51 protein-coding genes, 1 tRNA gene and 1 pseudogene (2 of these 53 cut by a window edge) are annotated in these 57,541 nt (G+C 65.3%); 21 read left to right on the top strand and 32 right to left on the bottom strand.

The window, feature by feature from the left end:
- The 5 genes from DGI_RS06635 to DGI_RS06615 form a co-directional block, all read right to left on the bottom strand.
- Nucleotides 1-416, bottom strand: partial view of a sensor histidine kinase gene (locus DGI_RS06635; RefSeq protein ID WP_021760048.1) — the start only. Its footprint begins 895 nt before the window's first position; 416 of the gene's 1,311 nt are visible here — the first part of the coding sequence; its start codon is at nt 414-416; its stop codon lies off the left edge, out of view.
- A 99-nt stretch (nt 417-515) separates the two neighbouring features.
- Nucleotides 516-1,538, bottom strand: coding sequence for an AI-2E family transporter (locus DGI_RS06630; RefSeq protein WP_027193038.1), 1,023 nt, complete (start codon nt 1,536-1,538; stop codon nt 516-518).
- Nucleotides 1,539-1,742: 204 nt separating this feature from the next.
- Entirely contained in the window at nt 1,743-4,751 is a 3,009-nt protein-coding gene (locus tag DGI_RS06625) for an AIR synthase-related protein (protein WP_021760046.1), read from the bottom strand.
- A gap of 47 nt (nt 4,752-4,798) precedes the next feature.
- The gene (locus tag DGI_RS06620; protein ID WP_021760045.1) at nt 4,799-5,785 is read right to left on the bottom strand and encodes a polyprenyl synthetase family protein; all 987 of its coding nucleotides are present in this window, start codon (nt 5,783-5,785) and stop codon (nt 4,799-4,801) included.
- A 46-nt stretch (nt 5,786-5,831) separates the two neighbouring features.
- Entirely contained in the window at nt 5,832-7,145 is a 1,314-nt protein-coding gene (locus tag DGI_RS06615; RefSeq protein ID WP_051286459.1) for a nucleotide sugar dehydrogenase, read from the bottom strand.
- Between the two features lie 59 nt (nt 7,146-7,204).
- Between DGI_RS06615 and DGI_RS06610 the strand changes: the two genes are divergently transcribed.
- Nucleotides 7,205-7,405, top strand: coding sequence for a DUF2065 domain-containing protein (locus DGI_RS06610; RefSeq protein ID WP_021760043.1), 201 nt, complete (start codon nt 7,205-7,207; stop codon nt 7,403-7,405).
- A gap of 27 nt (nt 7,406-7,432) precedes the next feature.
- Here DGI_RS06610 and DGI_RS06605 read toward each other — a convergent pair whose 3' ends face one another.
- From DGI_RS06605 to ahbB, 9 genes are all read right to left on the bottom strand, one after another.
- Complete coding sequence (locus DGI_RS06605; protein WP_021760042.1) at nt 7,433-8,167, bottom strand: ubiquinone/menaquinone biosynthesis methyltransferase; 735 nt, start codon at nt 8,165-8,167, stop codon at nt 7,433-7,435.
- A gap of 9 nt (nt 8,168-8,176) precedes the next feature.
- Nucleotides 8,177-8,395, bottom strand: coding sequence for a hypothetical protein (locus DGI_RS06600; RefSeq protein ID WP_144284134.1), 219 nt, complete (start codon nt 8,393-8,395; stop codon nt 8,177-8,179).
- Between the two features lie 353 nt (nt 8,396-8,748).
- Complete coding sequence (locus tag DGI_RS17060) at nt 8,749-12,780, bottom strand: coiled-coil domain-containing protein (RefSeq protein WP_021760040.1); 4,032 nt, start codon at nt 12,778-12,780, stop codon at nt 8,749-8,751.
- 162 nt (nt 12,781-12,942) lie between these two features.
- Nucleotides 12,943-13,740 carry a precorrin-3B C(17)-methyltransferase gene (gene cobJ / locus DGI_RS06590; protein ID WP_021760039.1) on the bottom strand — a complete coding sequence of 266 codons (798 nt, stop codon included), beginning with the start codon at nt 13,738-13,740 and terminating at the stop codon, nt 12,943-12,945.
- Nucleotides 13,704-14,798, bottom strand: coding sequence for a cobalt-precorrin 5A hydrolase (locus DGI_RS06585; protein WP_021760038.1), 1,095 nt, complete (start codon nt 14,796-14,798; stop codon nt 13,704-13,706). The genes cobJ and DGI_RS06585 overlap by 37 nt, the downstream gene beginning before the upstream one ends.
- A 20-nt stretch (nt 14,799-14,818) precedes the next feature.
- Nucleotides 14,819-16,087, bottom strand: a complete 1,269-nt coding sequence (gene hemL, locus DGI_RS06580) for a glutamate-1-semialdehyde 2,1-aminomutase (protein ID WP_021760037.1) — start codon at nt 16,085-16,087, stop codon at nt 14,819-14,821.
- A gap of 84 nt (nt 16,088-16,171) precedes the next feature.
- On the bottom strand, nt 16,172-17,740 hold the full coding sequence (locus DGI_RS17055) for a sensor histidine kinase (protein WP_021760036.1): 1,569 nt from the start codon (nt 17,738-17,740) through the stop codon (nt 16,172-16,174).
- A gap of 18 nt (nt 17,741-17,758) precedes the next feature.
- The gene (locus DGI_RS06570) at nt 17,759-19,051 is read right to left on the bottom strand and encodes an ABC transporter substrate-binding protein (RefSeq protein ID WP_051286451.1); all 1,293 of its coding nucleotides are present in this window, start codon (nt 19,049-19,051) and stop codon (nt 17,759-17,761) included.
- A 94-nt stretch (nt 19,052-19,145) separates the two neighbouring features.
- The gene (gene ahbB / locus DGI_RS06565; protein ID WP_021760034.1) at nt 19,146-19,625 is read right to left on the bottom strand and encodes a siroheme decarboxylase subunit beta; all 480 of its coding nucleotides are present in this window, start codon (nt 19,623-19,625) and stop codon (nt 19,146-19,148) included.
- A 132-nt stretch (nt 19,626-19,757) separates the two neighbouring features.
- On the opposite strand from ahbB, the gene DGI_RS06560 reads away from it, so the two are divergent.
- Both DGI_RS06560 and DGI_RS06555 read left to right on the top strand, forming a co-directional pair.
- Nucleotides 19,758-20,750, top strand: coding sequence for an NAD(P)H-dependent glycerol-3-phosphate dehydrogenase (locus DGI_RS06560; RefSeq protein ID WP_021760033.1), 993 nt, complete (start codon nt 19,758-19,760; stop codon nt 20,748-20,750).
- A gap of 113 nt (nt 20,751-20,863) precedes the next feature.
- A complete protein-coding gene (locus DGI_RS06555) occupies nt 20,864-21,256 on the top strand; it encodes a hypothetical protein (protein WP_021760032.1) in 393 nt (130 codons plus the stop codon).
- A gap of 17 nt (nt 21,257-21,273) precedes the next feature.
- On the opposite strand, the gene DGI_RS06550 is transcribed toward DGI_RS06555, so the two are convergent.
- The 8 genes from DGI_RS06550 to DGI_RS06515 form a co-directional block, all read right to left on the bottom strand.
- The gene (locus DGI_RS06550; protein WP_144284133.1) at nt 21,274-22,275 is read right to left on the bottom strand and encodes an aldose epimerase family protein; all 1,002 of its coding nucleotides are present in this window, start codon (nt 22,273-22,275) and stop codon (nt 21,274-21,276) included.
- A 29-nt stretch (nt 22,276-22,304) separates the two neighbouring features.
- Nucleotides 22,305-23,096, bottom strand: coding sequence for a ribose-5-phosphate isomerase RpiA (gene rpiA, locus DGI_RS06545; RefSeq protein ID WP_235619930.1), 792 nt, complete (start codon nt 23,094-23,096; stop codon nt 22,305-22,307).
- 175 nt (nt 23,097-23,271) lie between these two features.
- Entirely contained in the window at nt 23,272-24,000 is a 729-nt protein-coding gene (pgl, locus tag DGI_RS06540; RefSeq protein WP_021760029.1) for a 6-phosphogluconolactonase, read from the bottom strand.
- Nucleotides 23,997-25,568 carry a glucose-6-phosphate dehydrogenase gene (zwf, locus tag DGI_RS06535; RefSeq protein WP_021760028.1) on the bottom strand — a complete coding sequence of 524 codons (1,572 nt, stop codon included), beginning with the start codon at nt 25,566-25,568 and terminating at the stop codon, nt 23,997-23,999. Before zwf ends, pgl begins: the two co-directional genes overlap by 4 nt.
- An 8-nt stretch (nt 25,569-25,576) precedes the next feature.
- Nucleotides 25,577-26,482, bottom strand: a complete 906-nt coding sequence (gnd, locus tag DGI_RS06530; RefSeq protein ID WP_021760027.1) for a phosphogluconate dehydrogenase (NAD(+)-dependent, decarboxylating) — start codon at nt 26,480-26,482, stop codon at nt 25,577-25,579.
- Between the two features lie 11 nt (nt 26,483-26,493).
- Nucleotides 26,494-27,477 carry a glucokinase gene (locus DGI_RS06525; RefSeq protein WP_021760026.1) on the bottom strand — a complete coding sequence of 328 codons (984 nt, stop codon included), beginning with the start codon at nt 27,475-27,477 and terminating at the stop codon, nt 26,494-26,496.
- A gap of 187 nt (nt 27,478-27,664) precedes the next feature.
- Nucleotides 27,665-30,004 (bottom strand): methyl-accepting chemotaxis protein, encoded by a 2,340-nt coding sequence (locus tag DGI_RS06520; RefSeq protein ID WP_021760025.1) that lies wholly within the window; start codon nt 30,002-30,004, stop codon nt 27,665-27,667.
- Nucleotides 30,005-30,136: 132 nt separating this feature from the next.
- Nucleotides 30,137-30,361, bottom strand: coding sequence for a hypothetical protein (locus DGI_RS06515; protein WP_021760024.1), 225 nt, complete (start codon nt 30,359-30,361; stop codon nt 30,137-30,139).
- A 313-nt stretch (nt 30,362-30,674) separates the two neighbouring features.
- On the opposite strand from DGI_RS06515, the gene DGI_RS06510 reads away from it, so the two are divergent.
- Nucleotides 30,675-31,985 (top strand): citrate synthase, encoded by a 1,311-nt coding sequence (locus tag DGI_RS06510; protein WP_021760021.1) that lies wholly within the window; start codon nt 30,675-30,677, stop codon nt 31,983-31,985.
- A gap of 76 nt (nt 31,986-32,061) precedes the next feature.
- Here DGI_RS06510 and DGI_RS06505 read toward each other — a convergent pair whose 3' ends face one another.
- Entirely contained in the window at nt 32,062-34,185 is a 2,124-nt protein-coding gene (locus DGI_RS06505; RefSeq protein ID WP_021760020.1) for a tetratricopeptide repeat protein, read from the bottom strand.
- Nucleotides 34,182-35,057, bottom strand: coding sequence for a 3-methyl-2-oxobutanoate hydroxymethyltransferase (panB, locus tag DGI_RS06500; protein WP_021760019.1), 876 nt, complete (start codon nt 35,055-35,057; stop codon nt 34,182-34,184). Before panB ends, DGI_RS06505 begins: the two co-directional genes overlap by 4 nt.
- Nucleotides 35,058-35,375: 318 nt before the next feature.
- Here panB and DGI_RS06495 point away from each other — a divergent pair, with 318 nt between their 5' ends.
- Nucleotides 35,376-35,711: a hypothetical protein gene (locus DGI_RS06495; RefSeq protein ID WP_021760018.1), complete on the top strand. Its 336-nt coding sequence runs from the start codon at nt 35,376-35,378 to the stop codon at nt 35,709-35,711.
- A gap of 51 nt (nt 35,712-35,762) precedes the next feature.
- Here DGI_RS06495 and DGI_RS18725 read toward each other — a convergent pair whose 3' ends face one another.
- Nucleotides 35,763-35,993: a DUF1737 domain-containing protein gene (locus DGI_RS18725; protein WP_021760017.1), complete on the bottom strand. Its 231-nt coding sequence runs from the start codon at nt 35,991-35,993 to the stop codon at nt 35,763-35,765.
- 200 nt (nt 35,994-36,193) lie between these two features.
- On the opposite strand from DGI_RS18725, the gene DGI_RS06485 reads away from it, so the two are divergent.
- Nucleotides 36,194-36,925: a S1C family serine protease gene (locus DGI_RS06485; RefSeq protein WP_021760016.1), complete on the top strand. Its 732-nt coding sequence runs from the start codon at nt 36,194-36,196 to the stop codon at nt 36,923-36,925.
- Between the two features lie 132 nt (nt 36,926-37,057).
- Here the strand turns inward: DGI_RS06485 and DGI_RS06480 are convergent, their stop codons facing one another.
- The 5 genes from DGI_RS06480 to DGI_RS06460 all read right to left on the bottom strand — a co-directional run bounded on the left by DGI_RS06480 (nt 37,058) and on the right by DGI_RS06460 (nt 40,032).
- Nucleotides 37,058-38,281 carry a TOBE domain-containing protein gene (locus tag DGI_RS06480; protein ID WP_235619931.1) on the bottom strand — a complete coding sequence of 408 codons (1,224 nt, stop codon included), beginning with the start codon at nt 38,279-38,281 and terminating at the stop codon, nt 37,058-37,060.
- Between the two features lie 69 nt (nt 38,282-38,350).
- Entirely contained in the window at nt 38,351-38,638 is a 288-nt protein-coding gene (locus DGI_RS06475; protein WP_021760014.1) for a hypothetical protein, read from the bottom strand.
- A gap of 4 nt (nt 38,639-38,642) precedes the next feature.
- Nucleotides 38,643-38,969, bottom strand: a complete 327-nt coding sequence (locus DGI_RS06470) for a hypothetical protein (protein WP_021760013.1) — start codon at nt 38,967-38,969, stop codon at nt 38,643-38,645.
- On the bottom strand, nt 38,966-39,469 hold the full coding sequence (locus DGI_RS06465; RefSeq protein WP_021760012.1) for a MauE/DoxX family redox-associated membrane protein: 504 nt from the start codon (nt 39,467-39,469) through the stop codon (nt 38,966-38,968). Before DGI_RS06465 ends, DGI_RS06470 begins: the two co-directional genes overlap by 4 nt.
- Nucleotides 39,466-40,032 carry a peroxiredoxin family protein gene (locus tag DGI_RS06460; protein ID WP_021760011.1) on the bottom strand — a complete coding sequence of 189 codons (567 nt, stop codon included), beginning with the start codon at nt 40,030-40,032 and terminating at the stop codon, nt 39,466-39,468. The genes DGI_RS06465 and DGI_RS06460 overlap by 4 nt, the downstream gene beginning before the upstream one ends.
- Before the next feature lie 161 nt (nt 40,033-40,193).
- On the opposite strand from DGI_RS06460, the pseudogene DGI_RS19570 reads away from it, so the two are divergent.
- The 4 genes and pseudogenes from DGI_RS19570 to DGI_RS06435 all read left to right on the top strand — a co-directional run.
- Nucleotides 40,194-40,349 (top strand): annotated as a pseudogene (locus tag DGI_RS19570) (transposase); the annotation flags it as partial.
- A gap of 60 nt (nt 40,350-40,409) precedes the next feature.
- On the top strand, nt 40,410-41,024 hold the full coding sequence (locus tag DGI_RS06455) for a transposase (RefSeq protein ID WP_235619932.1): 615 nt from the start codon (nt 40,410-40,412) through the stop codon (nt 41,022-41,024).
- A 291-nt stretch (nt 41,025-41,315) separates the two neighbouring features.
- On the top strand, nt 41,316-44,354 hold the full coding sequence (gene fdnG / locus DGI_RS06440; protein WP_021760008.1) for a formate dehydrogenase-N subunit alpha: 3,039 nt from the start codon (nt 41,316-41,318) through the stop codon (nt 44,352-44,354).
- Between the two features lie 12 nt (nt 44,355-44,366).
- Nucleotides 44,367-45,104 carry a 4Fe-4S dicluster domain-containing protein gene (locus DGI_RS06435; protein ID WP_021760007.1) on the top strand — a complete coding sequence of 246 codons (738 nt, stop codon included), beginning with the start codon at nt 44,367-44,369 and terminating at the stop codon, nt 45,102-45,104.
- A 246-nt stretch (nt 45,105-45,350) separates the two neighbouring features.
- On the opposite strand, the gene DGI_RS06430 is transcribed toward DGI_RS06435, so the two are convergent.
- The gene (locus tag DGI_RS06430) at nt 45,351-45,797 is read right to left on the bottom strand and encodes a septal ring lytic transglycosylase RlpA family protein (RefSeq protein ID WP_021760005.1); all 447 of its coding nucleotides are present in this window, start codon (nt 45,795-45,797) and stop codon (nt 45,351-45,353) included.
- 174 nt (nt 45,798-45,971) lie between these two features.
- The gene (locus DGI_RS06425) at nt 45,972-46,250 is read right to left on the bottom strand and encodes a hypothetical protein (RefSeq protein WP_021760004.1); all 279 of its coding nucleotides are present in this window, start codon (nt 46,248-46,250) and stop codon (nt 45,972-45,974) included.
- A 189-nt stretch (nt 46,251-46,439) separates the two neighbouring features.
- On the opposite strand from DGI_RS06425, the gene DGI_RS06420 reads away from it, so the two are divergent.
- The 11 genes from DGI_RS06420 to DGI_RS06370 all read left to right on the top strand — a co-directional run.
- Nucleotides 46,440-46,514, top strand: a tRNA-Val gene (locus DGI_RS06420).
- 168 nt (nt 46,515-46,682) lie between these two features.
- Nucleotides 46,683-48,632 (top strand): threonine--tRNA ligase, encoded by a 1,950-nt coding sequence (thrS, locus tag DGI_RS06415; protein WP_021760003.1) that lies wholly within the window; start codon nt 46,683-46,685, stop codon nt 48,630-48,632.
- Entirely contained in the window at nt 48,604-49,125 is a 522-nt protein-coding gene (infC, locus tag DGI_RS06410) for a translation initiation factor IF-3 (RefSeq protein WP_027193050.1), read from the top strand. Before thrS ends, infC begins: the two co-directional genes overlap by 29 nt.
- Before the next feature lie 81 nt (nt 49,126-49,206).
- Nucleotides 49,207-49,404: a 50S ribosomal protein L35 gene (gene rpmI, locus DGI_RS06405; protein WP_021760001.1), complete on the top strand. Its 198-nt coding sequence runs from the start codon at nt 49,207-49,209 to the stop codon at nt 49,402-49,404.
- 30 nt (nt 49,405-49,434) lie between these two features.
- Nucleotides 49,435-49,794 (top strand): 50S ribosomal protein L20, encoded by a 360-nt coding sequence (gene rplT, locus DGI_RS06400; RefSeq protein WP_021760000.1) that lies wholly within the window; start codon nt 49,435-49,437, stop codon nt 49,792-49,794.
- A gap of 31 nt (nt 49,795-49,825) precedes the next feature.
- Nucleotides 49,826-50,908, top strand: a complete 1,083-nt coding sequence (pheS, locus tag DGI_RS06395) for a phenylalanine--tRNA ligase subunit alpha (protein WP_021759999.1) — start codon at nt 49,826-49,828, stop codon at nt 50,906-50,908.
- 30 nt (nt 50,909-50,938) lie between these two features.
- Nucleotides 50,939-53,359 carry a phenylalanine--tRNA ligase subunit beta gene (pheT, locus tag DGI_RS06390; protein ID WP_021759998.1) on the top strand — a complete coding sequence of 807 codons (2,421 nt, stop codon included), beginning with the start codon at nt 50,939-50,941 and terminating at the stop codon, nt 53,357-53,359.
- Between the two features lie 33 nt (nt 53,360-53,392).
- Nucleotides 53,393-53,755, top strand: coding sequence for a MerR family transcriptional regulator (locus tag DGI_RS06385; protein ID WP_021759997.1), 363 nt, complete (start codon nt 53,393-53,395; stop codon nt 53,753-53,755).
- A complete protein-coding gene (rpe, locus tag DGI_RS06380) occupies nt 53,752-54,432 on the top strand; it encodes a ribulose-phosphate 3-epimerase (protein ID WP_021759996.1) in 681 nt (226 codons plus the stop codon). Before DGI_RS06385 ends, rpe begins: the two co-directional genes overlap by 4 nt.
- Before the next feature lie 270 nt (nt 54,433-54,702).
- Nucleotides 54,703-56,703: a transketolase gene (gene tkt, locus DGI_RS06375; protein WP_021759994.1), complete on the top strand. Its 2,001-nt coding sequence runs from the start codon at nt 54,703-54,705 to the stop codon at nt 56,701-56,703.
- Between the two features lie 56 nt (nt 56,704-56,759).
- Nucleotides 56,760-57,541: the 5' portion of a phosphoglycerate kinase gene (locus tag DGI_RS06370; RefSeq protein ID WP_021759993.1), read on the top strand. The gene runs 394 nt beyond the window's last position; 782 of the gene's 1,176 nt are visible here — the first part of the coding sequence; the start codon lies at nt 56,760-56,762; its stop codon lies off the right edge, out of view.

The raw sequence follows: 57,541 nt of genomic DNA, 5'->3' as shown, positions 1-57,541 counted from the left end.
ATGTCGATGAAGGCCTGCACCACCAGCTCGCGGCCCTCAAGTTCGGCGTGGAACAGCCGGCGGGAGACGGGCGTCACCACGTCGCCCTTGCCCATGAGCAGGCCCTCCTCCAGCCCCTCGGCAGCATAAAGATCCGGGCAGATGACGTTTTCCGCACGGTCCCCTGTTTTGAACAGCAGGCCGGAATCCAGGCATGGCAGGCTCTGCAGGCTGTGGCGCTGGATGTTGAGCATGGCCAGGGCGCGGTTGTTGGCGTCGATGGTCCGCCCCTCTTCCGGATCGAAAACCAGCACGCCGACTCCCACCTGTTCCAGGAGCGTTTCCAGAAATGCCTGCCGGGCCTCCAGCGAGGCATCCGCGCAGGTTTCGGATTCGGCAGGGAGGGGCTCAGGGGAGGAGCTGTGCTGATCGGTCATGAATCACGCCCTGTGCGTATTGCACACCTGATGTGTATTGTTTTTCTCAATGCAACCAGGGTAGAAATTCCCTCCGCCAGGGTCAAGGAAAATCTCTGCTCACACCAGACCGCTGTCGCTCAGTTCACGTTTGACGTATGCATAATAGATGGGCGCCGCAATGAGCCCCGGCACGCCGAAGGCCGCCTCCATGAACAGCATGGCCCCCAGCAGCTCCCAGATCTGCGCCTGGATTTGCGAGCCCACGATGCGCGCGTTGAGAAAATATTCCAGCTTGTGGATGACCACCAGATACACCAGCGAGCCCGCCGCCACGTAAAACGAGACGCTGAGGCTGACCACGAAAATCACCGTGTTGGAGATGATGTTGCCGATGACCGGCAGCAGCCCCGCCAGAAAGGTGATGGCCACCATGGTGGCTGCAAAGGGCAGGTGCACCCCCAGCAGCGGCAGCACCACCACCAGATAGACGGCCGTAAGCACCGTGTTGATGGCTGAGATACGCAACTGGGCGAACACCACGGAGTGGAAGGCATCGCTCAGGCGGCGGGTGCGCTCCTGCAGGGCCGCGGCCAACGGGCGCTGGCTGGCCGTGCTGGTGACATTGGTCAATGAAATGATGGCCCCCAGGACCATGCCGATGATGATGTGCACAAGCGCAATACCCACGCCTTTGCCGGCGGTCTGCAGCATCCCGCCATGCTCGCGCAGCATATCCAGCACGCCCTTGTACAGCTCGTCGATGTTGGCGGGAAACCGTTCCAGCGCCCACCCGGGCAGCCTGGCGCGGGCCATCTCCAACGCCTCGGCCATTTTCCGCAAGAGCAGCGGCACATCGGCCGCATACGTCTGCATCTGAAACATGGCCCACCAGATAAACAGCCCAAGCACCGTGACAATAATGGCTGCCAATACTGCAATAACAATGAGCTTGGCGCGCTTGTCGTTGATGCGTGGAATGTGCAGCAACGAAGAAAGCATGATCACGAGTTCATACACGAACAACGCAGAGAGCAGCACCGAGATCAGATGCAGCGGAAAAAGCAGGAACAACAACAGCCCTACAATAATCCATGAGGCGATCAGGTAGGGAGACAGTGGCCTGAGGAGAGATTCCGCCATGATAACGCCCCGCAACGCCGGCGCATCCCGGCGGTGATTGCAGTACAACGCGGCATCATGCCGCGTGCTTTTCCAGGCGCGGAATAGAGCACAGCTGCTTGCAGTTGTACAGGGCCGACACCTGCCGCGCCGGACAACACAACGCCCCGACAGCACTGGGCCACCGGGGCGTTGGAGTGACAGACCCTCGCAATTCTATCAGTCCTACCAGTCGAGGGTGGCCTTCCACTCGGCGGCCAGCGCCTCCACAGGCTCGCACAGCAAATCCTGGGCCTCGCGGCAGATGCACAGCGTCGGCTCGGCCGCCACTTCCCCGATGCAGGCACAGTGCTGCCCGGCGAACAGGGCCTCGAAGCGCGCTGCATCCTCCGGCCGCACCGTGACCAGCAGCCGGCTGGCGGATTCGCTGTACAGCAACTGCACGGGATCCAGCTCGCCGGCAGCGGGCACGGCGTCCAGATCCATCCGCAGCCCCAGGCGGCCGCCGATGCACATTTCGGCCGCAGCCACGGCCAGACCACCGTCGGAGCAGTCGTGACAGGCCGTCACCAGCCGTTCCTGCATGGCCTGGTGCAGGGTGACATAACGCCGGCGGGCAGCCAGGGCATCCACCTGGGGCACATGGCGGAAGGGCACATTCAGGGCGTCGGCCAGTTCGCTGCCGCCCAGTTCCGGCCGGGTCAGCCCCAGGAGATACACGCGCTCGCCGGGGCGCTTGAAATCGCTGGTCACGGCCAGACGCACATCATCCATGCGGCCAAGGATGGTGAACAGCAGTGTGGGCGGGATGGAGATTTTGGAGGCCCCGCCGGTGTAGTCGTTCTTCATGGAATCCTTGCCGGAAATCAGCGGAATTCCATACGCGAAGCAATACTGCGCCAGGGCCTGATTGGCCCGCACCAGCTGGGCCAGCTTGTGGCGGCCGTCGGGGGTCTTGTCGGACTGGACGGGATCGCACCAGCAGAAGTTGTCCACCCCGGCCAGGGAGTCCGGGTCCGCACCCACGGCCACGGCGTTGCGCACGGCTTCGTCGATGGCGTTGGCGGTCATCCAGTAGGTGTCCAGATCGCTGAACTTGGGGCAGATGCCGTGGCTGAGGACCAGCCCTTCCATGCGGCCCAGCACCGGGCGCATCACGGCGGCGTCCGCAGGACCGTCGCACATGGCGCCCACCAGGGGCTTGACCACGCTGCCGCCCTTGACCTCGTGGTCGTACTGACGGACCACGTATTCCTTGGAGCAGATGTTCAGGCGGCCAAGCATGTCCTTGAGCAACTGCCCGTGCTCGTGGCCGGGCAGGGCCAGCACTTCGCCTTCGTCCACCCGGGCGGCGTCCCCGGCCGGGCCTTCCCAGACGGCGCGCAGCTGCAGCTGGGGGCAGCCGTCGTGCAGAAACTCCAGGGGCAGCAGGGCCACGGGCTTTTGCCCATAGACCACGTGGAAGAAGCCGGAATCCGTGTACGTGCCCAGGGCCGTGGCTTCCACGTCCATTTCCCTGGCCAGGGCCAGGAAGGCATCCAGATTCGCCGGGGGCACGGCCAGGGTCATGCGCTCCTGGGCCTCGGAGATGAGGATTTCCCAGGGCGCAAGGCCGTCGTACTTCAGGGGGGCCTTGGCGAGATCCAGCAGCGCGCCGCCCGTGTCCTGGCACATCTCGCCCACCGAGGACGAAAGGCCGCCGGCGCCGTTGTCGGTGATGGCGTTGTACAGGCCCATGTCTCGGGCGCGCATCAAAAAGTCGTAGCATTTGCGTTGGGTGATGGGATCGCCGATCTGTACGGCCGTGGCCGGGGAGCCTTCGTGCAGCTCCTCGGACGAGAAGGTCGCGCCGTGGATGCCGTCCTTGCCGATGCGCCCGCCGACCATGACGATGGCATCGCCCACCAGGGCCTGCTTTTCGTGGCTGGGCTTGCCCTGGATGGTGCGCGGCATCATGCCCACGGTGCCGCAGTACACCAGCGGCTTGCCCAGGAAGCGTTCGTGAAAGACGATGGAGCCGTTGATGGTGGGCACGCCGCTCTTGTTGCCGCCGTGTTCCACGCCCTCGCGCACGCCCTCCAGCACCCGGCGGGGATGCAGCAGCCGGGGCGGCAGCTCGCCCTCAAAGAAGGGGGAGGCGAAGCAGAAGACGTCCATGTTGGCCACCATCTCCGCGCCCAGCCCGGTGCCCATGGGATCCCGGTTCACGCCCACAATGCCCGTGAGCGCGCCGCCGTAGGGGTCCAGGGCCGAGGGGGAGTTGTGCGTCTCCACCTTGATGCACAGGTTGGTCTCGTCGGTGAAGGCCACCACGCCGGCGTTGTCCTTGAACACGCTCAGGCAGTAGTCCTTGTTGCCCCTGGCCTTGCGCAGGCGGGCGGTGGTGTTCTGGATGAAGGTCTTGTACAGGGAATCGATTTCCAGCGCCGAGCCATTGGCCTTGTTCTCATAGGAGATTCTGGCGCTGAAGATCTTGTGCTTGCAGTGCTCGCTCCAGGTCTGGGCCAGACACTCCAGCTCGGCGTCGGTGGGATCGGCGGGCAAGCCCTGCCCGGCGCGGTGCGTCTGCACGGCGGGATCCTGAAAAAAAGCCTTGATGGTCTGCATTTCTTCCAGGGAAAGCGCCAGGACGTTTTCCCGGCTGCAGGCCAGCAGGGCGGCATCATCCATGGCAGACAGGGGGACGATGTTGACGGCGTCGGACGCCGCGCCCAGCACCCGGGCGGCCCGGGCCGGAAAGCCCGGCTCGGCGGCCCACTCCGCGGCGCTCTTGAGCTGCACGCGCTGAATGAGTTCGTTGGCCAGAAGATTGTCTGCAATGGCCTGGACCTGCTCGCGGGTCAGCGCGCCGGCAAGGCGATACTGCAGGGCGGTGTACACGGCCGGCGGCGTGACCAGACCCAGGGTCAGGGCAATGGAGGCCGCGGCGGTGCGGCCCTCGTTGTCCGTCACACCGGGCTTGAAGCCCACTTCCAGCGCCCAGTCAAAGACGCCGGGGGCTGCGCCGGCGCAGGCGTCCTGCAGCACGGGATCATGCAGCACCGCGCCATCCAGCACGCGGGCGATGGCCGCCGCGTCCAGACCCTCCACGGTGTAGACGCGCACCACGCGCACGTCGGCCACCTCGAAGCCGAGCACCTCACGGATGCGGGCATCGGTCTTGCGTCCCAGGGGATCGGCCAAATGCGGCCGCACCGCCACTTCCACACGGGTCAGGCGCGCTGCGTCGGACATGGATGTTGCAACTCCTTGCAAGAAAGGGAAGGAACTTCGCCGGCGGCTCAGCGTTCGCGGGCCACCACATAAGCCACGGCTTCCAGCAGCATGTCCTTTTCCCGGCCGGCGGGAAAGGCGTCCAGGGCCGCGGCGGCAGTGCGGATGTATTCCCGGGCCGCGTCTCTGGTTTTCTGGGCGCCGCCGCAGGCGGCCACCCTCTGGACAAACGGCGCGAACAACGGAGCCAGCTGCTCCGGCGCATCGCCCTGCCTGAGCCGGGCCATGAGGCCGGCCAGGACCTCTTTTTCCGCCGCCGGGGCCTGCTCCAGATAAAACAGCAGGGGCATGGTGACCTTGCCTTCCAGCAGGTCCGCACCCACGGGCTTGCCGGCTTTTTCCCGCGTGGCGTCGTAATCCAGGGCGTCATCCACCAGCTGGAAGGCGATGCCCAGATCCAGCCCGTAGCGGGCCGCCGCGGCCTCCTGGACCGGTGTGGCCCCGGCGGCGATGGCCCCGCACTGGCAGGCCGCCTGGAGCAGCCAGGCGGTTTTTCCGGTGATGATTTCCAAATAGTCCGCCAAGGTGAGGTTGATGTTCCCCACCTGGGCGATCTCCTGGACCTCCCCCGTGGCCGTGGCCATGATGGATTTGGAGATGCACACCGCGAGGCGGGCATCACCCGCATCGGCCATCAGCCGGTTGCCCAGGGCCAGGAGCACATCCCCGGCCAGGATGGTGGGCGCGAGGCCGAAAAGCGTGTGCGCTGCGGGCCGGCCCCTGCGCAGGACGGCGCCATCCAGGATGTCGTCATGCAGCAGCGTGGCCGAGTGCAGATATTCCAGGGAACAGGCCAGGGGATACAGGGCGTCGTCGTCACGGCCCAGGCTCCGGGCGGTGAGCAGCAGCAGCAAGGGCCGGAGCCGCTTGCCGCCGGCGGCAAGCACGTGCTCGGCCACCGGCCGGACCAGGGGATTGAGATCCGCAAGCAGCCGATCCAGCACCGCGTTGATGCGTGGCTGTTCGGCCTGCAGGTATTGAAGAAGGGCGTGCATGGCCGTCTCCTAACTGCAAAGCGGCCCAAGCGCAAGCCGCCGCACGCTACAGCCGCCAGTAGCTGAAGCCTGCCTGCCGCCAGACAGTGGGCTCGAACAGGGCCCGCAAGTCCAGCAGCAACGCCTTGTGCGGATCCGAAAGCATGCCGCGCACCGTCTCCGGCGTCAACGAGGCGAATACCTGATGCGGCACGGCCACGATCACGGCGTCCAGATCCTGGAAGTCCTCCAGGCCGCAGAGCGTCAGCCCGTATTCCTCGTGGGCCTCCTCGGCATCGCATACCGGATCGTGCACCAGCACGGTGACGGCGTATTCCTCCAGCTCCCGCACCACATCAATGACCCGGGTGTTGCGCAGATCCGGCACGTTTTCCTTGAACGTGAAGCCCAGCACGCCCACCCGCGCCCCCTGGGTGCGGCCGCCGCCCTGAAAGAGCTTCTTGATGCACGTTTCCGCCACGTATTTGCCCATGAAATCGTTGATGCGCCGCCCGGCCAGGATCACCTGCGGATGGAACCCCAGGGATTCGGCCTTGAAGGTCAGGTAGTACGGGTCCACGCCGATGCAGTGCCCCCCCACCAGACCGGGGGTGAAGCGGATGAAGTTCCATTTGGTGGCTGCGGCCTGCAGCACCTCCAGCGTATCAATGCCCATGCGATCGAACAGGATGGACAATTCGTTCATCAGGGCGATGTTCAGGTCGCGCTGGGTGTTTTCGATCACCTTGGCCGCCTCGGCCACCTTGATGGACGACGCCCGATGCACCCCGGCGGTGATGACCGCGCCATACAGCTGACAGAGCAGATCCGCCGTGGCGTCGTCCTGTCCGGCCACCACCTTGACGATGGTCTCCAGGGTATGGACTTTGTCACCAGGATTGATGCGTTCCGGCGAATAGCCCACCCAGAAATCCGCGCCGCAGGTCAGGCCGGAGTGTTCCTCCAGCAGCGGGACACAGACTTCCTCGGTCAACCCGGGATACACCGTGGATTCATAGCAGATCACCGCGCCCTTGCGCATGTGCCTGCCCACGGTGATGCTCGCGCCGCGCACGGGGCGCAGGTCCGGGCTGCGGTGGTCATCGATGGGCGTGGGCACGGCCACAATGATGACGCCCGCGGCGGCAAGGTCTTCGGGATTATGGGAATAGTCGATGGAGACGGCCTGCAGGCAGGCGTCCTCCACCTCGCCGGTGCGGTCGTGCCCCTGGCGCAGCTCCTGCACACGGGTGGCGTTGATGTCGAAGCCGATCACCCGGAACTGCCGGGCCAGGGCCACAGCCAGGGGCAGGCCCACATAGCCCAGCCCCACCACCGCCACGGGAACGCTGCGATCCTGCAGCGCGGAAAAAGCATACATCATGTGAGGTAATCCTTGTTGCACTGGACAGCCGGCCCAGGCCCCGGTATGTCCCGGGCATGGCACTTGATCTGCACACCCTCGGCCAGGCTGCCGGCCTGGCCTTGCTCATGGAAGGCGTGGTCTATTTTCTGTTTGCCGACCGCATGCCCGCCACGCTGCGCCAGCTGGCAGCACTGCCGCCCCGCTGGCTGCGGATACTGGGCGGCGGGGCCATGCTGCTAGGGCTGGCGCTGGTGTTCCTCTTCAAACATTCATAATGCTGTCGGGCGATTGCCACAGCCTCTTCAAGGCTTCGGCGCCACGCCCACGTGCACATAGGCAATGCCGCAGGTGAGCTTTTGCCAGTGCACGTCCACAAACCCCGCAGCCTCCAGCTCCCGGCCCAGGGAGGGTGCGTCCGGAAAGCGCTCAATGGTCTCAGCCAGATAGCGGTAGGCTTCCGGATCGCCGGAAAAAATTCTGCCCATGGCCGGCAGGATGCGGCGCAGGTACACATTGTACAGCCCGCGCAGGATCCGCGTGCGGCCAGACCCGAACTCCAGGATGCAGAACCGCCCGCCCGGCACAAGCACCCGGCGGATCTCCGCATAGGCGGCGTCCCGCGGGACGATGTTGCGGATGCCGAAGGCGATGGTCACCGCGGCCACGCTGGCGTCGGCCAGGGGCAGCACCCGCCCGTCGGCCACGCCGGGGAGCATGCGGTCGCGGTCTTCCCGGCTGATCTTGCCCAGCCCTTTGCGCAGCATGGGAGCGGCGATGTCCAGGGCAGCCACCCGGGCCGTGGGAGACCGGCGCAGGATGCCGGCTGTCACGTCCAGGGTGCCGGCAGCCAGATCGAGCACGATGACCGGCCGGCCATCCTGCCAGGCCGGGGCCGCGGCATTGAGGAGCTGGCGTCGCCACCAGATATCCACCCCGCCGCTCAGAAAATGATTCAGAAAATCGTACCAGCCGGCAATGCGCCCGAACATGGCGCTCACGGCGCGGCGGTGCGCATCCGGTGTGAGTGATGTTGTCATGGGATCACGTCAGGAGCGGGCGCGGTCCTCGTCGGACGCGTCCGATTGTCCGGAAGGCGGCGCAGCCTCGCAGCCTCCGGAAATGGTATGCAGAATTTTGGTGTAGATGGCCGGAAACACCTCGCCCAGATTCGCCGGAGAAACGCGGCCCACCTCGATGAACTTGACCACGATTTCCTTGGTCACCTGCAAGGCTTCCTTGTGCAGCTTGTCCACGTGCTTCACCATGCGCGCCACGCTACTGGGCGGCCGAACGTCCCCGCAAAAAAAAGCCCGGCCGGGTGGGGAAATGGCTTAGACCGACATGGACTAGCGCACCGGACGGGAAAAAAAGGAAGAAACCGGGAAGCCCCTCCCTTTTTTTCGGCTGGTAGCACGGCCGCACTGGAAAGTCGAGCCGCACCAGGGCATGCCTGCGGATTCCGAAACAATGGCGTTACACTGGGGAACCCCTTGCGAAAAAGCGTCTCCCCTCTCGCGCGCTCCCCTTCCAAAACTTGGATAGTGACCTTGAATCACAANGGAAGAACCTTTCCTCAGAAATGTTTTCCCCCGAGAACTTCTTTCAAAGATACCTTGCCCTAACTGCCCGCGTCTTCCTCGTCCTCCTGGGTCATGGCCAGCAGCTCCTCCCGGATGACCCGGGCCGCGGCCAGGGGGGTCAGGCGCTCCAGTTCCTGCAGCAGATCGGCCTTGAATCCCGCCATGGACTGGGCGTCCACAAACCGGCCAGCCAGCATGCCCTCCACCCGGCTGGAGAAGTCTTGCGCAAAATCCGCCAGCCGCGATTCCAGGAGCAGCTCCACCTGGGCTGCCACCTGGGCCGCCACCTGCTGCGCCATCTGCTCTTCCAGTCGCGCCGCAAGACGGGCCTCGGCCTGGGCGAGGATGCGGGCCTCCAGGTCCTGGCTCTCCTGCCGCGCCTGGGCCTGCACGGCATCCAGCCTGCGTTCCAGGGCCGTCTGCATGGCCTGCATGCCCGCCGAATCCGCCTCCGACATGGCAGCCGTCTGCTGTTCAAGTTCCTTGTGCGATGCCGCCAGGGCCTCCAGCTGCTGCGCCGTGCGCTGGGTCTCGGCCTTGGCAGACTCCCGCACGCCGGCGAGCTTGGCTTCCAGGCGTCGGGAGAAGGCGCTTTCCTCGGCCAGGGCCTCCTGCAGCCGCTGTTCAAACGTGTGGGGCGCACTGGTCGCGAACTGACGCAGGGCCGCTTCGAGGCTGTCGGTCCGGCGGGTCAGGGCCTCGACCTGCTCGCTGTGCGCGGCCTGCAGCTCCTGGCCAATCTGCGCCAGACGCGTCACATCCTCCTGCAGACGTTCCTGCTGCTGATCCACGGCCTCCAGCAGGCCGGACTGGGCGGCCAGCTGCTCGCGCAATTCATGCTGCGTGCGGGTACCGGATTCCGCCATGCCGTACAGGGCATCCAGGGACTGCGCCCCGGACTGGATCGACGCCACCTGCTCTCCCACCACCCCCTTGAGCGCGGCCAATTCCTCTTCCAGGCTGCGAATGGTCGTGCCGCGTTCCTCCAGCCGGCCATCCACCTGCTCCACCAGGGAGGCGGAAAGCCGGACCATCTCCTGGGCCAGGGCGGTGGTTTCCTGGGACGACTCCTCCACCATGATTCGCACGGCGTCCAGGGAGCCGGCCTGCTCCTCGCGCTGGGTGGCGGCGGCCTGACGCACTGCTTCCAGTTCCGCAGTCAGGCGGGTCAATTCCTCCATGACAGGCTGGCGGCCCAGGGCCAGACGCTCCACGTCGCTCCTGACGGTCTCCACGGCCTCTTCCGCAGTTCGCTGCGCTGCGGCGAGTCTGGTTTCCACCAACCCGACGACGGCGGCCCGCTCTCGTTGGAGTTCGTGCGTCATGTCCTCGCGCAGCCCGGACAGGGACTGCTGCAGGGCGGCGTCCGCCTGGGCAATCTGCTCCGCCTGATCGGCCTGGGCGCTCTGGACTGCCTGGACGGTCTGGGCGATCTGCGCCACCTGGGCGGCCTGGGCAGCCGCGTCGGCGATGCGCTTTTCAATGATGTCCACATAGGCGGAAAGCGTTGCGAGCTTGCCGTCCACGCGAGTGACGGCATTGTCTTCGGCCGCGGCGCTGGCCTGCCGGATATCCTCCTGCACGGATTCCCGCAGCATCCCCACCGCACCGGCAAGGGAGTCCAGGCGTACATCAAGCTGCGCAAGCTGGTCCGGCACCTCGCTGGACTGCACGGCGTGCAGTTCCTGCCCCAGCGTGTCCAGACGGCGGGCCAGGGCGTCCACCGCCTCCTGCGAGGCCAGGGACATTGTGCGTGCATCCAGCTGCTGCGTCAGATCCGCCACGGCCGCCTGCAGCTGCCCGGTCTGGGCCACCGCCTGGGCCGCCTCGCCCGTGGCCGTCTCGACGCGCTGCAGGTCCTGCCCCAGGGAAGCGGCCAGGGACTCCAACGATTCCAGGGACGCCTTGAGGTGGGACACCTCGTCCTGACCGACGGCCGGAGGCTGGGCCGCATGCGCGGCGGCCTGGGATTCCAGCGCATCCAAACGGATGGCCACGCCCTCCAATGCCTCCTGCAGCCCTGGGGGCAGGATGGCCGGATCGGGCAGACTGGCTTGCAATTCCAGGAGATGCTCGCCCGCCCCGGCAAGGCCGGACTCCAGGGACGCCAGCCGGGTGTGGATTGCCGACAGCGCCTCCTCGGAGACCGCCGGAAGCGGCGCAGCCGGTGGTGCAGGCGGGGCAACGGGCGTCAGGGTCGCCGCGCCGGCCACAGCCATGGCGGCCACACCGGGCAAATCGAGGGCCGGCGAAGACTCGTCCGCCGTCACGGGCGATGCAGGGGGTTCGGCATCAGGCGTCGCGGGCGGTGCGGGCGGTGCGGGCGGCGCTGGCGGTGTGGCGGCTGCCGGCGCGAGTTCCGGCCCCGGCTCCGGCTCGTCAAAGGCCAGGGCGTCCTGCATGGCCTGGACGACCTCGGGGGAGGCATCCAAGGACAGCGTGCCGCCGGTCAATCCTGCGGTGGCCAGGGCCTCGATGTCCAGGGCTTCGGCGGCATCGCTGTCATCGCCAGTCCCGGCGGGGGGTGCGATGTCGGCCAGCACGGCAAAGTCGGGGAAGTCGGCCTGATCGACCTGATCGACCTGATCGGCCTGATCGGCCTGATCGGCTTGATCGGGCAGCTCTGCCGGCGCCTCGGCGGCTTCCTGCACCAGGGCTTCCAGCTCATCGTACAGGCCGGCCGCAGCGCTGTCCGGGGCGGGCCCATGTTCGGCGAGTTGCGTCAGGGAGTCCAGATCATCCAGCACTTCCAGATCATCCGGGGAATCCAGGTCATCCAGGATCTGGATCTCTTCCAGCTCGTCCAGCTCGTCCAGCTCATCCAGTTCGCCCAGTTCACCCAGTCCGCCCAGTTCACCCAGTCCGCCCAGGGCCTCCAGATTGCTCTGGGATTCTGGCTGCCCTGGCTCCTGCCGGGGCGCAGCTTCCGGAACCGGCAGCATGTCTTCCTCGTCGAGCTCCAGCACGTCTTCGTCCAGCAGAAATTCCGGCGGCCCCTCGCCGGCCTGACCGGCCGGGCCTTCGAAGTCGAGGTCCTGCAGCAGGCTGTCCAGGCCGGCGGCATCAATGCTGCCGGCAAGGCGATGCTCCGAGTCCGGCGCGGCCTCGCCTTCGAGGGGGGCCAGATCGTCCAGCACGGCCAGGTCGTTGAGCTCGTCCAGATCGCCCAGGGCGTCCAGGCCATCCAGCCCGCTCAGGGTCTGCAGGTGGTCCAGGGGTTCCAGGTCTCCCAGGCCATGCATGACGCCGGCCCCGGGAGCAAGGGTGTCGTCCATGGAGATGGCGTCCAGGCGTTCTTCCGGCCCGGCCTGCTCAAGGTCATGCGCCTCAACGTCGCCCACCAGATCGTCCAGATCGGCGATGTCGTCGTCTTCTTCCTTGCTGAAGGCGTCTTCCTCGCGCCCGCCGATCATGGCGGAGGCGGCGAGGTCGAGGGTGAATTCGTCCTCGTCGAAGTCCTTGAGCTGCTCTGCTCCGTCTTCGAGGGGCGATGCGGCGGGAACGTCGTGGCGGACGAGGGTGGTTTTTTCGAGTTCGTCCAGATCCGCCAGCCCGTCCAGTCCGTCCAGGTCATCCAAATCGGGCAGATCGGCGCGAAAATGGTCGCTCATGGTCTGCGAGAGCGGGCCGCCGGGGCGCGCGGCCGAGGGTGGGGCATCGCCGCCGAAGAGGTCGTCGTCGCCCAGACCCAGATCTCCCAGGCCCAGATCGCCCAGCGCCAGATCAAAATCGTCCTGTTCCTGCCCTGGCGGTGGCCCGGCCGCCTGTCTGGCTGCCGGCGCCGCTGCGGGCAAAGGCCGCGACGCCTCGCCCATGCCGGGCAGCTCGCGGTCTGCCGTTTCGGAGAACAGGTCGTCGAGCTCCTTGGCAAAGTCCATATCCCCGCCAAGGCCGTCCAGGGGCACGCCGGTGATGGCGGCCAGGTCGTCATCCATGCCGACACCAAACCGGCCGTCCATGGGCACGCCAGTCACGGCCAGCAGATCGTCCTGCCCGAAGTCTTCGGCCAGTTCGGTCAATTCGAAGATGTCTGCATCATCCATGGGATCGGACTGTCGCCGGGCAGCCATACGTCACCTTCGCAGAACAGGTTGCAGGGGGACGACGTTTCTTGCGTCGCACGCGAAGCTTCTTGCACCAGGACCGCGCATGGCATGACGCTCTGCACAGCGTCTGCATTGAAGCACATTTCCACACGCAAGGCAAGAAAAAGGGGGGAAAACATAACGGAATCAACGTCTTTGCGAAGATTCCCCCACGCGGTACTTGTCCATATACCCGCGCGGCGTCAGCAATCTGCCCCCGGCGATGCGTGTCTGCGAATTGCCCACCACAACAATGGAGAGCATATCCGCCTGTTCCCACGGCATTTCTCCGAGCGTGGACACCATGACGGCCTGGTCCGGGCGATAGGCCTGCCGCACCAGCCCGGCCGGCCGCGTTGGCCCCGTGCAGGCGGCGATGCGCTCCAGCGCCCGCCCGAGCTGCCAGTCCCGGTGCGTGGATCGCGGGTTGTACAGCACGATGACGAAATCCCCGGCCGCGGCGTGTTCCAACCGGCGTTCGATGACCTCCCAGGGCGTGAGCAAATCCGACAGGCTGATGACCGCGAAATCGTGCATCAGGGGCGCGCCCAGCAGGGCCGCGGCCGCTGCCAGGGCCGGCACGCCGGGGACAATCTCCACGGGCACGCGGTCCAGCAGCCCCTGTTCTTCCAGCAGCTCCAGCACCAGGCCGGCCATGCCGTAGACGCCGGCGTCGCCGCTGCTGACCACGGCCGTGGGGGTTCCTTCAAGCGCCGCCTGGATGGCGTGCTGGCAGCGCTGCATCTCTCCGCGCATGCCCGTGGACATGACGCGTTTGCGGGCGCGAAGCTCGTCGGGAATCAGCCCGATGTACCGCGTGTAGCCCACCAGCAGCTCGGCGGCCTCCAGGGCGGCCAAGGCCTGCGGGGTGCACAGGGCAGCATCGCCCGGGCCAAGGCCCACGACGGTCAACAGGGCGGGAACGGATGTATGATGTTCGGACATGAGGACCTCAAGGCCACGGCGCAGGTCATGCCCGGGCCAATCTGTTTGGGGACGATCAGCGAGGAGGCGTCAGCCAGCCGCACGGCCGCGGCCTCGGCCACGGACGGCACACCCATGCGCGCCAGCACCACGGCGGACGGCGTGGGCACCGGCACCCCGGCCAGATCCGCCGCCGGGTAAAATACCGCCGGCACGCCCAGGGCCTCGGCCAGACGCAGGATGCCGGGCTCGTCGGCCTTGGCCTCGATGCTGGCCAGCCCCAGCAGGCTCTGCGCAGCCAGCCCATGCCGGGCCAACACCTCGCGCACGAAGGATTCCAGCGCCGTTGCCGGCACCCCGCGCCGGCACCCCACCCCCAGCGCCAGCACCGGAGGATGCGCCACCACCGCCCTGCCCTGCGACGTTTCGCCGCAAAATCCGGGCGTGCGCCAGTCCACCAGCAGCACGGGGCCGGACCAGGCCGCGGCCGTGTCCGGCGTCAGGCGTTCGAGGCAGTCTGCCACCACATCGAGGCAGCCCAGGGGATCCAGCACCCCCAGCCGTTCGCCGCGCACCAGGGCGGCCATGAGCGGCGTCAGGGAGGCATGGCCCGCCGGAATGATCCCGCGTTCCGCCAACAGCACATCCAGGGCCGGCAACCCGGCCGTGTCCGAGGCGGTGGTGATGACCGCCTGCCCGCCGGTGCAGGCCGCCACGCGCCGGGCCAGGGCATTGGCTCCGCCCAGATGGCCGGACAGCAGGCTGACGACGAACCGGCCGTCCTGATCCGCCACCACCACGGCCGGATCCACCTGTTTGGAGACCAGCAGCGGCGCAATCGCCCGCACCACGATGCCCGCGGCGCACAGGCAGACGTGCCCGTCATACCCGTCATACCCGTCGTGGCCCTCGTAGCCGGACCAGGCCGCAGCGAGGGCATCAGCAAACCGGGTGAACCGGAACTCGCGGACGCCCTCGCCCGCATGGGCAGGCTCGTCAGGGATGTGCCGATGCAGATGCAGATCCGCATCCAGGACGCCGGCCAGCACCCTGCCCAGGGCCGCCCCCCGGGGGGTCAACGCCCAGACGGCCAGCCTGCTCAGAAGGTCACCTTCCTGGCAGCGTCCAGGGTGTTGGCGAAGTCTTCCTCAGTGTGGGCAAAGCTGACCATGGCGCACTCGAAGCCCGACGGCGCCAGATAGATGCCCTGCTCGCGCATCTGGGTGTAGAAGCTGGCGTAGCGGTCGCGGTCGGCAGTTTTGGCGCTGTCGTAGTCCGTGACCGGGCAGTCGGTGAAGAACAGGGTGAACATGGAGGCGAAGACATTGCACGTCACCGCCACGCCCTTGGCGCGCAGGATGTCGGCCAGCTCGCCGGCAAAGGCGGCGGTGCGGGCCTCCAGGGCGGCGTAGTCGCTGGCGGCCAGGGCGGCCAGGGTGGCCAGACCCGCGGCCATGGCCACGGGGTTTCCGGACAGCGTGCCGGCCTGGTACACGTCGCCGCAGGGGGCGATGCGTTCCATGTACTGCCGCTTGCCGCCGTAGGCGCCCACGGGGAGGCCGCCGCCGATGATCTTGCCCAGGGTGGTCAGATCCGGTTCGATGCCGAAGCGGGTCTGCGCCCCGCCGAAGGCCACGCGCAGGCCGGTGATGACCTCGTCGAAGATCAGCAACGCGCCGTTGGCGGTGCACAGGTCGCGCAGGCCCTGCAGGAATCCCGGCGCAGGCGGCACCAGCCCCATGTTGCCGGCCACGGGCTCCACGATGACGCAGGCGATCTGCCCGGCATGGGCGGCAAAGCAGGCGGCCGTGGCGTCCAGATTGTTGTAGGGCACCACGATGGTGTCCGCGGCCGTGCTGGGGGGCACGCCGGGGGTGCCGGGAATGCCCAGGGTGGCCACGCCGGAGCCGGCGGCAGCCAGGAAGGCATCGGCATGACCATGGTAGCAGCCGTCAAACTTGATGACCTTGGCCCGCCCGGTCACGCCCCGGGCCAGGCGCAGGGCGCTCATGGTGGCTTCGGTGCCGGAGGAGACCATGCGCACCAGGTCCATGGCGGGGAACATCTGCGTCAGTGTTTCCGCCAGCAGCACTTCGGCTTCGCAGGGTGCGCCGTAGCTTGCGCCCTTCTTCACGGCGGCCACCACCGCGGCCTCCACGGCCGGGTGGCAGTGGCCCAACAGCATGGGACCCCAGCTCATGACGAAGTCGATGCACTCCTGCCCGTCCACGGTGCGCAGTTTGGAGCCATATCCTTCAGCGATGAACAACGGATCTGCCTTGACGGAGAGACAGGCCCGGACCGGGGAATTGACCCCGCCGGGAATGACCTTGCGGGCGCGTTCAAAGAGCTCCCGGGACGTGTGCATGGATTTCATGAAGCCATCCTTGGAGAAATGTGATGATGGGTGCCAAGACCGTGGGGCCAGCGATGCCACAGGGCTGCGCCGGGGTCAAATGACCAGCGGCGGCGGCCCGGTCCAGATCGGCAGGGTGAAATGAAACGCGCTGCCCTGGCCGGGGGCGCTCTCCACCCAGATCTCGCCGTCGTAATGCGTGACGATTTCCTTGCAGATGGCCAGCCCCAGGCCTGTGCCGCTGGATCCGGCCACCACCACATCCGCGGCGCTGCGGCCATGGGGGTGCAGTTGTACGAATTTTTGAAACAGCCGGCCCTGATCTTCCGGCGCAATGCCGGGGCCGGTGTCCTGCACGGTGAACTGCACGGTGTGCGGCTGCCCCTCGGCGGCGGGCGTCTGCCGGGCCTGCACCTGCACCTGGCCCAGTTCCGTATAATTGACGGCATTGTGCAGCAGGTTCACCAGCACCTGCTGCAGGGAATCCGGATCGGCCCGCACGGCGGGCAGGGTATCCGGCACGTCCACCAGCAACCGGATTTCCGGCTTGAGGGCAAAAAGCATGGCCGTACTGCGGACGGCATGCTCCGCGGCCTCGGTCGGCCGGACAGGCTTATCCCGCCAGACACGGCGGCCGGATTCGATGCGGTTCAGATCCAGCACGTCATTGATGAGCCGGGTAAGCCGCGCGCCCTCGGCCTCGATGACCTGGAGATTGTCCATGATCTGCCCGCTGCGGCGTTCCAGGTTCGGATCGTCCCCCACCAGGGGCAGAAAATGCCGGCGGAAATGCTTGCGTGTAAGGGAGGCGAAGCCCAGCAGGGAGGTCAGCGGCGTACGCAGTTCATGCGAAACCGAGGACAGGAAGTGCGACTTGAGCTCGTCCAGTTCCGTGAGCTTGCGGTTGACGTCCTCCAGCTCGCGTACCTTGGCCCGGATGGCGTCGCGCATGGTGGCGAACTGCCGGGCAAGGCTGCCTATTTCGTCATCGCGGGAGGTGTCGATGGGTTCGTCCAGTTTCCCGGCGGCCAGGGCCTGGGCGCTCTTTTCCAGGGATCCCAGCGGGTTGACCACGCCATGGCGAAAAAACAGCAGCAGCCCCGCAGACGTGAGGAGGATGCAGCCGAAGGAGGCCAGGGCAAACCCCCAGCCCAGGCGGGACTTGAGCCGGGCGGAGGCTTCCGTATTGATGATGACCAGGGCGTAGAAAAACGGGCGCGCGCCTTCAAAAGCCCGGATGGGCGTGATGCACAGCAGGTTGCCCGTCTTCATGCGCACCACCGAGCCCTGCGCCGCCGCGGAATCGAGCACGCCGGCCAGGTGATCAGCCAGGCCGTCTTCCAGTTGCGAGACATTGCGGCCCACGAAAGTCTTGTCCGAGGCGAAGTAGATGTGCCCGTCGGCAGCCACCACCAGGCCGTTCAGAAATTCGTTGCCGGCCAGGTTGGTCATCACGGCCTTGTCGGCCACGGATTCGTATCGCAACAACTGCCGGCTCATGAGCAGGCCGGGCAGCCTGGCCCGGGCCTCCAGGGTGCGGTCAATATCCCTGGATAACAGACCCACCGCCGTCACACCCAGGGCGGCCAGGGCAAGGGCCTCCACCAGCACCACAATGATGCTCGTGCGGCCCAGCAGGCTTTGAGGACGAAGACGGATGCGCATCACCCTCTCATACAGGAACTATGGCCATCGCTGCAACGTGGCCTGATGCATGACGCGCAGCACGTGATCCACATCATGCCGGCGGGTCTGGAAGTCCTCGAAGGCCTGCAACCCCGCCCGGGCCAGGCGTTCCGGGGCATTGAGGTCAAAGGCGAAGGCCCAGGTGTCTCCGGTCCGAATCTCGTCCAGAATCCGCCGCTGCATGGAGGAGTACGCCTCGGGCGGCACTCGGCTGCTGGGAGCCAGGGCGCCGGACCCCCGGCTCATGGCCTGCTGGGCCGGCACGTCCGCAAAGGCGGCCAGGGCGGCGCGCCCCTGGGGCCGATCGCCACGCCGGGTGAGGGCCACCAGATCCACAGGGCCCAGATTCACGCGGGGGACCTCCGCATCGACGACCGGGAACGCAAAAAAATCGAACTCCTCACACGCCTTCCACCCCAGCTTGCCTTCCAGCAGCCCGACAACCCAGGTTCCCATGAGGGTCATGCCGGCCTCGCCGCCGTGCACGGCCTTCACGGCCCCGGCCCAGTCGTACAAGGCGGGCTGAGGCAGAAAATATTCGCGGTCCAGCAGGTCCTGCCACAGCACAAACGCCCGACGCACCCGGGGATCCAGAAAGGATTCCTCTCCGTTCAACAGCCGGGTGCGAAACTCGGGACCAGCCGTGCGCAGGAGCAGAAAATCAAACCAGTACTGCGCCGGCCACTGTCCTTGCAGGCCCAGGGCCACGGGCGCGCGACCATGGCGGCGAATGGCCTCGCACACGGCCAGGAACTCGTCCCAGGAGCGGGGGGGCGCGAGGTGCAGGGCGTCGAAGAGGGCCTTGTCATAGAAAAAGCCGACCCAGTGCATGGTCACCGGCACGCCGAAGCGCTGGCCACCATAGGTGCAGGCCTCACGCAGGGCCGGGGGGAAGACCTCGTCCAGACCATGCAGACGCCAGACGTCGTCCACCGGCGTCAACACGTCTGCTTCAACAAGGGCTTTGGTGCGCTGGCCGGCCCAATAGGAAATGATGTCCGGCGCGCCTTCCCCGCGCAGCATGGCCTGGATGCCCTTCTTGAACGCCTCGTGCTCGAAGCCCTGGGCCAGCAGCTGCAGGGAAGGATGCTGCCGGGTCATGGCCTGCACCATGGCATCCACCCCGGTGCGGAAGTCGTCGGTCCAATAATGCAGGAAGACCACCGGCGCCGAGGCGCGCAAGTCTTCCTTGCCGGCCTGCGCCTCCCCGACGGCAGCCAGCAACAAGACCGCGGCGCAACATGCCCGCGCCCACACACAAAGCAGCCTTGCGGCAAAAAGCCATCGCATTGGCGTATCCTGGTTCGGTTCCCTCCGTTGCCCGGATCAAGCCTGTAGCATGATTTTCGACCGCTGGCGACAGCAAAACGCGTCTTTGTGGTCGTTATTCTTGGAAATACACCATGGACGTCTTTTTGAGCTCCCGGATGCTGTGCAACAGCCCGTAATCGTTTTGCCCGGTGCGCTCGGACAATTCGGCGACCACCCGCTGCAGTTCCTCGGGGCTGCGGCCGTGCACCATGGTGAACAGGGTGTAGGGCCAGTCCGCCTGGGCGGGCCGCCAGTAGCAATGGGACACATGGGGATGCTCGGCCATGGCCGTGCCGGCGGCGTCGCGCGCGGCGTCGTCATCGATGCGCCAGGCCACCATGACATTGTGGTTCCAGCCGGCCTGCTGATGCTTGATGGATGCCCCGAAGCGACGGATGACCCCCTCCTCAAGCAGGGACTGCAACAGGGCGATGACTTCCTCTTCGGTAATGCCGGCCTGGCGGGCCATATCCGCATAGGGGGTGAGGGAATCCGGCAGCTGATCCTGGGCCAGCCGCAGGACCGTGCGTTGGGCAGGGGTGAATTGATGCATGGAGTCTCCTTTGCCGGGGCACGCATCCCCGGAGTTCCGGATCCCCTAGCCAAGGGGGGTGGCCTTTGGCAAGCCGCGTCTTGCATCCCGCGTGCGCTCGACGTACACAGAAGCGCTGTAAGGAGGACGATCATGCGCATCACCGTGCTGGGAGGCGGCAGCTGGGGCACGGCCCTGGCGGGGCTGTTCGCGGGGCAAGGCCGCGAAACAACGCTGTGGATTCGGGAGCCCGAGCTGGCCTCCCGCATGCGACAGACCCGTGTGAACGACGTCTATTTGCCGGGCATCATCCTGCCGGATGCCCTGCGCATCGAGCATGATCTGCCGCGCGCCCTGGTCGGGTCCGGCGTGCAGGTGCTGGCCATACCGTGCCAGTTCAGCCGGGAGTTTCTGGAGCAGGCGCGCCCGCATTTGCCCATGCGGCCGGTGGTGGTCTGCGCCAGCAAAGGCATTGAGGTGGCGCACCTGGCCACCATGGGGCAGGTGGTGGAAGAAGCCCTGGCGGGACTGACGCCGATCTTCGCCATCCTGTCCGGTCCGTCCTTTGCCATGGAAGTGGCCAAAGGCCTGCCCACGGCCGTGGCCATGGGCTGCGCCAACGACGCCATCGCCCGCGAGCTGCAAGGGCTGCTCACCGGCCCCATGTTCCGTATTTACACCAACCCCGACGTGCGCGGCGTGGAGCTTGGCGGGGCGCTCAAGAACGTCATGGCCATCGCCGTGGGCATGCTGGACGGGCTGGAGGCCGGACTGGACGCCCGCGCCGCCCTCATCACCCGCGGTCTGGCCGAGATGAGCCGGCTGGGCGTGGCCATGGGCGCCCAGGAACGGACCTTCATGGGCCTGGCCGGCCTGGGCGATCTGGTGCTGACCTGCACGGGGGAGTTGTCCCGCAACCGCGCCGTGGGCCTGGAGCTGGGCCGGGGCAAGGCCCTGGCGGAAATCCTCGGCTCGCGCAAGACCGTGGCCGAAGGCGTGGCCACCACGCGCTCCATGTTCCAGCTGGGTCAGCAACACGGGGTGGACCTGCCCATCGCCGCGGCGGTGCATGCCGTGCTCTACGAAAACGCCCCGGTGCGCGAGACGCTGTCCCGGCTGATGGCCCGCAATCTCAAAAGCGAATGAGCAGACTGCCGCCGGCTTGCCCTTGCACCCGGCTGGCCATCGAACATTGACCCTGCCCACGGGAGACTGATACAGCATCCCCACCCCTTCACCATCATTCCGCGAGCGCCGCCATGAAACAACCCCGCCGGTCCAATCTCCTGCCTTGTTTTCTTGCGCAACTGGCCCTTGTGCTCGTTCTGGCCTTCATGTTCGTGGCCCAGGCCGGGCTGCCGCTGTTCATGCCCAAAAAGGCGGACGCAGACGCGGCCGCCCTGCGCCAGCAAGGCCAGACCCTGGTGGCGGACGTGCAGGCCATCCTCGACATGAACATGGCCCGGGCCGGCGGCGTGGGCAAGGACGCGCTGATGAGCGGCCTGGAAGACGCCTGCGCCAAGGCCCTGCAATTCACTGCCGGATGGAACATCGCATGCGCCGGGGACCCCGCCAGCGGCGAGGTGACCATCACCGCCACCCATGCCGGCCTGGGCGACCCAGTGCGCGGCGTGTGGAAGAAAGAAAAATAGTTCCAGACGGCACGACATCAGCGCTGCAGAAGCCGGTACACCGTGGTGTGCCGGTACAGCTTCCCTGGTGAAAGGACAACGCTGGGGAACAGCGGCCGGTTGGGGCTGTCTGGCAGGTGCAGATCCATGAGCGTGATGCCTACGCCGGACTGCACCCGCACGCGCAGCCCCGGCCGGGTGGTGTACAGCTCCAGCTCGCGCCCGCTGGGAGGATGTCGCAGCCGGGCCACCAGATCCGGCGCCTCGATGCAGCCCGGCAGGACGAGCAGCAGATCCATGACGTCATCGGGCAGCCTGTCACCAAGCCGCGTCGGCATGCGCAAGTCGGCGCTGGTGCCATGCACCAGCCGGGGCGGCGCCACGGGCAGGCCGTCTTCCTCGGGAAGCACAAAGCAGGCCAGCACTTCCAGTTCGTGCTCGGCCAGGATCTCCCTGGAGGGTGGCGAACCAGCCAGATTGAAACAGCAATGCTGTGCCAGATTGCAGATGGTCGCCGCCGTGCTGGTGGCCATCATGTCCACCACCAGCAGGTTGTCATTGGTGAGCTGATAGCGCGCCTGTGCCACCAACGAGCCCGGGTAGCCGCTCGCACCGTCCGGCGACACATGCGACAGCACCAGCACTGGCACGGTTTGCTCGTGCCGGGCCGTCCAAAGCACGCTGTGCAGCCCGGCCGGGCCGCCGTCGTCATGGTGCCCTCCGGCCGAGGGCAGCAACCGGACCGGAGTATTGCCCAGGAGGAACCCTGCCTGGGCGATGCGCCCGGCGAATCTACCCAGCAACGCGCCACAATGCAGCGGGTCCTGCAGCCGACCCTCCAGGGAATCCGGCCCGGCCAGGACGTTCACCCTCTCCCCGCCCCGGCCGTGAGGCGGGCTCAACCACTCCATGATGGCGCCGTATTCCAGGATGGACGCCTGCATGCCCGCGGCATTGCGCAGCACATGACGATGCACCGGCTGCCCGTCTGGCAGGTGTCCGGCCAGTTCCGTACGCACGGGGGGATGTGGCGGCGTCACCGGACGGACTCTCCTTGCCGGGGCGCAGCCTACTGACGCCGCAGACGTTGCAGGCCTTGCGGTCCGGCAAGCAACGCTTCGCCGGCCATGCCCAGAAAGAGGCCGTGCTCCACAATCCCGGCCCGGGCGGCCAACTGCCGGGCCAGACGGGCGGGATCGGCAATGGGGCCGAAGTCGCAATCCAGAATGATGTTGCCTTGTTCTGTCTGAAAGGCCCGGCCCTCGGCATCGCGCCGCAGCACCACTGTGGCCCCCAGGGACTCCAGAAAGGCCGCCTGGAACCGTCTGCCCCAGGGGATGCATTCCACGGGCACGGGCCAGTGGGTGCCCAGGGCCGGGGAGAGCTTGCTGCTGTCTGCGATGAGCACGAGCTTTCCCGTGGCCTGAGCCAGGATTTTTTCCTTGAGCAGGGCGCCGCCGCCGCCCTTGATGCAGTCCAGATTCGGCGTCAGCTCGTCCGCCCCGTCCAGCACGAGGTCCAGGCGCGACACGTCGTCCAGCTGCTTGAGGGGAATGCCCAGGGCGCGGGCCTCGCGTTCGACAAGCATACTGCACGGCACGGTGGTCACATCGTGCAGTTTGCCTTCGTGCAGCCATTGCCCCAGCAGGCGCACCGCCCAGAGCACGGTGCTGCCATGGCCCAGGCCCACCACCATGCCGGGCCTCACCAGTTCCAGCGCCGCCCGGGCGGCCTCCTGCTTATGCACTTTCATGGTCTCGTTCATGACCGCGCCTCCCAATCCCATGCGGAGGAACCCGGCTTGCGAGCCTTCCGATGCCTGCTGCGGCAACCAGCCGTTTTGCAACAACGACACATGCATGGACGCACCCCTTGTCGGATTCAGAGCAACCACCGAACCGACGCTCCATCCCAGGCCCATTGCGTTACGGATGCCCCATGAGGGCGACTCCGCATGATGCAACAGGCGCAGGGGTCCCGTCTCGCTGCATGGCTGCACCACACGCGCAGCCATGCATCATTTTGCCGCGACGGTATCACAACCGTCTTGAAATAATCCAGACACAATTATCACCAGGGCAGGCCTTCGCCGCAGGGGCGTCCATGGTCCCGCCCTCTGCCCAGATGCGCTGGGCCAGGGCCAGCTTTTCTTCACCACCAGCCAGGAACAGCACACGCCGGGCACGGCTGATGAGGGGCAGGGTCATGGTCAGACGCGGCACGCGCGGCTCCACCTCTGGAGCCGGCACGGCGAAGATCCAGGCTTTTTGCGCCATGAGCGCCGGAGATCCCGGAAACAGCGACGCCGTGTGCCCATCCTTGCCCAGGCCCAGGATGACCACATCCAGCACCAGATCCCCGCCAACAGCCACCCCCAGGGCTCTGGCGATATCCGCCTCGTAGGCATGGGCAGCGTCCTGCGGGGAGCAGCCTTCCAGTTCCGGCGCCAGAAAACGGGCCATGCAGGCCCGCCCGCCGGCCATCAGGGAGCGGCGGATCATGGCGGCATTGGAAAGCGCCTCCTGCCCCGGGGCAATGCGTTCATCGCCCAACAGCAGCAGTACGTTTTCCCAGGGCAAATCCATATTCCCGAGTTCCTTATAGAAGTGCTCGGGGGTTTTGCCGCCGGCCAGGGCCATCACGGCCCGGCCCTTGGTCTGGATGGCTTCCAGCAGCCAGCCGCGCACGCGTTCCAACGCGGCAGCCGTCAGGGCTGCACCATCAGGAACAATCAGACGTTCCACGGCAGGGGGGGCATCATTCATGGCGTCGTCCCATGTTGCATCGTTGCAGGTGAAAGAATGTGGCGCACTTCCTGCGGGCCATCACTGCCGGCCCTGTACAAATACAGTCGCTCCGCCTTGTCCGGACAATCGCACTCCTGAAGGATCGGCGTCAAGAATCCCCAACAGAGTTCCACGCTGTCCTGACGCCAGAACAACGTCTGATCGCCCAGAAGCACGTCTTGCAACACCTTGACGTAGGCATCCGTCTTGGGCCGCTTGACGCCGGCGTTGTAGTCGAACTCCATGCGTACCGTCCGCAGGCACATGGGGCCGGGGAGTTTGGTCTGGAAGGTGAGGATCACCTCTTCCCTGGGCTGGATGGAAAGGATGAGCGTATTGGCCGAGATGTGCTCTCCCAGGACCTTGCGGAACATGGAGTACGGCACTTCCTTGAACTTGACGACAATTTCCGTGTGCTTGCGGCGCAGGCGCTTGCCGGAGACCAGATAAAACGGCACGCCCTGCCAACGCCAGTTGTCGATGAACACTTTCATGCAGGCGTAGGTGGGGGTGGCGCTGTCCGCGGGCACGCCGGGTTCATCCACATAGGCCGGCACCTTGCGATCATCAATCATGCCGGCGCCGTACTGCCCCAGCACCAGATGTTCATTCAGGCGGCCCACGGGAAACGGCCGCAACGCCCTGTAGACCTTTGTTTTTTCATCGCGCACCAGCTCGGCTTCGAACTGTGAGGGCGGCTCCATGGCGCACAGGGCCAACAGTTGCATCATGTGGTTCTGGAACATGTCCCGCAGCACGCCGGCCTGCTCGTAAAAGGCCGCGCGGTGCTCCACGCCCAGCGATTCCGCCGCGGTAATGCGCACATGGTCGATGTAGCGCCGGTCCCACAGCGGTTCAAAAATGGCGTTGGCGAAGCGCAGGACCATGATGTTCTGCACCGTCTCCTTGGCCAGGTAGTGATCGATGCGAAAGACCTGATGCTCGGTAAAGTGCTGATGGATGGCGGCGTCCAGGGCCTTGGCTGTGACGAGATCGCTGCCGAAGGGCTTTTCGATGACGATGCGGGCAAAGCCCTGCGCTTCCGAGGCCATGCCGGCCTGCCCCAGGCGGGTGGCGATGGTCTCGTATGCGGTGGGGGGAACCGCGAGATAATACAGCCTGTTGCCGCCAATCTGCCGGGCGGTGTCCAGCTCATTGCACAGGGCATGCAGGGCGTCCATGCCCGTGCCGGTATCCACATCTACAGAACAATAGTACAGCCGGGCAGCCAGATCGTCCCAACGGCTGAGATCCTCCACCCCGGCCTGCGTCAGGGATTCGCGCATGCGCTCGCGGAAGGCTGCATGGTCCAGGGCAGACCGCCCCACGCCCACGATGCAGCTGCGGGAATCCAGGCTGCCCAGGCAATGCAGATCGTACAGGGACGGGAACAGCTTGCGGAAGGTCAGGTCGCCGGTGGCGCCGAAGACCACCACCACGCACGGCGGCCCGGCCCGGTCCAGCAGGCACTGCCCGCCCGAGGCGGCCGTCAAACCGTTCAGGGCCGAGACCTGCGCGCTGGCGATGGCGGACTGGGGTTCCGGCATGGCTGGCCTCATGTTGCCTTGACGGCGTGGCCGCCGAACTCCCGGCGCAGGGCGGCAAGGACGCGATCCTGAAACGTGTTGTCCTGGCGGGAGCGAAAGCGCTGCATCAGGGAAAGCGCCAGCACCGGCGCCGGCTGGGCCAGTTCGATGGATTCCAGCACCGTCCAGCGGCCTTCGCCGGAGTCGTCCACATGGCCCGCCAGACCCGCCAGGGCAGGATCCGCGGCAAAGGCGCGCTCGGCCAGCTCCAGCAGCCAGGAGCGGACCACGCTGCCCTGGTTCCAGAGGTGGCAGAGGGCGGCCATGTCGATATCCTTGCCATAGCCGGAGGCCTGGATGAGCCCCAGGCCCTCGGCATAGGCCTGCATCATGCCGTATTCGATGCCGTTGTGGATCATCTTGACATAGTGCCCGCTGCCCGTGCCGCCGCAGTGCATCCAGCCTTCGGGCGGCGCCAGGGCGTCCAGATAGGGCGTCAGCTCGGCCACGGCCCCGGCCGGGCCGCCCACCATGGTGCAATAGCCTTCGGTGAGGCCCCAGATACCCCCGGAAACGCCGGCATCCACGTAGTGCACACCGGCTGCGGCGCAGGTATCGGCGTGGCGCAGGTCGTCCTTGTACCAGCTGTTGCCGCCGTCCACGAGGATATCCCCGGGCTGCAGCAGGGGCAGCAGCAGGGCCATATGCTCGTCCACGGCCGGGCCGGCCGGGAGCATGAGCCAGCAGATGCGGGGCGGATGCAACGCCTGGACCAGTGCTTCCAGGGTCTGACAGGCCAGCGTGCCATCTTCCGCGGCCAGGGCCTGCGTCTTGTCAAAAGAACGGTTCCAGGCCGCCAAAGGCAGCCCGGCGCGACGCAGGCGACGGGCCATGTTCAGCCCCATGCGGCCGAGTCCGACGATGCCGAATTGCATGACAACCTCCTTCATGCCGGCGGACCGGCGGGCCGGCTGCAGGCCTGCCACCCGGCATGGGCGGCGCCCCACAGGCCGGAAAGCTCGTTCTCGTTGCGACGGATGGGCATGGCCTCCAGCAGAGGCCGCTGGGTGGGACAGTTGAGAAATTCCTGCAAAAATGCCGGATGGCGCACCAGGGCGGGCGTTTTTGCCGCCACCCCGCCGGCCACCACCACCCCGCCCGAGGCCACCACGGCCAGGGCATATTGCCGACAGGCGCGGCCGTAGAATCTGGCGAACCACTCCGCCACCCGGGGCGTAGAATCCAGACGGGCTGAGGCCTCCGGGGGCGAGACGGCCTCGCCGGAGAGAAATTCGTGCAGCAGGGCCAGGCCGCCGCCGCTCACCACGTGGTCGCCGATGGGATAGCCCACATCCAGGCGATCCATGACGAAGGCCTGATAGTCGAACTCCTCTCGCCCCACAAAGGGAAACGGCGCATGCCCCAATTCCGCAGGCACCACGGTCCAGCCGCCGGCTTCCAGGGGCAGCAACGCGCAGTTGCCGAGCCCGGTGCCTGCGCCGGTGACGGCCACCGGCCCCGGGGCATAGGCATCGCCGGGTTTGAGCAGTTCGGCGTCCTGCAACGCCGGGGTGACCACGGCATGGGCCTGAGCGGCAAAGTCGTTGAGCAGCACCAGCCGCGCCGTGCCCACGGCGGCCTGCATCTCGTCCCAGTGGGCCGGCCAGGTGATGTTGGGCAGCAGCACCGTCCGCCTGCCGCGCACCGCACCGGGCACGGCAAAGGCGGCGGCGTCCATGCGGGCCGGATCCAGGCCCGGCTGAAGGGCCACGGCCTGGCGCACAAGCTCGGTAAAGGAGGCCGCCCCGGCCGTGGGCAGCACAAGCGACGCTTCCAGGGTCAGCGCATCACCCTGGGCCAGGAAACAGCCGAACCGGCTGGAGGTGCCGCCGATGTCTGCGGCAAGGATGTGTCGCGTCGTGTCTGGCATCGCCACGTCCAGGAAGTGAAAAGAGAACGGGGAAATTCCCCTATGCTGCGGAGCAATCCCATAGGCACGCAGCGTCAGTTCCCATAGCACGAGTCGCCCTCGCAGAACAACCCCGGCCACCACAAAAACACGCTCCGGAGACAGACTCCCCGGAGCGCGCGTTTTCGTGATCCAGGCGAAAGGCCGATCAGGCCTGCTGCGATTGCGCCAGCAGCTCCCGGCTGACGGACTCCATGGCCTGCACCTGACGGCGCAGGGCTTCGATGGACTGGCGGGCATGGTCCATGGTGGCGGCGGTGGCGGCGGCGATGCGGTCCACATCCTCCACGGCGCGGGTAATTTCCTCACTGGTGGCGGACTGTTGCTGGCTGGCCGCGGCAATGCCCTGCACCTGTCCCGAGGCCTCATTGACGTACGCGACGATCTCGTCCAACGCCTGCCCGGAACGTTCGGCCAGGGTGGTGGCGGTGGTCACGGCTTCGGCGGCGGTCATGGTGGCGTTTCGGGAGGCCAGGGCCCCCTGCTGGATGGCGTGGATGGCGCCCACCACATCCTTGGTGGCGTGCATGGTCTTTTCCGCCAGCTTGCGCACCTCATCCGCCACCACGGCGAAGCCCCGGCCGGCGTCCCCGGCCCGGGCGGCCTCGATGGCGGCATTGAGCGCCAGCAGGTTGGTCTGGTCTGCGATATCGGTGATGACCGTAATGACCTGCCCCACCCCTTCGGCATGGCGGGCCAGCTCTTCCATGCTCCCGCGCAATCCGGCGGTCTGGGCCTGCACCCCGCCGATGGCGTCCACCACTTCCTGCACCGCCTGCTTGCCGTGCAGGGCTTTGTCCGTGGCCTTGGCCGCCTGTTGGGAGGCGTTGGAGGCGCTCTGGGCCACCTCCAGCACCGTGGCATTCATTTCTTCCATGGCGGCGGCGGTTTCGGAGATGCGGCGGGACTGTACCTGCGACCCCTTGCCGGCTTCGTCCACCTGCGTGGTCAGTTCTGCCGCGGCGGCGGTCACCTCCCGGGCCACGCCGTCGCCGTCCCGGGCCAGGCGCTGCAGGGACACATTCGTGGCCTCCATGGCCTGCTGCCGGCGGCGCATGTCCGTGATGTCATGGTAAAAGGTGAACACACCGGTGGGATTGCCATCCAGATCCTGGATGGGATTGGCGTGCACCGTGAGGATGTGCTCCTCTCCCTTGAGATTGCGCAACTGCAGCTCGCCAGACACCCGTTGCATGGTGGTCAGGGCTTCTTCCGTCCTGGTGCGGCGGGCAGAATCGTTATACAGCAACTCGCCGCAGCGCATGCCCTCGACCTGCCTGGGCGTCTGGTCCCGGCCGACAATATGCAGCATAAGCTCATTGATGAAGGTGATGCGCCCTTCCCGGTCCACCACCTGACACGGCACGGTGCTGGCGATGCCACCCAGCACGCCCTGGGCAAACCCCAGCCGGTGCTTGAGTTCGGCAATCATGCGCTTGATGTTTTCCGCCAGCTCCACCAGTTCCCTGCCGCTGCCCACCGCCACGACGGCGTTGAGGTTGCCGTCGGCCACCTCCTGGGTGTAGCGGCCCAACGCCTGCAGCGGCCTGATGACCACCACCCGGCTCACCAGGGCGATCACCCCCAGCAGCACGACGAACGCGCCGGCGCCCAGGCCCAGCAACAACGCGCGCTGCTGCGCGGCGGCCTCCGCCATTTCGGCGGCATAGGCCGAGGCCACGAAGATCCAGCCGTTGGAGACCTTGCCCCAGGAGAGGAATTTGTCCTCGCCCTTGAACACATATTCAAAGGATCCATGCCCCTGCTGCAGATGGGGCTTGATGAGCGGGTACGTGCTGGAGGGCTGCAGCATGAGCTTGGGATCGGGATGCCCGATGAGCTTGCCGGCGCCGTCCATGAGAAACGGATAGCCCCGCGCGCCGATCTTCACGGGCAGGATGTATTTCTTGACGAAGCGGGCCAGGTCGATAGTCAGGGCCACACCACCGACCACGCGGCCGGCGGCGTCCAGGACCGGATGCGCCACCACCAGGGCATGCACGCCGGTGAAGTGGCTCTGCACCAGGGTATCGCCCTTGTAGATCTCCCCGCGGGACACACGCTGGAAGTATTCCCGATCCGCAATGGAAAAGGGCTCATCCCGACGCTCCACGGCGCCGCCCACGGCCACATTGGCGGCCTGCACCTGCCCGGTGGCGTTCCAGACGAACACGGCCTCGGCCATGGGCGCACCCTGCAGCAGCACGGCCAGTTCGTCAGCGCCATCAGCGCGGCGGCCCGCCTGGGCAATGCGCAACACAGCCGGATTGCCGGCGGCAATGCGGGTCAGCCCATCGCCATGGTCCAGAAAATCTTCCAGGGTGTGAATGAGGGAAACGCGCAGTTGGTCCATGGCGCCCAACTGGGACTGCAACACCGCCGTCCAGGTGGAACGGTATGCCGCAAAGACCAACACAGCGAGCACGGCCAGCAATACCGTGGCGACGCATACCGCCAGCCGCGACGAAATTGATCGGCACAAAAGCATGCGCCCCCCAATACAATCTATCGTCAATCATTGGCCCGACGTTTTGCTACCACTCCTTGCGTCGGATGAGAAGGCCCCCTGTCATCAAAATGCCATGTGCAAAAAAGAACGTAAATAATCGCAACAAACTGGTCACAAATCTTCATCCAGGGGAATCACCTCCACCTGCTCGGGCAACCAGTCGTCGTCCGCACTGCTGTGCTCCTGCACAAAGCGCTGCCGGATTGCACGATGGGCCTCGCGCAATGAGGACGCCTCGGTTTCGCAATGAAACACCTTGCGCTCCGCCCGTTTGAGCCCGCCGGAGACGTCGCGGCTTCTTCTGGATGCAGTGACAAAGGCCTTGTACCGAGGCATGACGTCGTTCCCCCTCAACAGTGCTCACAGACACGGATCCCTGCTCCCTGCATGCCGGCATGCACTACCAACCGGCAGGCAGTTTGGAGGGCGACGGTACGATAGAATCCGGCATTGCGCAATTGTTCTGACAATGTAGCGCGAACAAATTCCCCGCCATATATGTCTCCACCATGCAATCGGCCCAGGACAAGGCGTCTGGACAAAAGGCCGTGTTCTTGCATATGATACCAGCTGCCAAGGTTACAGCACTGCGCGGTTTTTTTCCGACACAGCACCGCAGCCCCGCGCTGCGCACAGAGGAGTCCTGACGTTGTCCGAGGACAAACACACCACGGCTGCACGCACGGCCACCCTTATTCTTGACGGCCAGTCCTACGAGTTCCCGGTTCTGGAAGGCAGCGAAGGCGAAAAAGCCATCGACATCTCCGCACTGCGTTCCAAAACCGGCCACATCACGTTGGACCATGGATATGGCAACACCGGCTCCTGCCAGAGCAACATTTCCTTTGTGGACGGCGAACGCGGCATCCTGCGATATCGCGGCTACGACATTGAAGAACTGGTAGAAAAAAGCTCCTTCATCGAAACAGCCATGCTGCTCATCTTCGGGCGGCTGCCCACGGCCACGGAGCTGGACGGCTTCCGCAACATGCTGCGTGAACAGGAGCTCCTGCACGAGGATCTGCTGCACCATTTCGACGGCTTTCCTTCCAGCGGCGAGCCCATGGCCATCCTGTCTGCAGTCATCAACTCCCTGGGCAGTTATCACCCTGATTTGTACAACATCACCAATCAGGATGAGTTCACCCGCGCCGTGGCCAAGGTCATCTCCAAGGTGCGCACCATCGCCGCCTTCGCCTACCGCAAATCCCAGGGCCTGCCCTTCATTTATCCCAACCCCAACAAGAACTACTGCGCCAACTTCCTGCACATGATGTTTTCCGTGCCGTACCGGCTCTATGAGCCGCCCCTGGGCGCGGTGCGGGCGCTGTCGCTCTTTCTCATCGTCCACGCGGACCACGAACAAAACTGCTCCTGCTCCACGGTGCGCATGGTGGGCTCCTCCGAAGCCAACCTGTTCGCCTCGGTGTCCGCCGGCGTGTGCGCCTTGTGGGGCCGGCTGCACGGCGGGGCCAACGCCGCCGTGGTGCAGCAACTGCAACACCTGGTGGACAACAAGGTCAACATCAAGGATTACCTGGAAAAAGTCAAAAAACGCGAGCTGCGGCTCATGGGTTTTGGCCACCGGGTGTACAAGAACTTCGACCCCCGCGCCCGCGTGCTCAAGGAAGCAGCCCACAACCTGCTCCAGAACATGGGCCAGGACGACCCCCTGATTCACGTGGCCCAGGAGCTGGAAGACGCCGCCCTGAACGACGACTTCTTCCAGGAACGCAAGCTCTACCCCAACGTGGACTTCTATTCCGGCATCATCCTGCGCACCCTCGGCATTCCGGTGCAGATGTTCCCGGTCATGTTCGCCATCGGCCGCATGCCAGGCTGGATTGCCCACTGGTACGAAGAATTCCAGGGCCCCGCCAAAATCCATCGGCCGCGGCAGGTGTACACCGGCCCCACCCGCCGGCCGTATGTGCACATCGAGGATCGCGCCGGGCAGTAAGGCACGGTAGCATCGGACGGAATTCTCGGGGAAAAGCCTTTCTTTCAGAACGGTTTTTCCCCGAATGTTCTCCTGCTCAGTCTTTCCAGCCAATCCGTTCCATGTTCACGGCCTGCAGCCGCGAGGCAAGTTCCCGGGCCAGAGGCAGCATGGACGGCGAGGCATACAGTTCCGCCGCCTTGACCATTTCCGGATGGCAGAGCACCGCCTTGGCCAGAAAGTTGGCGGCCGTGGCGGCGTCCTGCTCCACCTCCAGGGCGCGCATGGCCAGACTTTTGTAGCGCAAGTAGGCGATGAGCCGCTTGTTCTGCCCGCCTTCCGCGCGCAGGGCAAGCTGGTGGTTGAAAAAGGCCGCCAGTTCCCGGGAGGCGTGCTTGGCCGAGGCAGCCAGGATGGGTGCTGTGCGCTGCAGAAACTCGGTGATGGTCTTGCTGGCCATGACGTGCTCGCGCTCCATGAATTCCGGCAACTGGGTGGCCACGTGCCACAGCAGCCGTACGGCGCGGACATCCTGCCCGGCCAGGATGGTCTTTTCCACGTCCTCCTGCAGGGAGACAGCCTTGCTCGTCACCTCCCGGGGCACGAGGGCGCGGGCGCGTTTGTCGATTTCCAGAAACAGGGACACAGTCTGGCCCAGCACGTCATGCACCTGGGCGTTGCGATAGAACATGTCCTCCTCGGGCAGGGTGGGATCCATGTACACGGCCTGGGCGATGGACCCCGCCGCTTCCAGGCTCCGGCCTTCCACGCTGTAGGCCACGGCCAGATTGTAATGGATCGGCGCCTTGCGGGGGGGATCGAGCTGCATGAGCCTGCGATAGAGGTCGATGGCCTTGGCGGGCCCCAACGTCTTGCGCACCACAGTGCCCATGTGAATGATTTCGTCGCAGGCCTCCTGAAAGTGTCCGCCCTCCGTAGCGGCGCGAAACAGCAGGCGGTCCGCCTCGTCGAACTGCATGGAATCAAGGGCCGCCAGCCCCAGAAAGATGAGCTGCGGGGCGGGGAGCTTTTCCTTGTCCTGGGGGGTCACGTCCTCAATGGCCTTGCGCGCCAGATTTCCCAGGGCCAGCACCATGGGATGGTTCTTGCCCAACATGGTCTTGAGATCCAGCTTCACCAGTTCGCTGGCAATGCGGGCCACGCCCTCGCGGCTGCGCGTGCCGTCTTCCTCCTCCTCGGTCAAGGGTTTTGCCTGCCGGGCCTTTTCCAAGGCCTCCTCGAAGTTGGCCACGGCGTCCTTCAGAAGCGTCATGACCTCGGGATGCGTGGGCGACTCCCCCTGCTCCAGCCGCTCCTGCACCTGCAGCACCCGGACGATGCCGATTTCCTTGTTCGGCTCCGGCGTTCCCCCGGCCAGTTCCTCGGCTTGCGAAAAGCGCAGCAGGGCCCGCGGATACTTCCGCATCCGCACATACAGCCGGCCGCTTTCCAGGTATGCCTGGGGATCCTGGGGATAGAGATCAATGGCGCGCTTGTAGCACAGCACGGCGCGTTCCCAGTCCCGGGCCTGACGGGCGAGCTCGGCATCCCGGCACATGGCGTCGGCCTTGGCCTTGCGCTCGGTGAGTTCGATCTCCTCCAGCCGCTCCTGTATCACCTCCTGCGCCCCGGCCATCTGGGGCAGAAATTCCAGCAGGTATTCGCGCAACTCGTGGAAGCGCTCCATCACCTGCTCCTGCATGCGAATCTTGCGCAGCGGCGGGGAGAGCGCTCCCAGGGACTCCTGCTTGCCGAGAATGAACGCTCCGGCAATGCCGAACCGGGCCAGCTGGAGGATGGTCAGCTCGCGCTTCTGGGGAAGCTGGGCGTCCTGAAACACGGGCACGCACTTGGCCATCACCATCCGTTCCTCGCGCCGCGTCCTGCCCAGCAGGCTCTTGAGGCTGGCGAAGAAATCCGTGACGTCCTTGGCCACCCGCACCTTGCCCCCCTGGGCCATGGCCGCCCGGGGCGGATTGGCCAGGATGAGCCCCTTCTTCTGCAGCAGCAACTGGGCCAGGATCTTCACACTTTCCAGATACCCGCCGCCGGGGGGGTGCTCCTGCACGAATTCGAACTTGAGGGCCGAAAAAATGAGCCGCAGCTGCTCGCGCAGCAGGGGATCGCTGATGAACAGGTGAATGGGGATGGAACGATACGGCGCCAGGGGATCGCCCGTGCCGGCGTGCGTTGCGCTGGGGGGGTGGCCCGAGGCCGTCATGCAGCGGGCTCCCCGAGCAACGCCGTAGCCGGGCGGCCATCCACGGTCAGGGTGTCCAGCAGCAATTCGTCCATGGCGAACCCGTGCTCAGGACCGGGAAACACGCCCTGGCGCACCTCGGCGGCGTAGGCGGCCAGGGCCTCGCGGCCAGCCGCGCCCAGCTCCGCATAGCGTTTGACAAAGGTGGGGCGGAGCCCCTCGAACAACCCCAGCACATCGTGCAGCACCAGCACCTGCCCGTCGCACTGCGCCCCGGCCCCGATGCCGATGGTGGGCGCATCCAACGCGGCGGTGACCACACGGGCCAAGGCCGCGGGCACGCACTCCAGCACCACGGCAAAACAGCCGGCCCGGGACAGCGCCAAGGCATCATCCAGAATGGCCTGAGCCGTGGCCGAATCCCGCCCCTGGACCCGAAAGCCCCCCAGCCGGGCCAGCCGCTGCGGCGTGAGGCCCACATGCCCCATGACCGGGATGCCCGCATCCAGCAGGGCCTGCACCTGGGGCAACACCTCGCGTCCGCCTTCCAGCTTTACGGCGCGCACGCCGCCTTCCTTGACCAGCCGCCCTGCACTGGCCAGGGCCTGGGCCGGGCCGGCCTCGTAGCTCAAAAACGGCAGATCCCCCACCACCAGCGCCCGCTGCGCCGCCCGGGACACGGCCTTGCAGTGGTGGACCATCTCGTCCACGGTCACGCTCAGGGTGTCCGGATGCCCCAGGACCACCATGGCCAGACTATCCCCCACAAGCAGAATGTCTGCGCCGGCATCCTCGGCCATGCGGGCGGTGGGAAAGTCATAGGCCGTCAACATGACGAGGGGGTCGCCGCCCTTCCTGGCGCTGACGCTGCGTGCGGTCTGTCGTTGTGCCATGGCCTGCGTCCTTTGTGGGGGTTGGGGAACCGTGACTGCCTCTCGAAAAAACGTCTGGTCCGGACGCTTTCATGCAAAACAATGACGCCGGCATCGATGGCTGGCAAGAGGCGATACAGGAAAAAAACGCCACGAATCGCGCAATGTCATGCAACCATTGACCCATGCCCCCCGGAGCAGTACACACATGGCAATATCGTCAGGATGCCTGCGCATCCGGCGCGCCGTCCTGGCGCATGCAGCCCGTTGCCTTTGGTGGTTCCGCGGGCTGCCGTTCCCTTGTCCCGGCACTGCATCCGGAATCATCAGGAGTCTGCCATGTTGACGATGCACACCTTCCGCGGCCTGCTCGCCGCCGCCCTGCTCGCCTGCGGCCTTGCCCTGGCCGCTGCTCCCCAGGCCATGGCCCAGCCGATGACAGCCACCACCACGGTGGATCAGGTCTTCGAGGCCAACGGCGCCGTCCAGTTCTCCTCCCCCATGGGCCTGTGGCAACTGGACTACGAAGCCGGCGTGGAAGCCAACACCGCCGCCAGGGCCACCCTGGAGCGCCTGGCTGGGACGGGCAAGTCCATTTCCTTCACCTATTTCATGGAGGGCCAACACCGCATCCTGACCAAATCCTCCGTGGCCTCGCTGGCCTGGATGCGCTGACCCGCCCCTGTTCTGCCGCGCCGGCCAGCCGCATCACCGGTTGGCCGGCGTTCACTCCCGCTGCCGCACCATCTCCAGCAGCGTCAGCAAATCCTCCATCGCCTGTCGGTCTTCCCTGGAGTCCTTGCCCACGGCCTGATAAAATTTCAGCACCTTGGAAAACGCCATCTCCGCCTGGACAATGGACACCCCGCCAAGCGGCCGCCAGCCCTCGTGCAAGTGCTGCTTCACCTGTTCTTCCAGTTCGACTTCCGTAGACGCCTTGAGAATTCTGTATTTCATGCGTTCGTCCTCCGTGCTGCCGGCGCATGCCGTGCCCTGGATGCCCCGACACTGTATCATGCCCGCGTGACAAGGCAAAGACCGGCCTGCCCCGTCGGCCCGGACAAATGCAAAGACAGGGACAGAAGGTTGCACCGCACGACAATGTGCCATACAGTATCGGCACGATCATCCCTCGCCACATGCCCAAGGAGCGCGTCATGCCCCGCCTGCCCCTCGGCCCTTTCCCGCTGCTCGTACTGTGTCTGCTGACAGGACTGCACTGCAGCCTTGCCGACGTCGCCCACGGCATTGACGCCCAAGGCCTGTTTCAGCGCTCGGGCCCCTCGGTGGTGGTCGTGGTGGGCAAGGACGCCTCGGGCCGGGATATTTCTCTAGGCTCGGGCTTTTACGTGCAGGACACCCTGGTGGTGACCAACAACCACGTGGTGGAGCGGGCCAGCAAGGTGGAGATCCGCCAGGGACAGGACGCCCCCGTGCCGGTGAAGCGCATCCGGGCCCGGGACAAAGACAACGACCTCGCCCTGCTGGAAGTGGGCAAGCCCGGCGCGCCGCTGCCCCTCAAGACCGGGCATCCCAGCGTGGGCGAAGAGGTGCTGGCCATCGGCAACCCCAAGGGCCTGGAACGGACCATCTCTCCCGGCATCGTCAGCGGCCTGCGCAAGGATCCGCAGCAACGCATCCGCTATCAGATCACCGCGCCCATCTCCCCCGGCTCCTCGGGCGGTCCCATTCTGGATGCCGGCGGCAACGTCATCGGCCTGGCCACGTTTTTCGTGATGGAAGGGCAGAACCTGAACTTCGCCGTGCCGTCCCTCTACGTGGAGCAGCTCATGAGCGGACGCGGCGGCGGTGGAAGCGCCTCTCCCTCCAAGCCGGCCAAACGCATTGAAGTACGGGAGGACCCTTCCGGGGTCATCACCATCAAATAGCGCATGTTACTCTTGAAAAAGGACATTACGAGAGGGGAAACCTTTTTGCNACCTTTCTTCAGAAAGGTGTTCCCCCGAGGACTCCTTTCAAAGATACCTTGCTCTAGTGCCGCCCAAAGACCGGAACTGGAATTACACCGGCACTTCCAGGCTCAAGATGACGCTGAAGGCCTTGATCAAGGCGCAGATGGGCTGACCCACTTTCAAATCGAGCGCATTGACGCTCTCGTCCGTGACCAGGGACGTCACCACCGTGCCGTCGGCCAGGGTCACGGCCACTTCCGCCGCAATCTCCCCCACCTGCACGGCGCTGATGGTGCCGCAGAACACGTTGCGGGCGCTGGTGCGCGGCTGTTCTTCCTGGCGCAGCAGCACCACCCAGGGCGCTTTCACCAGCGCGGCCATGTATTTGCCTGGTTCGATATCCAGGTGTCGGGCGCTCTCGTTGGTAATGACGGAGACGATGCGCAGGCCGGAGTCCGTGGTCAATTCCACTTCCGTGAGCAGGGATCCGGAGCGAATGGCGCTGACCGTGCCGGGAAATGCGTTGCGGGCGCTGGTTTTCATGACAGAGGCGCTCTTGATGGTCTGATCGATGAGTGTGGCCGCGGCGCGATCGTTGAACGCCACGTACTGGGCCGTGAGGGTGATATCCTTGTGTCCCAACACAGACTGCACCAATGGCAGGGGCAGGCCGCTGCGCAGCAGCTCCACGGCCCGGGAATGGCGGATGGTCTGCGGATTGAGGGACCCCCTGGGCAGGCCCGAGGCCGCGGCCATGGCCAGAAACTGTTTGCGCACGTAGCCCTGGTCCAGCCGCAGGATTTCCCCGCGCAGCCCGGCCATGAGCGGATCGTCAAACAGCCGGTCCAGTTCCTCGGCCACCGCCTTGGGCAGGGGCGCTTCACGCTCCCGGGAGCCGTGCACCAGAATCGCGCTGCGGGCGGGGTCCAGGTCGCGCCGGTCATCCATGGCCAGCACTTCGCCCAGCTTCATGCCGGTATGCCGCAGGATGAGATACACCGCCAGCATGCGACTGCGGGAACGGCGCTGCAGGGGCGTGCGGGCGGCATCTCGCCACTGGCGAAAAGCCTCGGCCAGGGCATCCATCTCCCGGGTGTTCAGGTAGGTGATCCCGTCGGGGACGCTGAACGCCCGCGCCGGGCAGGGCTTGTGGCGCGGCAGCACGGGGAACCCGGCGCGCATCTGCAACTCGGCTTCCACCGAGGCATGCAGCTGCCGCAACTCCAGATCCGTCAGGTGATGGACATCCAGGGAACAGGCCGCGCCGGGAATCAGCGCCGGCACGGCCTCGGCCTTGATTTCGGCACAGGAAAGGGCGTGGGAACTATGCATCGCGGGAGCATAATCCCCGCCAATCGACATGGCAATTCCATCCTGCAAATTCGCAAAATCGTGATACGATCAGTCCTCGGGCGCAGTGGGGAAGGACTTTTTGTACACATAGACAGAAAACCGCCAAAAGCCGACGAACACGGCATTCAGCACCAGATAATTCCACACGCCCATGTGCATGCGCCAGGCCAGGTACGCCAGCAGCGGCTGCAGGGTCAGCACCACCAGCAGCAGCGTGCGCAGCGTGCCGGGGGTTTTGCAAAAACGCAGCACCCCGGCTGCCGCCCGACGCGCCAGCACAGCCACAGGATGCCCGGCGTTCCCGGGATCTTTGGATGCAGCATGCGATTGATCCATGAAGTTATTCCTTGTGCAAACGAAGCGGCCCCAGGCCGGGCAGCTCCATGGCAATGGTTCCCTGCCCCCAGCGGCCAGCCACCACGCCGCCGCTTTTGGCATGCAGCCAGATGGCATCGTCCCGCAGTTCCCAGCGAAAAGACACCGTCTCTCCGCCGGCCTGCCATTCGCCGCCGCCATCCTCCCGCAAGGTCAGGAACACCAGGGTGTCCCCGCCTTTGGCAGTGATGGAGCCGGCATAGCGGCCAGCCACCTGGGCGCGGTCCTGGCCGCAGGCGACACACACCAGACACACGGCCAGAGCGGCGCAAAGCAGGGCAGCGTGTTTCATGCGTCGGTCAACTCCCGCATGGGGGGGAAAAACAAGGCGTCCAGGTGCAGCCACCGGTCGCACTTCCACACATAGGCGGCCATGGCCAGCCAGCCGAGATCGCGCAGCAGGGTGGCCACGCTCATGGGCTCTTCCAGGCTCTTGAAGCAGCCGCAGCCGATGGGCACGCCGCGCACCAGGGTGATGGCAATGGCCAGGGTGAACAGCGCCAGCAGCCCGCCGATGACCAGCGTGGCCGCCTTGGGCCTGAGCCCCACCAGCAGCATGAGCCCGGCCACCAGCTCCACCCAGGGCATGATCACGGCCACGGGATTCACCAGCAGCGCCGGCACCAGCTGGTACGAGGCGATGCTTTCCGCAAACTCCGCGGCGTAAATGATTTTATACACGCTGGCATACAGGAACAATCCCGAAAGATACAGACGCATCAGCAGCGCGGGCAGCGGGTGGCAGCCTCGGGCCGCCCAGCCGGCAATCCGTCTGGCAGCCTGGGCGGTCATTGCGGCAGCAGCGATTTGATGGTCGCAAACAGCCCGTCCACATCCTGGACAATGCCCATGTGGGCATACCGGACCACGCCCTGGCGGTCCACCAGCATGGTGAATGGGGTTTTGGGTTCGCCCAGGGCCTTGTGCAGGGCATAGTCCTCGTCGCGCAGCACGGGATAAGTGTAGCCGGATTGTTGACGCAGGAAGTCGATTTCCGGCTGGGTGGCACCGGAGGCGATGGCCAGCATCTTCACCGCACCATCCAGCTTGGCCCGGGTCAGCCGGGCGTGCAGCGTGTTGAACGTGGGCACCTGCTGATGGCAGAACGGGCAGTACACCCCAATAATTTCAATCAGAAACAGCTCTCCGGCAAAATCCGCAAGGGTCACGGCCTGCTGGCCTGTCAGGCCCAGGTAGGCGGCATCCTCAGCGCGGTCAGGGGCCACAAGCTGCAGGGAAGGGATGGACTCGCCCTGCTGCGGCGCCGCCCACCCCTGAATCGGGAGACAGGCAAGGGCCAGGCACAAACACAGCCCGGCGCGCAACAGCGTGGGCAAAGTGGTGGGAGCGGGCATGGCGTCTCCTTGCAACGGGTTTTGCCAAGCATATCAGACGGGCGGGGCCGGGGCAATGCAAGGATGCGGCGTCCACGCGCCAGACTTGCCAGAAATCCAGCTTCATGGCAGGGTGGAAAAGAATTTTTACCCTGCGCTTTTGACCGGAAAGGCCGCCGACATTGAACCTTAATACATATGAATCGCTGATAAAATCTGAAGCAACAGCCAGAAAATGGCTGTTGGGATTCTGCTGGAAAAACCACCAGCGCTTTTGCCCCCGCTGCAAATTTCGCACGCTGTACAAGCTGGCGGAAGGCCGGCGACGCTGCGGCCGCTGCAAATATACATTCCATGACTTTTCAGGGCGTTACATAAATCGAGGCGGACTTTCTCCGGTGGACTGGCTGCGGCTGCTCAAGCTCCTGGAGCTGGAGGTGACGCCGCCGGTCATGGCCGGGCAGCTGGACATGGCCGAGGCCACAGTTTCCAAGGCGCTGGCCACGATGCGGGCGGCCATCATCGCCGGCAGCCTGGACGCCCCGGCCTGCATCGAAGCTGGCTGGGCCACGCCCTGGGAGGATGCCCCCACGCCTCCGGTGTTCGGCATCGTGGAGCATGGCGGCATGGCGTTTGTGGATCTGCTGCCCGAGCTGGCCGTGGAGTCCATCATCCATTTCAAGTCCAGCTTCCGCCTGCGCACCCGGGCCCTGGGCGGCATGGTGTATACCGACCGCTACCGCCACTACACGGCCCTGGCCGCCTGCTCCCCGGAGCTGACCAAGGGCTTCTTCCACCATGCGGATCGCGGCCTGGCCCTGGACAAGGCCTCTGCCTTCTGGCGATTTGCCCGCCCCAGGCTGGTGGCCCGGCAGGGCATTTCCGAAAAGAGCTTCCCCCTGCTCATGAAGGAGCTGGAGTTCCGCTTCAACCACCGCAACGAAGACATTTTCTCCCTCCTTGCCCAACGGCTGTGCATGTTTGTGCCGAACCGTGAAGCAGCCGGAGCCTAGCCGATTGCCGGGCGCTGTGTTTTTTTTAATATATGCCCCATGCTCAAGCATGGGACACCATCTTCCTCTTCGCCGCTGACGGCCTTTGCCGGGCTGGGCCTGGACTTGGCCGACGCGGAGCACTTCGCCTCCACGCTCACGCCGTGGCTGCGCGCGCTGACCCCGCCGCCGCCGCTCGTGCCGCGCATCCCATGCATTGCGGGGATTCCCTCGCCCCGAGCCCGTTTGTTTGTCACAGGGCGACTGGCGCGTGCGCCATAAGCATCCTGTTTACTGGTAATGGGAGGAAACATGCTGATCAAACGTCGTGCCTTTCTGAAGCTGACGGCTGCGGGCGCAACGCTCTCGGCCTTCGGCGGGCTGGGGGTGGATCTCGCCCCGGCCAAGGCTCAGGCGGCGACCATGGCTTTGAAAACCGTGGACGCCAAGCAGACGACCTCTGTCTGCTGTTACTGCTCCGTCGGCTGCGGCCTTATTGTGCACACCGACAAAAAGACCAACCGCGCCATCAACGTGGAAGGCGATCCTGACCATCCCATCAATGAAGGTTCTCTGTGCGCCAAGGGTGCTTCCACCTGGCAGCTGGCTGAGAACGAGCGCCGGCCGGCCAATCCGCTGTACCGCGCCCCCGGCTCCGACCAGTGGGAAGAAAAAAGCTGGGACTGGATGCTGGACACCATCGCCGAGCGCGTCGCCAAGACCCGCGAGGCAACCTTCGTCACCAAGAATGCCAAAGGGCAGGTGGTGAACCGCTGCGACGGCATCGCTTCCGTGGGCTCCGCCGCCATGGACAACGAAGAGTGCTGGATCTATCAGGCGTGGCTGCGCAGCCTGGGCCTCTTCTATATCGAACATCAGGCCCGTATTTGACACAGCGCAACTGTTGCGGCTCTGGCAGAGTCGTACGGACGCGGCGCGATGACCAATCACTGGATCGACCTGAAGAACAGTGATGTAATTTTGATGATGGGCAGCAACCCTGCCGAAAACCACCCCATTTCGTTCAAGTGGGTCATGCGGGCCAAGGACAAGGGCGCCACGCTCATCCATGTGGACCCCCGCTACACCCGCACTTCCACCAAGTGCGACCTCTACGCCCCCCTGCGCTCGGGCTCGGACATTGCCTTCCTCAACGGCATGACCAAGTACATCCTTGAAAAAGAACTGTATTTCAAGGACTACGTGGTCAACTACACCAACGCCTCCTTCATCGTGGGCGAAGGGTTTGCGTTTGAAGAAGGCCTCTTTGCCGGCTACAACAAAGAGACCCGCAAGTACGACAAGTCCAAGTGGGGCTTTGAGCGCGACGAAAACGGCAACCCCAAGCGCGATGAGACTCTCAAGCACCCCCGCTGCGTCTTCCAGATCATGAAGAAGCACTATGAGCGCTACGATCTGGACAAGATCAGCGCCATCTGCGGCACGCCCAAGGAACTCATCCTCAAGGTGTACGACGCCTACTGCGCCACCGGCAAGCCGGACAAGGCCGGGACCATCATGTACGCCATGGGCTGGACACAGCACACCGTGGGCGTGCAGAACATCCGCGCCATGTCCATCAACCAGCTGCTGCTGGGCAACATCGGCGTGGCTGGCGGCGGCGTGAACGCCCTGCGTGGCGAGGCCAACGTCCAGGGTTCCACGGACCATGGCCTGCTCATGCACATTTACCCCGGCTACCTGGGCACGGCCCGCGCGTCCATCCCCACGTACGAGGAGTACACCAAAAAATTTACTCCCGTCAGCAAGGACCCGCAAAGCGCCAACTGGTGGAGCAACTTCCCCAAGTATTCCGCCAGTTACATCAAGTCCATGTGGCCGGATGCAGATCTGAACGAAGCCTACGGCTACCTGCCCAAGGGCGAGGACGGCAAGGACTACTCCTGGCTGACCCTCTTTGACGACATGTTCCAGGGCAAAATCAAAGGCTTCTTTGCCTGGGGTCAGAACCCGGCGTGCTCCGGGGCCAACTCCAACAAGACCCGCGAGGCACTGACCAAGCTGGACTGGATGGTCAACGTCAACATCTTTGACAACGAGACCGGCTCCTTCTGGCGCGGCCCGGACATGGATCCCAAGAAGATCAAGACTGAGGTCTTCTTCCTGCCCTGCGCCGTGGCCATCGAAAAAGAAGGCTCCATCTCCAACTCCGGCCGCTGGATGCAGTGGCGCTATGTGGGTCCTGAACCGCGCAAGAACGCCATCCCCGACGGCGACCTCATCGTCGAGCTGGCCAAACGCGTGCAGAAGCTCCTGGCGAAGACCCCCGGCAAGCTGGCCGCCCCCGTGACCAAGCTCAAGACCGACTACTGGGTCAACGACCATGGCCACTTCGATCCGCACAAGATCGCCAAGCTCATCAACGGCTTCGCCCTCAAGGACTTCAAGGTCGGCGACGTGGAGTACAAGGCCGGCCAGCAGATCGCCACCTTTGGCCACCTGCAGGCAGACGGCTCCACCACCTCCGGCTGCTGGATCTACACTGGTTCTTACACGGAAAAGGGCAACATGGCCGCCCGCCGCGACAAGACCCAGACCGACATGCAAGCCAAGATCGGCCTGTACCCCGGCTGGACCTGGGCCTGGCCGGTGAACCGCCGCATCATCTACAACCGCGCCTCCGTGGACCTCAACGGCAAGCCCTACGCGCCCGAAAAGGCCGTGGTGGAATGGAACGCGGCGGAAAAGAAATGGGTGGGCGACGTCCCCGACGGTCCCTGGCCGCCTCAGGCAGACAAGGAAAAGGGCAAGCGTGCCTTCATCATGAAGCCCGAAGGCTATGCCTACCTCTACGGCCCCGGCCGTGAAGACGGCCCCCTGCCCGAGTACTATGAACCCATGGAATGCCCGGTCATCGAGCATCCCTTCTCCAAGACCCTGCACAACCCCACGGCCCTGCACTTCGCCACCGAAGAAAAGGCCGTGTGCGATCCGCGGTACCCCTTCATCTGCTCCACCTACCGCGTGACCGAGCACTGGCAGACCGGCCTGATGACCCGCAACACCCCCTGGCTGCTCGAAGCCGAACCGCAGATGTTCTGCGAAATGAGCGAAGAGCTGGCCACCTTGCGCGGCATCAAAAACGGCGACAAGGTCATCCTCGAAAGCGTGCGCGGCAAGCTCTGGGCCAAGGCCATCATCACCAAGCGCATCAAGCCCTTCGCCATTCAGGGGCAGCAGGTGCACATGGTGGGCATCCCCTGGCATTACGGCTGGTCCTTCCCCAAGAATGGTGGCGATGCAGCCAACATTCTTACGCCGTCCGTTGGCGACCCCAACACCGGCATCCCGGAAACCAAAGCCTTCATGGTCAACGTGACCAAAGCCTAAGGAGAGATGACCATGTCCAAAGGCTTCTTCGTCGATACGACTCGCTGCACGGCCTGCCGAGGCTGCCAGGTGGCCTGCAAACAATGGCACGGCAACCCGGCAACCCCCACGGAAAACACCGGCTTTCACCAGAATCCGCCGGATTTCAACTTCCACACCTACAAACTCGTGCGCATGCACGAACAGGAAATCGACGGTCGCATCGACTGGCTCTTCTTCCCGGACCAGTGCCGCCACTGCATCGCCCCGCCCTGCAAGGCCACTGCAGACATGGAAGACGAAAGCGCCATCATCCATGACGACGCCACCGGTTGCGTGCTCTTCACGCCCAAGACCAAGGATCTGGAAGACTACGAGTCCGTCATCAGCGCCTGCCCGTACGACGTGCCGCGCAAGGTGGCCGAGTCCAACCAGATGGCCAAGTGCGACATGTGCATCGACCGCATCACCAACGGCCTGCGGCCTGCCTGCGTCACGTCCTGCCCCACCGGCGCCATGAATTTTGGCGACCTCAAGGAAATGCAGGCCATGGCCAAGGCCCGGCTGGCAGAGATCCAAAAGGCGTATCCCAACGCCAAACTGTGCGATCCGGACGACGTGCGCGTGATCTTCCTCGTCGCCCATGATCCCAAACTGTACCATGAATACGCCGTGGCCGACGCCCAGGCCCCCCGCCAGATGACCCGCAAGAGCCTCCTTGCGGAACTGGTGCGGCCCCTGCGTCGCAGCGGCTCAAGACTGTTCGGCTAGAGCACGTTGTTTTTGAAAAGAACTCTCGGGGGAAGAACCTTTCNACCTTTTGCAAAAAGGCTTCCTCTCTCGCAATGTCCTTTTTCAAAATTAAAATGCTCTAACACCTTCCGCTGCGGCAAGCGGGACCTGTCGGACACACACCACAAGAAGGGCCCGGGGGCGCATGCCTCCGGGCCCTTCCAATTCCAGTCAACTGCTATGCGGAAACGAACGCCACACGCCGGGGGCCGGCGCAGGACGCAACTACGGCGCCGTCGGCTGCGCGGATGATGGCATGGCGAAATCGAACAGCTCCCAGTAGGTGGTGAGCGTGTCCGGGCTCAGATCAATAAGCGGGGTCAGGACCACCGGGCACACGCCGTCGGCCAGCATGCCCAGTTCCTTGGCTGCCGCATAGGACACATCGATGATGCGCGCCCCGCCAAAGGGTCCTCGGTCCACCACGCGCACGTCGCAATACTGGCTGGTGACGGGGTTGGTCACCCGCACCACGGTATCCATGGGCAAGGAGGGATGCGCGCAGGTGAGGTCCCACATGTCGCATCGCTCGCCACTGTACGTGCGCCGGCCATGCAACTCCTTGGCAAAATAGGCGGCCAAGCCCTCGCGCTGCAATCCAGCCTCCTGGCACAGGGCCGTTGCAGACACGCTGGACACCAGCAGACAGGCCGCAACAATACCGCGAAGCATGAAGAGTCCTCTCATACTGGCGCTATAACTGGATCATGCAGAGATGGCAAGGCCGGACTGCGGGGGCAAAACCCTCTGCAGCATGGTGCAAAAAGAGGGGGGTGCAGGGGAACCCCTTCTCCACAAAAACGGTCCCCCCTCGCAGAGCCCTTGCCTCAGAATCTGAAAAACACCCTACCCGTTGCTGGCGTTGGCCAGAGCCTGGGCCTTTTCCTTGAGCGAGGCAGGAAACCAGGACAACAGGTTGAAGGAGGAAAAATTGTTCATGGGGTCTTCAGCGTAGCGAAATCCCAGACATTCCTTACCACCCTGCTCCACCAGACAGGTGTTGGACGTCAGGTAGTAATGGCAATCATTGTTGTTGCACACGAACAACTCTCCCCACCCGGTTTCGGGCGGGCCAATCCAGGATTCCAGAACGCTGTGGCAATGGGGGCAGGTGCGCTGATCCATACGTGCTCCTCGCAAGAGGCCGCCGCACAAGGGCGGCCATGAAATGTTGATACGAACTGGATGCGTAGAGCATCAGATAATCCCTGCACGGGCAAGGTCAAGGAAAAATCTGTCCGGACGGGCCGCAGTGAGGGCCGAAGGGCTTGACAGCTTCCGCTCACAAGGATATCTACCATGTCTCTTTGCCGTAGGCGCGTAGCTCAGGGGGAGAGCACTTGCTTGACACGCAAGTGGTCAGGAGTTCAAATCTCCTCGCGCCTACCAAATTTTTCTTGCTCGCACAGGCGGAGCGGGAGGCTTTGGCCTCCCGTTCTTGTTATGCCTGCATGCGGGCGCAAGCGTCTGCGAAACACGGGATGACGTTCCCGGCGCAGGCGAAGCGCGGTGCGCCAAGCGTACGGCGCAAGGAGCAGGGCTGTGCAGATCAGGGTCGTGCAAAACGATGGCGCGGGCGTGCCTGTGGAGGCGACGGCCGGCGCGGCATGCGCCGAGGTTCTCAAGGGAGCCTTGAGCGGCAAGCAGTTCAAGAAGACCGTTGCCTGCAAATGCGGCGATCGCCTCCTTGATCTCACTGCGCGCGTGCCCGACGACTGCACCGAGCTGGCCCCCGTGCTGCTGGATTCCGAAGAAGGCCTGGACATCCTGCGCCACTCCGCAGCGCACATCATGGCCACTGCCGTCAAGCGGCTGTTCCCTGACGTCAAGGTGACCATCGGTCCGGCCATTGAGCACGGCTTCTATTACGATTTCGACACGCCCCGGCCGTTCACCCCCGAGGATCTGGACGCCATCGAAGCCGAAATGCGCAAGGTGGTGGCCGAGGACCTGCCCTTCTCCTGCCAGATCGCATCCAAGGACGATGCCAAAACCATGTTCGCCGCCATGAACGAGACCTACAAGCTCGAACTCATGGACAGCATCGGCGCAGATGAGTTCAGCATCTACCGCAACGGCGATTTCATGGATCTCTGCCGCGGCCCGCACCTGCCCCGCACCGGCATGCTCAAGGCCTTCAAGCTCACCTCCGTGGCCGGAGCCTACTGGCGCGGCGACGAGCACGGCCCGCGCCTGCAGCGCATTTATGGCGCCGCCTTTGGCGAGGAAAAGGAACTCAAGGCCTACCTGGACCGCATCGAGGAAGCCAAGCGCCGCGACCATCGCGTGCTGGGCAAGCAGCTCGACCTGTTCAGCTTCCACGAAGACGCCGGCGCAGGCATGGTCATCTGGCATCCCAAGGGTGCCCTGGTCCGCACCATCCTGGAAGATTTCGAGCGCAAGGAACACCTCAAGCGCGGCTACCACATCGTGCAGGGGCCCATCCTGCTCAAGCGCGATCTCTGGGAAACCAGCGGCCACTACGACAATTACCGCGAGAACATGTACTTCACCGAGGTGGACGGCCAGGCGTACGGCGTCAAGCCCATGAACTGCCTGTCCCACATGCTGATCTACAAATCTCGCCTGCGTAGCTACCGCGACCTGCCCCTGCGCATGTTCGAGCTGGGCGTGGTGCATCGTCACGAAAAAAGCGGCGTGCTCCACGGCCTGCTGCGGGTGCGCCAGTTCACCCAGGACGACGCCCACCTGCTCTGCCGGCCGGACCAGCTCCAGGCAGAAATCCTGGGCGTGGTCAAGTTCGTGCAGGATGTCATGGATTTGTTCGGCTTCGAGTATGAAATCGAACTGTCCACGCGGCCGGAAAAGTCCATCGGCTCTGACGAAGACTGGGAACGCGCCACCAGCGCCCTGCGTCAGGCCCTGGACACCCTGGACCGGCCCTATGAAATCAACGAAGGCGACGGCGCATTCTACGGGCCCAAGATCGACATCAAGCTCAAGGATGCCCTGGACCGCCGCTGGCAGTGCGCCACCATCCAGTGCGATTTCACCTTGCCCGAACGCTTCGATCTCTCCTATATTGATGAACATGGCGAGAAGAAGCGGCCGGTCATGCTGCACCGCGTGGTGCTGGGCGCCATCGAACGCTTCATCGGCGTGCTCATTGAGCACTACGCCGGGGCCTTCCCCGTATGGCTGGCGCCGGTGCAGGCCCGTGTGCTCACTGTGACAGATGCGCACAATGAATTTGCAGAAGACGTGGTGCGGACGCTGAGCAACCACGGCCTGCGCGTGGAGGCAGATCTGCGCAACGAAAAACTGGGCTTCAAAGTTCGCGAGGCCCAGATGGAAAAGATACCGTACATGTTGGTCGTGGGCGACAAGGAAGTGGAGGCGCGGGGTGTGAACGTGCGTCTTCGCGGCGGAGAGAATCTGGGGTTCATGACCCTGGAAGACGCCGCCGCGCTTGTCGTCAAGGCCTGTCAGGAACCGTTTGAACGAGGAGGGATGCGCTATTTCTTCGCCACCCCATGCCCGGTGTAACCTGCAGATTCGTGCACGGGAGCTTCGCGTCATCGGCGAAGACGGTGAGCAGCTCGGCATATTGTCGCGCGACGACGCCCTTCGGGCCGCCCAGGAAAAGGGGCTCGATTTGGTGGAAGTGGCGCCCAATGCCGAACCGCCCGTCTGCCGCATCATGGATTTTGGAAAATATAAATACCAGCAGCAGAAAAAGCAGCAGGAGGCGCGCAAGCGCCAGTCCATCATCCAGGTGAAGGAAATCAAGGTCCGCCCCAAGACCGACGAGCACGACTTCCAGACCAAGCTCAAGCATGTGCTGCGCTTCTTGGAAGAAGGCGATCGCGTTAAGGTGACCGTGTTTTTCCGGGGACGCGAAATTGTGCACAAGGATCGCGGGCTGTCCATTCTGCAAAAGTTTGTGGCGAGCATCGGCGAGAGGGGCAAGCTGGACCAAGAGCCGCAGGCCGAAGGCCGCACGCTGTTCATGCTTGTCTCCCCCGCGGCCAAGAAGTAACGTTGCGCATTCATTCAGGATAAGACAGGCTCGCGGCCGGCCAAGCCGGACGGGGGCCTTCGAACCAAGGCAGGAGCCATCATGCCCAAGCTGAAGACCAACAAGTCCGCGGCCAAGCGCTTTTCCAAAACCGGCACTGGCAAATTCAAGCGCCGGCAGCAGAACATGCGCCACATTCTGACCAAGAAGTCTGCGCAGCGCAAACGCCGCCTGGGCCAGAGCGCCATTGTGGACCAGACCAACGAACGCGCCCTCCGGGCCCTGATGCCCTACGCCTAGGGCCGCTGCACGAGCGCAAGGAGCGAGATAATGCGAGTTAAACGCGGGATGGCTGCCCACCGGCGGCACAAGCGATACATTGATCAGGCCAAAGGCTTCCGTGGCGGACGCGGCAATCTCTACCGCTCGGCACGCGAAGCGGTGGAACGCAGCCTCTGCTACGCCTACCGCGACCGCAAGGTCAAAAAGCGCGAATTCCGCAAGCTGTGGATCCTGCGCATCAACGCCGCCGCCCGTGAGCATGGCCTGAACTACGGCAAGTTCATGCATGGTCTGGCCCTGGCCGGCATTGAGCTCAACCGCAAGGTTCTGGCCGACTTGGCCGTGCGCGAGAAGGAATCCTTCTCCCGTCTGGCCGCCGTGGTCAAAGAAAAGCTGGCCCTGGCCTAGCCGGGTCCTGCACTCCACAACGGCGCTGGTCATGAGCATCGACGATCTCTTGCAGGAGTTCGACTCCCTGATTCCGGCGTTCGAGGAGGGGCTTTCCGCCGTCATGCAGGCGGATGGCCCTTCCTCGTCTTCATCCGCCGCCCTGGCGGACGCCCTGGAAGCCGTGCGCGTGGAGTTTCTCGGCCGCAAGGGCCGGCTCGCAGGGCTCATGGCCAAACTGGGCACGGCCGACCCCGCCGACCGCCCCGCCCTGGGCCAGGCCGCCAACCGCGTCAAGGAAGCCATTTCCGTACGCTTCGACGACGCCCTGGCCGCCCTGGAAAAAGCCAAGGCCGACGCCCTGCTCAAGCACTTCGACCCCACCGTGCCCGGCCGCGCCCCCACCCTGGGCGGGCTGCATCCCATCACCCTGGTGATGGAAGAAGTCTGCCAGGTGTTCCAGCATCTTGGCTTCGAAATCGTCTCCGGCCCCGAGGTGGAGACGGATTGGTACAACTTCGAAGCCCTGAACATGCCCGGGGATCACCCGGCCCGCGACATGCAGGATACGCTCTTCATCCAGGAGAACATCGTCCTGCGCACGCACACCTCGCCCTTGCAGATCCGCACCATGCTGGCCCGCAAGCCTCCTGTGGCCGCCGTGGCGCCGGGCAAGGTCTACCGCCGCGACTCGGACATCACCCACACGCCCATGTTCCACCAGATCGAAGGCTTTTTGGTGGACAAGCATGTGAGCATGGCCCACCTGCGCGGCAGCCTCACCGCCTTCCTGCAGGCCCTTTTCGGCGCCGGCACCAAGGTCCGCTTCCGGCCCAGCTTCTTCCCCTTCACCGAGCCCAGCGCCGAGGTGGACATCTCCTGCAACATGTGCGGCGGCAAAGGCCACAAGGGCAACGAGCCCTGCCGCGTGTGCAAGACCACAGGCTGGCTGGAGATTCTTGGCTGCGGCATGATCGACCCCGAGGTCTTCCGGGCCGTGGGCTACGATTCCGAGGCGTGGAGCGGCTTTGCCTTCGGCATGGGCGTGGAGCGCATCGCCATGCTCAAATACGGCGTGGGCGACCTGCGCATGTTTTTCGAAAACGACGCGCGGTTCCTGCGGCAATTCGCCTAGGCCTGCCGCGCATACCAGGGAGACCGCCCCATGCGCGTGAGCTGCTCCTGGCTCCGGGAATTCGTTTCCTTCGAGATCACCCCCGCCCAGCTGGGGGACCGCCTGACCATGCAAGGCCTCGAAGTTGAAGATTTGTTCAACCCGTTCGCCGCGTTGGAACACGTCGTCGTCGGTCGTGTCCTCACACGGGAGCCCCATCCCCAGGCCGAGAAGCTCTCGGTCTGCACCGTGGACGTAGGCCAGGCCGCCACGCTGACCATCGTCTGCGGCGCGCCCAACGTGGCCGCCGGCCAGGTAGTGCCCGTGGCCCTGCCCGGCGCGGTGCTGCCCAACGGCATGGCCATCAAGCCCGCCTCCCTGCGCGGGGTGCCGTCCCAGGGCATGATCTGCTCCGAAACCGAGCTGGGCCTGGGCGAAGGCAAGGATGGCATCCTGGTGCTGGACGGCGACGCCGCTGCCTGCGCCCCTGGCACGCCCCTGGCCACGGCACTGCGGCTGGATACGGAAGTCTTCGAGATCGGCATCACCCCCAACCGGGCAGACTGCCTCTCCCACCTGGGCGTGGCCCGCGAGGCTGCGCTTGCGTTGGGCCTGCCGGTCACCCTGCCGGGTTTCTCCCTGGCAGAGGACCCCGCCCGCCCCGCCGCCCCGGCCCTCTTTGCCGTGGAAATTCCCGAACCGGCGCTCTGCCCCGTGTATCAGGGCCGCGTCATCAGCGGGGTGCACATCGGCAAGTCTCCGGCATGGCTGCGCTATCGCCTCATCGCCCTGGGTCTGCGGCCCATCAGCAATCTGGTGGACGTGACCAACTACGTGATGATGGAAGTGGGCCAGCCCCTGCACGCCTTCGACATGGACCTCCTGGCCGGCGGTAAAATCCGCGTGGCCCGGGCCGAGGCCGGCATGCAGTTCGTCACCCTGGACGGCCAGACCCGCACCCTCACCGGCGACGACCTCTGCATCTGGGACGGCGACAAGCCCGTGGGCCTGGCTGGCGTCATGGGCGGGGCCAACTCCGAAGTGCACGACGGCACCACGAACATTTTCCTGGAGTCCGCCGTCTTCCGGCCGGGCACCATCCGTCGCACCGGCCGCCGCCTGAGCCTTTCCAGCGAGGCCGGCTACCGCTTTGAACGCGGGGTGGATCAGCCCGGGTCCCGCTTTGCCCTGGACCGCGCCGCGGCCCTCATGACCGAGCTGGGCGGCGGGGTGCTGCATCCCGGCGTGGCCGTGGCCGAGCCTGCGCCGTGGATCAATCGCCGCATCCGCTTCCGCCCGGCCCGGGCCCGCATGCTCCTGGGCGTGGACGTGACGGACGACTTCTGCCGCACCACCCTGCAGCACCTCGGCTGTCAGGTGGACGAGCACGACGCGCAGTCCCAGCCCGGATGGACCGTCACCGCCCCCAGCCACCGCGTGGATCTGGAGCGCGAGGCGGACATTGTGGAGGAAGTGGGCCGCGTGCACGGGCTGGACCGCATCCCCGGCGTGGTGCCTGCCGTCTCCCGCCAGCTCGATGCCCCTCGCCAGGACCGCACCCCCTTTGCCTGGACCATGCGTACCAAGCACTGGGCCCAGGGCTGCGGCCTGCTGGAGGCCATCAACTTCAGCTTCTTCGGCCACAAGGATCTGGACCGCTTCCACCTGCCCGTGGAACACCGCGTCAGCGTCCTCAATCCCCTGTCCGAAGAACAGGACGCCCTGCGCACGGCCCTGGCCCCGGGGCTGCTCTACTCCCTCAAGGTCAACCTGTCCCAGGGCGTGGAGCGGGTACGTCTGTTCGAAGTGGCCAAGGCCTTCTTCAAGGACCCGGCATCCGAAACCACGGTGCGCGAGGAATCCCGCCTGGGCCTGCTGCTGTACGGCCCCCGGGACCCCGACTGCTGGCCCTACTCCCGCGACGTGGCCGACTATCAGGACCTCAAAGGACTGACGGAACATCTGCTGGAGACGCTGGGCCTGCCGGCTGCCGGCTTTGCCCGGCAGGACGATCACCCCTATCTGTCCCCGGCGGTGGCCGTGACGGTGCAGGGCGAGTACGTGGGCGCGCTGGGTCGGGTGCAGCCAGAGATCGCCAAGGAATATCACGCCCGGCAGGATGTCTGGCTGGCTGAACTGGAGCTGGATGTGCTGGCCCGGCTGGCGGCCGGCGTGCTGCCGGCCTTCCAGGCCCTGCCGGTGTTTCCGGCGTCCAAGCGGGACATCACCATTGCCGCGCCGGCCGGCCTGGCCGTGCAGCAACTGCTGGACGCAGCCCGGGGCGCGGGATCGTCCATCCTGGAAGACGTGGTCCTGGTGGACCGCTACCTGCCCGCCGGCAACGACGGGCCCCGCAACTGGACCCTGCGATTCACGTTCCGACATCCCGCCAAGACCCTGAAGGACAAGGATGTGGACAAGGAAATGGAACGCCTGGGCGCAGTCTTGCAACAGGAGGCGACCCGTTCCTGACGCCGTCATGAAGGTCGCCATGGAGCATGGCCGGTGACCGACGAGCAGCTGTACAAGATCGGCGAAGTGGCCCGCCTGCTGGACGTGAACTCCTCGGTGCTCCGGTACTGGGAAACCGAGTTCCCCCGGCTTACCCCCGTGCGCACCGAGGGCGGCCAACGGCTGTACACCCCGGCGCATCTGGTGTTGCTCAAGGAGATCAAGCGGTTGTTGTATGACGAGAAACGCACCATCCAGGGCGCGCGCCAGGCCCTGGAGGCGCAGTTCCCGGCCCAGCCGGGCAGTACCGAGCTGACGTCGCCTCCCGGCCTCCACCAGACGGATCCGCACCGCGATCTGCTGTTGGAAATCACCGCCGAACTGCGTGCCATCCGCCGTCTGCTGGAGGACGAATGACCCCTGCATCCCCCCTGCATCCGCCCCTGTTGTCTCCGTCCCTGTTATCCTGCGATTTCGGTCGCCTGCGCGAGGAGCTGGAGGCGCTCGAAGCCGCCGGCCTCTCCTGGGTCCACTGGGACGTCATGGACGGCCGCTTTGTGCCCAACATCACCCTGGGACCGCCCCTCATCAAGGCCTGCCGCAAAGGCTCGTCCCTGTTTTTCGACGTCCACCTGATGATCGTGGAGCCTGAGCGGTATGTGGAGGACTTCGCCGCCGCCGGGGCAGACCTCATCGGCGTGCATGCCGAGGCCTGCACGCACCTGGAACGCGTCCTGGCCCAGATCAAGGCCACAGGCAAGCAGGCCGCCGTGTCCCTCAACCCGCACACGCCCCTGCAGGTGCTGGAATACGTGCTGCCCCAGTGCGACATGGTGCTGCTGATGAGCGTGAACCCCGGCTTCGGCGGGCAGCAGTTCCTGGATTTCACCTACCGCAAGCTCTATGAACTGCGGGTCATGTGCCGCCGGCAGGGCTGCTGGCCCCGGGTGCAGGTGGATGGCGGCGTGACGCCGGACAACGCCGGCGCGCTCATCGCCGCCGGGGCGGATGTGCTGGTGTCCGGCTCGGCGTTCTTCGGATTCCCGCCGTATTACGAACGCCACCAGACCTTTGTGCGGGCCATGGGCGTCTAGCGCACATGACTCTGGAAAATAATCTGTGCGAGAGGGGCCGCCTGTTGAAAAAGGTTCTCCCCTTCGTCCCTCCCCTTCCAAGACTTGATAGTATGTTGCCATGAGAACAAAACGTCTTTGGAAGTGGGGTTGTTGATACATCCTGAGAGCGGCGATGCCAGGGGAATGGATGGTTCATCTGGATTCCCCCTGGCGCTGAGCATTGGCAACCGCTTCCAATCGGGATAGGAACAGAACTCCCCACCCTCACAGCAGCAAGGAGAATCGATCATGTCCACCATGCGCGAGATGGCCAATGCCGTGCGCTTCCTGAGCATCGACGCCGTGCAGCAGGCACGCTCCGGCCATCCCGGCGCGCCCATGGGCATGGCCGACTTCACCGTCGCCCTCTGGACCAGACACCTGCGCCACAATCCTCTCAATCCCGGCTGGTGGAATCGCGACCGCTTCGTACTCTCCAACGGCCACGCCAGCATGCTGCTGTACAGCATGCTGCACCTGACAGGCTATGACCTGTCCATTGAGGATATCAAACAATTCCGTCAGCTCGGCTCCCGCACCGCCGGGCATCCCGAATACAGACACACCCCCGGCGTGGAAACCACCACCGGCCCCCTGGGCCAGGGCATCGCCAATGCCGTGGGCATGGCCCTGGCGGAAACCATGCTCGCCGCCCAGTTCAACACCCCGGAATTTAAGCTTATTGACCACTTCACCTACGTGGTTATGGGCGACGGCTGCATGATGGAAGGCCTCTCTCACGAGGCCTGTTCCCTGGCCGGCTCCCTCAAGCTGGGCAAGCTCATCGCCCTGTACGACGACAACGGCATCTCCATCGACGGCGCCGTAACTCCCTGGTTCAGCGACAACACCCCGGCCCGGTTTGCCGCCTACGGCTGGCACGTCATCGCCGATGTGGACGGCCATGATCCGGACGCCGTGGATGCCGCCATCGCCGCAGCCAAGGCCGTCACCGACAAGCCTTCCCTCATCTGCTGCAAGACCATCATCGGCTACGGCTCCCCCACCCTGTGCGGCAGCGAAAAGTGCCACGGCGCGCCCCTGGGTGACGACGAAATCGCCCGCACCCGGGCCGAACTGGGCTGGCCGCACCCGCCCTTCTGCGTGCCCGAGGAAATCTACGCCGCCATGGATGCCCGCCCCGACGGCCGCGGGCATGAGGATGCCTGGAACGAGCTGTTCGAAGCCTACACCACGGCCCATCCCGAACTCGCCGCGGCGCTTTCCCGTCGCATGCACGGCGGGCTGCCGGCCGATTTCCAGGAGCTGGCCGCCAGTCTGGTGCGGGAAATGAATCTGCTGGAAAAACCCGTGGCCTCCCGCAAAAGCTCCCAGATGTGCCTGGATGCCCTGGCCCCGCACCTGCCCGAGCTGGTGGGCGGCTCCGCCGACCTGGCCGAATCCAACTGCACCCACTGGAAAGGCGCGGTGCACTTCCGCCCGGATGCACCCACCGGCACCAGCGTGAATTACGGCGTGCGCGAATTCGCCATGGCCGCCATCATGAACGGTCTGGCCCTGCACGGCGGCGTCCTGCCCTTTGGCGGTACGTTCCTGGTGTTTTCCGACTACATGCGCAACGCCATGCGCATGAGCGCCCTCATGGGCCTGCGCGTGATCTACGTGCTGACGCACGACTCCATCGGCGTGGGCGAGGACGGCCCCACCCACCAGCCCGTGGAGCATGTCAGCTCCCTCAGGCTCATCCCCAACCTGGCCGTGTGGCGGCCGGCAGACGCCGCGGAAACCGCCGCCGCCTGGACCTGGGCGCTCGCCCAGGAATCCGCCCCCTCCGCCCTGTGCCTCACCCGCCAGAACCTCGCCCCCCTGGTGCGTGAGGGCGCGGCCCTGGCCAACCTGGACAAGGGCGGCTACGTGCTGCTGGACGCCGCTGACGGCGGGGACCCCCAGGTGCTGCTCATGGCCACGGGCAGCGAAGTGATGCTGGCCGTGCGTGCAGCGCGTCAGTTGGCAGACGAGGGCGTGCGCGTGCGCGTGGTCTCCATGCCCTGCCTGGAACTCTTCGATGCCCAGCCCCGGAGCTACAAGGACGCCGTCCTGCCTCCGGCCGTGACCAGGCGTCTGGCCGTGGAAGCAGGCGCCACCGGCCTGTGGCACAAGTATGTCGGCAGCGATGGCGCCGTCATCGGCATGGACCGCTACGGCCTTTCCGCCCCGGCCGACAAGCTGTTCCCGGAATTCGGCATCACCGTGGAGCGGATTGTGGCGCTTGCCCGGGAAATGCTGTAGGCTCGCCCCAGGTGGCCCTCCATCAAGATTCCCTATCCATTCCAGGAGATGCGATCATGCACGTGCTGCACATGGCCGATCTGGACCTTGCCGGCAAGCGGGTTCTCATCCGCGAGGATTTCAACGTCCCCCTGAAGGATGGCGTCATCACCGACGCCACCCGCCTCACGGCGTCCCTGCCCACCATCCAGCTCGCCCTGGACAAGGGCGCCCGGGTCATCGCCATGAGCCATCTGGGCCGGCCCACGGAAGGCGAGTTCGACGAAAAGAACTCCATGAAGCCCGTGGCCGACTGGCTCAACGCGAAACTGGGCGGCAAGGTGCGTCTGGTGCGCGAGCTGGAAGGCGTTGAGGCCGCGCCCGGCGAGCTGGTGCTGCTGGAAAACGTGCGCATGAACAAGGGCGAGAAGAAGAACGATCCCGAACTGGGCAAGAAGTACGCTGCCCTGTGCGACATCTTCGTCATGGACGCCTTCGGCACGGCCCACCGCGCCGAGGCCTCCACCCATGCCGTGGGCCAGTTCGCCCCCGTGGCCTGCGCCGGGCTGCTGCTGGCCGCGGAACTGACCGCCCTGACCAAGGCCCTGGGCGCGCCCCAGCGTCCCCTGCTGGCCATCGTGGGCGGGGCCAAGGTCTCCACCAAGCTGCTGTTGCTCAAGAACCTGCTGCAGAAGGTGGATGGGCTCATCGTCGGCGGCGGCATTGCCAACACCTTCATCGTGGCCCAGGGGCATCCCGTGGGCACGTCCCTCTTTGAAGCCGATCTGGTGGAGGACGCCAAGCTGCTCCTGGCCGAAGCCAAGGCCGCGGGCAAGACCATCCACGTCCCCACGGATGT

It is taken from the genome of Megalodesulfovibrio gigas DSM 1382 = ATCC 19364, assembly GCF_000468495.1.
Lineage (GTDB): Bacteria > Desulfobacterota > Desulfovibrionia > Desulfovibrionales > Desulfovibrionaceae > Megalodesulfovibrio > Megalodesulfovibrio gigas.
Note: the sequence above shows the minus strand (reverse complement) of the source record. Positions and strands in the feature narration are given on the sequence as shown.

Coding starts and splice junctions, on each gene's coding strand:
- DGI_RS06570 (WP_051286451.1), bottom strand. CDS start 19,051: ATGCGATGGCTTTTTGCCGCAAGGCTGCTTTGTGTGTGGGCGCGGGCA.
- DGI_RS06460 (WP_021760011.1), bottom strand. CDS start 40,032: ATGCCCGCTCCCACCACTTTGCCCACGCTGTTGCGCGCCGGGCTGTGT.
- DGI_RS06600 (WP_144284134.1), bottom strand. CDS start 8,395: ATGGTGAAGCACGTGGACAAGCTGCACAAGGAAGCCTTGCAGGTGACC.
- DGI_RS06475 (WP_021760014.1), bottom strand. CDS start 38,638: ATGGATCAATCGCATGCTGCATCCAAAGATCCCGGGAACGCCGGGCAT.
- DGI_RS06615 (WP_051286459.1), bottom strand. CDS start 7,145: ATGTATGCTTTTTCCGCGCTGCAGGATCGCAGCGTTCCCGTGGCGGTG.
- DGI_RS06515 (WP_021760024.1), bottom strand. CDS start 30,361: ATGCCTCGGTACAAGGCCTTTGTCACTGCATCCAGAAGAAGCCGCGAC.
- DGI_RS06485 (WP_021760016.1), top strand. CDS start 36,194: ATGCCCCGCCTGCCCCTCGGCCCTTTCCCGCTGCTCGTACTGTGTCTG.
- rpe (WP_021759996.1), top strand. CDS start 53,752: ATGACCCCTGCATCCCCCCTGCATCCGCCCCTGTTGTCTCCGTCCCTG.
- DGI_RS06520 (WP_021760025.1), bottom strand. CDS start 30,004: ATGCTTTTGTGCCGATCAATTTCGTCGCGGCTGGCGGTATGCGTCGCC.
- cobJ (WP_021760039.1), bottom strand. CDS start 13,740: ATGTCCGAACATCATACATCCGTTCCCGCCCTGTTGACCGTCGTGGGC.
- DGI_RS06620 (WP_021760045.1), bottom strand. CDS start 5,785: ATGCACGCCCTTCTTCAATACCTGCAGGCCGAACAGCCACGCATCAAC.
- gnd (WP_021760027.1), bottom strand. CDS start 26,482: ATGCAATTCGGCATCGTCGGACTCGGCCGCATGGGGCTGAACATGGCC.
- DGI_RS06495 (WP_021760018.1), top strand. CDS start 35,376: ATGTTGACGATGCACACCTTCCGCGGCCTGCTCGCCGCCGCCCTGCTC.
- rplT (WP_021760000.1), top strand. CDS start 49,435: ATGCGAGTTAAACGCGGGATGGCTGCCCACCGGCGGCACAAGCGATAC.
- DGI_RS06505 (WP_021760020.1), bottom strand. CDS start 34,185: ATGACGGCCTCGGGCCACCCCCCCAGCGCAACGCACGCCGGCACGGGC.
- DGI_RS06560 (WP_021760033.1), top strand. CDS start 19,758: ATGCGCATCACCGTGCTGGGAGGCGGCAGCTGGGGCACGGCCCTGGCG.
- rpmI (WP_021760001.1), top strand. CDS start 49,207: ATGCCCAAGCTGAAGACCAACAAGTCCGCGGCCAAGCGCTTTTCCAAA.
- DGI_RS06610 (WP_021760043.1), top strand. CDS start 7,205: ATGGCACTTGATCTGCACACCCTCGGCCAGGCTGCCGGCCTGGCCTTG.
- ahbB (WP_021760034.1), bottom strand. CDS start 19,625: ATGCATCAATTCACCCCTGCCCAACGCACGGTCCTGCGGCTGGCCCAG.
- DGI_RS18725 (WP_021760017.1), bottom strand. CDS start 35,993: ATGAAATACAGAATTCTCAAGGCGTCTACGGAAGTCGAACTGGAAGAA.
- DGI_RS17055 (WP_021760036.1), bottom strand. CDS start 17,740: ATGCGCATCCGTCTTCGTCCTCAAAGCCTGCTGGGCCGCACGAGCATC.
- hemL (WP_021760037.1), bottom strand. CDS start 16,087: ATGCACACGTCCCGGGAGCTCTTTGAACGCGCCCGCAAGGTCATTCCC.
- DGI_RS17060 (WP_021760040.1), bottom strand. CDS start 12,780: ATGGCTGCCCGGCGACAGTCCGATCCCATGGATGATGCAGACATCTTC.
- pheS (WP_021759999.1), top strand. CDS start 49,826: ATGAGCATCGACGATCTCTTGCAGGAGTTCGACTCCCTGATTCCGGCG.
- DGI_RS06525 (WP_021760026.1), bottom strand. CDS start 27,477: ATGCCAGACACGACGCGACACATCCTTGCCGCAGACATCGGCGGCACC.
- panB (WP_021760019.1), bottom strand. CDS start 35,057: ATGGCACAACGACAGACCGCACGCAGCGTCAGCGCCAGGAAGGGCGGC.
- DGI_RS06630 (WP_027193038.1), bottom strand. CDS start 1,538: ATGGCGGAATCTCTCCTCAGGCCACTGTCTCCCTACCTGATCGCCTCA.
- DGI_RS06480 (WP_235619931.1), bottom strand. CDS start 38,281: ATGCATAGTTCCCACGCCCTTTCCTGTGCCGAAATCAAGGCCGAGGCC.
- rpiA (WP_235619930.1), bottom strand. CDS start 23,096: ATGCATGTGTCGTTGTTGCAAAACGGCTGGTTGCCGCAGCAGGCATCG.
- pgl (WP_021760029.1), bottom strand. CDS start 24,000: ATGAATGATGCCCCCCCTGCCGTGGAACGTCTGATTGTTCCTGATGGT.
- DGI_RS06625 (WP_021760046.1), bottom strand. CDS start 4,751: ATGTCCGACGCAGCGCGCCTGACCCGTGTGGAAGTGGCGGTGCGGCCG.
- zwf (WP_021760028.1), bottom strand. CDS start 25,568: ATGCCGGAACCCCAGTCCGCCATCGCCAGCGCGCAGGTCTCGGCCCTG.
- DGI_RS06430 (WP_021760005.1), bottom strand. CDS start 45,797: ATGCTTCGCGGTATTGTTGCGGCCTGTCTGCTGGTGTCCAGCGTGTCT.
- DGI_RS06555 (WP_021760032.1), top strand. CDS start 20,864: ATGAAACAACCCCGCCGGTCCAATCTCCTGCCTTGTTTTCTTGCGCAA.
- DGI_RS06605 (WP_021760042.1), bottom strand. CDS start 8,167: ATGACAACATCACTCACACCGGATGCGCACCGCCGCGCCGTGAGCGCC.
- DGI_RS06425 (WP_021760004.1), bottom strand. CDS start 46,250: ATGGATCAGCGCACCTGCCCCCATTGCCACAGCGTTCTGGAATCCTGG.
- tkt (WP_021759994.1), top strand. CDS start 54,703: ATGTCCACCATGCGCGAGATGGCCAATGCCGTGCGCTTCCTGAGCATC.
- DGI_RS06470 (WP_021760013.1), bottom strand. CDS start 38,969: ATGAAACACGCTGCCCTGCTTTGCGCCGCTCTGGCCGTGTGTCTGGTG.
- DGI_RS06435 (WP_021760007.1), top strand. CDS start 44,367: ATGTCCAAAGGCTTCTTCGTCGATACGACTCGCTGCACGGCCTGCCGA.
- pheT (WP_021759998.1), top strand. CDS start 50,939: ATGCGCGTGAGCTGCTCCTGGCTCCGGGAATTCGTTTCCTTCGAGATC.
- DGI_RS06465 (WP_021760012.1), bottom strand. CDS start 39,469: ATGACCGCCCAGGCTGCCAGACGGATTGCCGGCTGGGCGGCCCGAGGC.